This window comes from Bacillus chungangensis (assembly GCF_030812995.1).
Taxonomy (GTDB): Bacteria; Bacillota; Bacilli; order Bacillales; family Bacillaceae_C; genus Bacillus_CF; species Bacillus_CF chungangensis.
The window spans coordinates 1-57,671 of sequence record NZ_JAUSTT010000020.1 but is presented as its reverse complement, the minus strand read 5'-3'; the positions used below and the strand labels follow the sequence as shown (position 1 = coordinate 57,671).

General features: G+C 37.5%; 54 protein-coding genes and 1 pseudogene. 35 read left to right on the top strand and 20 right to left on the bottom strand.

What is annotated here, in order from left to right:
• Positions 1–100: 100 nt before the first annotated feature.
• The 8 genes from J2S08_RS15565 to abc-f all read left to right on the top strand — a co-directional run bounded on the left by J2S08_RS15565 (position 101) and on the right by abc-f (position 6,035).
• Positions 101–1,069, top strand: a complete 969-nt coding sequence (locus J2S08_RS15565) for an ABC transporter ATP-binding protein (protein WP_307231097.1) — start codon at positions 101–103, stop codon at positions 1,067–1,069.
• A 1-nt stretch (position 1,070) separates the two neighbouring features.
• Entirely contained in the window at positions 1,071–1,850 is a 780-nt protein-coding gene (locus J2S08_RS15560) for an ABC transporter permease (protein ID WP_307231095.1), read from the top strand.
• Positions 1,850–2,437: an ABC-2 family transporter protein gene (locus tag J2S08_RS15555; RefSeq protein WP_307231093.1), complete on the top strand. Its 588-nt coding sequence runs from the start codon at positions 1,850–1,852 to the stop codon at positions 2,435–2,437. Before J2S08_RS15560 ends, J2S08_RS15555 begins: the two co-directional genes overlap by 1 nt.
• Complete coding sequence (locus J2S08_RS22580; protein ID WP_370875693.1) at positions 2,434–2,619, top strand: ABC-2 family transporter protein; 186 nt, start codon at positions 2,434–2,436, stop codon at positions 2,617–2,619. The genes J2S08_RS15555 and J2S08_RS22580 overlap by 4 nt, the downstream gene beginning before the upstream one ends.
• Before the next feature lie 280 nt (positions 2,620–2,899).
• Positions 2,900–3,130, top strand: a complete 231-nt coding sequence (locus J2S08_RS15550; protein WP_307231091.1) for a hypothetical protein — start codon at positions 2,900–2,902, stop codon at positions 3,128–3,130.
• A 36-nt stretch (positions 3,131–3,166) separates the two neighbouring features.
• On the top strand, positions 3,167–3,754 hold the full coding sequence (locus tag J2S08_RS15545) for a DNA-3-methyladenine glycosylase (RefSeq protein ID WP_307231089.1): 588 nt from the start codon (positions 3,167–3,169) through the stop codon (positions 3,752–3,754).
• A gap of 87 nt (positions 3,755–3,841) precedes the next feature.
• Positions 3,842–3,967, top strand: coding sequence for an RAxF-45 family protein (locus tag J2S08_RS15540; protein WP_307231087.1), 126 nt, complete (start codon positions 3,842–3,844; stop codon positions 3,965–3,967).
• Positions 3,968–4,154: 187 nt separating this feature from the next.
• Positions 4,155–6,035, top strand: coding sequence for a ribosomal protection-like ABC-F family protein (gene abc-f / locus J2S08_RS15535; protein ID WP_307231086.1), 1,881 nt, complete (start codon positions 4,155–4,157; stop codon positions 6,033–6,035).
• 52 nt (positions 6,036–6,087) lie between these two features.
• Here the strand turns inward: abc-f and J2S08_RS15530 are convergent, their stop codons facing one another.
• The 3 genes from J2S08_RS15530 to J2S08_RS15520 are packed head-to-tail and all read right to left on the bottom strand — an operon-like array spanning position 6,088 to position 9,385.
• Positions 6,088–7,368 carry an MFS transporter gene (locus J2S08_RS15530; RefSeq protein WP_307231084.1) on the bottom strand — a complete coding sequence of 427 codons (1,281 nt, stop codon included), beginning with the start codon at positions 7,366–7,368 and terminating at the stop codon, positions 6,088–6,090.
• Between the two features lie 36 nt (positions 7,369–7,404).
• On the bottom strand, positions 7,405–8,307 hold the full coding sequence (locus J2S08_RS15525) for an LpxL/LpxP family acyltransferase (RefSeq protein ID WP_307231082.1): 903 nt from the start codon (positions 8,305–8,307) through the stop codon (positions 7,405–7,407).
• Entirely contained in the window at positions 8,288–9,385 is a 1,098-nt protein-coding gene (locus tag J2S08_RS15520) for a HesA/MoeB/ThiF family protein (protein ID WP_307231080.1), read from the bottom strand. The genes J2S08_RS15525 and J2S08_RS15520 overlap by 20 nt, the downstream gene beginning before the upstream one ends.
• A gap of 581 nt (positions 9,386–9,966) precedes the next feature.
• Between J2S08_RS15520 and J2S08_RS15515 the strand changes: the two genes are divergently transcribed.
• Entirely contained in the window at positions 9,967–10,911 is a 945-nt protein-coding gene (locus J2S08_RS15515; protein WP_307231078.1) for a phosphotransferase enzyme family protein, read from the top strand.
• Positions 10,912–11,209: 298 nt separating this feature from the next.
• Here J2S08_RS15515 and J2S08_RS15510 read toward each other — a convergent pair whose 3' ends face one another.
• The 4 genes from J2S08_RS15510 to J2S08_RS15495 all read right to left on the bottom strand — a co-directional run bounded on the left by J2S08_RS15510 (position 11,210) and on the right by J2S08_RS15495 (position 15,262).
• Positions 11,210–12,133: a glycine betaine ABC transporter substrate-binding protein gene (locus tag J2S08_RS15510; protein WP_307231077.1), complete on the bottom strand. Its 924-nt coding sequence runs from the start codon at positions 12,131–12,133 to the stop codon at positions 11,210–11,212.
• 70 nt (positions 12,134–12,203) lie between these two features.
• Positions 12,204–13,139, bottom strand: coding sequence for a glycine betaine ABC transporter substrate-binding protein (locus J2S08_RS15505; RefSeq protein WP_307231074.1), 936 nt, complete (start codon positions 13,137–13,139; stop codon positions 12,204–12,206).
• A gap of 88 nt (positions 13,140–13,227) precedes the next feature.
• A complete protein-coding gene (locus J2S08_RS15500; RefSeq protein ID WP_307231072.1) occupies positions 13,228–14,070 on the bottom strand; it encodes an ABC transporter permease in 843 nt (280 codons plus the stop codon).
• A complete protein-coding gene (locus tag J2S08_RS15495; RefSeq protein WP_307231071.1) occupies positions 14,063–15,262 on the bottom strand; it encodes a quaternary amine ABC transporter ATP-binding protein in 1,200 nt (399 codons plus the stop codon). The genes J2S08_RS15500 and J2S08_RS15495 overlap by 8 nt, the downstream gene beginning before the upstream one ends.
• A gap of 490 nt (positions 15,263–15,752) precedes the next feature.
• Here J2S08_RS15495 and J2S08_RS15490 point away from each other — a divergent pair, with 490 nt between their 5' ends.
• A complete protein-coding gene (locus J2S08_RS15490; protein WP_307231069.1) occupies positions 15,753–16,247 on the top strand; it encodes a GNAT family N-acetyltransferase in 495 nt (164 codons plus the stop codon).
• Between the two features lie 192 nt (positions 16,248–16,439).
• On the opposite strand, the gene shc is transcribed toward J2S08_RS15490, so the two are convergent.
• The gene (shc, locus tag J2S08_RS15485; protein WP_307231067.1) at positions 16,440–18,311 is read right to left on the bottom strand and encodes a squalene--hopene cyclase; all 1,872 of its coding nucleotides are present in this window, start codon (positions 18,309–18,311) and stop codon (positions 16,440–16,442) included.
• A 308-nt stretch (positions 18,312–18,619) separates the two neighbouring features.
• On the opposite strand from shc, the gene J2S08_RS15480 reads away from it, so the two are divergent.
• The gene (locus J2S08_RS15480) at positions 18,620–19,387 is read left to right on the top strand and encodes a nucleotidyltransferase domain-containing protein (protein ID WP_307231066.1); all 768 of its coding nucleotides are present in this window, start codon (positions 18,620–18,622) and stop codon (positions 19,385–19,387) included.
• 250 nt (positions 19,388–19,637) lie between these two features.
• Positions 19,638–19,892, top strand: coding sequence for an AbrB/MazE/SpoVT family DNA-binding domain-containing protein (locus J2S08_RS15475; RefSeq protein ID WP_307231064.1), 255 nt, complete (start codon positions 19,638–19,640; stop codon positions 19,890–19,892).
• Between the two features lie 390 nt (positions 19,893–20,282).
• Here J2S08_RS15475 and J2S08_RS15470 read toward each other — a convergent pair whose 3' ends face one another.
• The 4 genes from J2S08_RS15470 to J2S08_RS15455 form a co-directional block, all read right to left on the bottom strand.
• A complete protein-coding gene (locus tag J2S08_RS15470; RefSeq protein WP_307231062.1) occupies positions 20,283–21,146 on the bottom strand; it encodes a DUF3600 domain-containing protein in 864 nt (287 codons plus the stop codon).
• 665 nt (positions 21,147–21,811) lie between these two features.
• Positions 21,812–22,336 (bottom strand): tropomyosin, encoded by a 525-nt coding sequence (locus tag J2S08_RS15465; RefSeq protein ID WP_307231060.1) that lies wholly within the window; start codon positions 22,334–22,336, stop codon positions 21,812–21,814.
• 205 nt (positions 22,337–22,541) lie between these two features.
• Complete coding sequence (locus tag J2S08_RS15460) at positions 22,542–24,302, bottom strand: ABC transporter ATP-binding protein (RefSeq protein ID WP_307231058.1); 1,761 nt, start codon at positions 24,300–24,302, stop codon at positions 22,542–22,544.
• Positions 24,277–25,050 carry a MerR family transcriptional regulator gene (locus J2S08_RS15455; RefSeq protein ID WP_307231056.1) on the bottom strand — a complete coding sequence of 258 codons (774 nt, stop codon included), beginning with the start codon at positions 25,048–25,050 and terminating at the stop codon, positions 24,277–24,279. Before J2S08_RS15455 ends, J2S08_RS15460 begins: the two co-directional genes overlap by 26 nt.
• A 296-nt stretch (positions 25,051–25,346) precedes the next feature.
• Here J2S08_RS15455 and J2S08_RS15450 point away from each other — a divergent pair, with 296 nt between their 5' ends.
• Positions 25,347–26,507, top strand: a complete 1,161-nt coding sequence (locus tag J2S08_RS15450) for an amidohydrolase (protein WP_307231054.1) — start codon at positions 25,347–25,349, stop codon at positions 26,505–26,507.
• 118 nt (positions 26,508–26,625) lie between these two features.
• Here J2S08_RS15450 and J2S08_RS15445 read toward each other — a convergent pair whose 3' ends face one another.
• The 3 genes from J2S08_RS15445 to J2S08_RS15435 form a co-directional block, all read right to left on the bottom strand.
• Complete coding sequence (locus tag J2S08_RS15445) at positions 26,626–28,044, bottom strand: NAD-dependent succinate-semialdehyde dehydrogenase (RefSeq protein ID WP_307231052.1); 1,419 nt, start codon at positions 28,042–28,044, stop codon at positions 26,626–26,628.
• Positions 28,045–28,329: 285 nt separating this feature from the next.
• Positions 28,330–29,766 (bottom strand): sensor histidine kinase, encoded by a 1,437-nt coding sequence (locus J2S08_RS15440; RefSeq protein ID WP_307231050.1) that lies wholly within the window; start codon positions 29,764–29,766, stop codon positions 28,330–28,332.
• 4 nt (positions 29,767–29,770) lie between these two features.
• Complete coding sequence (locus J2S08_RS15435; RefSeq protein ID WP_307231048.1) at positions 29,771–30,481, bottom strand: response regulator transcription factor; 711 nt, start codon at positions 30,479–30,481, stop codon at positions 29,771–29,773.
• Between the two features lie 179 nt (positions 30,482–30,660).
• Here J2S08_RS15435 and J2S08_RS15430 point away from each other — a divergent pair, with 179 nt between their 5' ends.
• The 6 genes from J2S08_RS15430 (at position 30,661) to J2S08_RS15405 (ending at position 35,759) form a co-directional block, all read left to right on the top strand.
• Positions 30,661–31,575 carry an ABC transporter ATP-binding protein gene (locus J2S08_RS15430; RefSeq protein WP_307231046.1) on the top strand — a complete coding sequence of 305 codons (915 nt, stop codon included), beginning with the start codon at positions 30,661–30,663 and terminating at the stop codon, positions 31,573–31,575.
• The gene (locus tag J2S08_RS15425) at positions 31,572–32,330 is read left to right on the top strand and encodes an ABC transporter permease (protein ID WP_307231044.1); all 759 of its coding nucleotides are present in this window, start codon (positions 31,572–31,574) and stop codon (positions 32,328–32,330) included. Before J2S08_RS15430 ends, J2S08_RS15425 begins: the two co-directional genes overlap by 4 nt.
• 17 nt (positions 32,331–32,347) lie before the next feature.
• Entirely contained in the window at positions 32,348–33,079 is a 732-nt protein-coding gene (locus J2S08_RS15420) for an ABC transporter permease (RefSeq protein WP_307231042.1), read from the top strand.
• A 2-nt stretch (positions 33,080–33,081) separates the two neighbouring features.
• Positions 33,082–33,450: a YxeA family protein gene (locus J2S08_RS15415; protein ID WP_307231040.1), complete on the top strand. Its 369-nt coding sequence runs from the start codon at positions 33,082–33,084 to the stop codon at positions 33,448–33,450.
• 266 nt (positions 33,451–33,716) lie between these two features.
• A complete protein-coding gene (locus tag J2S08_RS15410) occupies positions 33,717–34,142 on the top strand; it encodes a MarR family winged helix-turn-helix transcriptional regulator (RefSeq protein ID WP_307231038.1) in 426 nt (141 codons plus the stop codon).
• 12 nt (positions 34,143–34,154) lie between these two features.
• The gene (locus J2S08_RS15405; RefSeq protein WP_307231036.1) at positions 34,155–35,759 is read left to right on the top strand and encodes an MDR family MFS transporter; all 1,605 of its coding nucleotides are present in this window, start codon (positions 34,155–34,157) and stop codon (positions 35,757–35,759) included.
• Between the two features lie 44 nt (positions 35,760–35,803).
• Here J2S08_RS15405 and J2S08_RS15400 read toward each other — a convergent pair whose 3' ends face one another.
• Positions 35,804–36,547: a class I SAM-dependent methyltransferase gene (locus J2S08_RS15400; RefSeq protein ID WP_307231034.1), complete on the bottom strand. Its 744-nt coding sequence runs from the start codon at positions 36,545–36,547 to the stop codon at positions 35,804–35,806.
• A gap of 357 nt (positions 36,548–36,904) precedes the next feature.
• Here J2S08_RS15400 and J2S08_RS15395 point away from each other — a divergent pair, with 357 nt between their 5' ends.
• Together J2S08_RS15395 and J2S08_RS15390 are read left to right on the top strand one after the other, a co-directional pair.
• Positions 36,905–38,071 carry a DEAD/DEAH box helicase gene (locus J2S08_RS15395; RefSeq protein WP_307231032.1) on the top strand — a complete coding sequence of 389 codons (1,167 nt, stop codon included), beginning with the start codon at positions 36,905–36,907 and terminating at the stop codon, positions 38,069–38,071.
• Positions 38,050–38,427, top strand: coding sequence for a YybH family protein (locus J2S08_RS15390; protein ID WP_307231030.1), 378 nt, complete (start codon positions 38,050–38,052; stop codon positions 38,425–38,427). Before J2S08_RS15395 ends, J2S08_RS15390 begins: the two co-directional genes overlap by 22 nt.
• 44 nt (positions 38,428–38,471) lie before the next feature.
• Here J2S08_RS15390 and modB read toward each other — a convergent pair whose 3' ends face one another.
• Together modB and modA are read right to left on the bottom strand one after the other, a co-directional pair.
• Positions 38,472–39,128, bottom strand: a complete 657-nt coding sequence (gene modB, locus J2S08_RS15385) for a molybdate ABC transporter permease subunit (RefSeq protein WP_307231028.1) — start codon at positions 39,126–39,128, stop codon at positions 38,472–38,474.
• 101 nt (positions 39,129–39,229) lie between these two features.
• Positions 39,230–40,045 carry a molybdate ABC transporter substrate-binding protein gene (gene modA / locus J2S08_RS15380; RefSeq protein ID WP_307231026.1) on the bottom strand — a complete coding sequence of 272 codons (816 nt, stop codon included), beginning with the start codon at positions 40,043–40,045 and terminating at the stop codon, positions 39,230–39,232.
• A 270-nt stretch (positions 40,046–40,315) separates the two neighbouring features.
• Here modA and J2S08_RS15375 point away from each other — a divergent pair, with 270 nt between their 5' ends.
• Positions 40,316–41,242: a helix-turn-helix transcriptional regulator gene (locus tag J2S08_RS15375; RefSeq protein WP_307231024.1), complete on the top strand. Its 927-nt coding sequence runs from the start codon at positions 40,316–40,318 to the stop codon at positions 41,240–41,242.
• Between the two features lie 159 nt (positions 41,243–41,401).
• On the top strand, positions 41,402–41,944 hold the full coding sequence (locus tag J2S08_RS15370) for an AAA family ATPase (RefSeq protein WP_307231022.1): 543 nt from the start codon (positions 41,402–41,404) through the stop codon (positions 41,942–41,944).
• Between the two features lie 372 nt (positions 41,945–42,316).
• On the opposite strand, the gene J2S08_RS15365 is transcribed toward J2S08_RS15370, so the two are convergent.
• On the bottom strand, positions 42,317–43,279 hold the full coding sequence (locus J2S08_RS15365) for an alpha/beta hydrolase (protein WP_307231020.1): 963 nt from the start codon (positions 43,277–43,279) through the stop codon (positions 42,317–42,319).
• A 342-nt stretch (positions 43,280–43,621) separates the two neighbouring features.
• On the opposite strand from J2S08_RS15365, the gene J2S08_RS15360 reads away from it, so the two are divergent.
• A complete protein-coding gene (locus tag J2S08_RS15360) occupies positions 43,622–44,188 on the top strand; it encodes a C40 family peptidase (protein ID WP_307231018.1) in 567 nt (188 codons plus the stop codon).
• Between the two features lie 389 nt (positions 44,189–44,577).
• Here the strand turns inward: J2S08_RS15360 and hflX are convergent, their stop codons facing one another.
• Positions 44,578–45,843: a GTPase HflX gene (hflX, locus tag J2S08_RS15355; protein WP_307231016.1), complete on the bottom strand. Its 1,266-nt coding sequence runs from the start codon at positions 45,841–45,843 to the stop codon at positions 44,578–44,580.
• 573 nt (positions 45,844–46,416) lie between these two features.
• Here hflX and J2S08_RS15350 point away from each other — a divergent pair.
• From J2S08_RS15350 to J2S08_RS22575, 11 genes and pseudogenes are all read left to right on the top strand, one after another.
• Positions 46,417–47,841, top strand: coding sequence for an anthranilate synthase component I family protein (locus tag J2S08_RS15350; RefSeq protein ID WP_307231014.1), 1,425 nt, complete (start codon positions 46,417–46,419; stop codon positions 47,839–47,841).
• Positions 47,825–48,412 carry an anthranilate synthase component II gene (locus J2S08_RS15345; RefSeq protein ID WP_307231012.1) on the top strand — a complete coding sequence of 196 codons (588 nt, stop codon included), beginning with the start codon at positions 47,825–47,827 and terminating at the stop codon, positions 48,410–48,412. The genes J2S08_RS15350 and J2S08_RS15345 overlap by 17 nt, the downstream gene beginning before the upstream one ends.
• 52 nt (positions 48,413–48,464) lie before the next feature.
• Positions 48,465–49,322 (top strand): aminodeoxychorismate lyase, encoded by an 858-nt coding sequence (pabC, locus tag J2S08_RS15340; protein ID WP_307231010.1) that lies wholly within the window; start codon positions 48,465–48,467, stop codon positions 49,320–49,322.
• A 502-nt stretch (positions 49,323–49,824) separates the two neighbouring features.
• On the top strand, positions 49,825–51,240 hold the full coding sequence (locus tag J2S08_RS15335; RefSeq protein ID WP_307231008.1) for an alkaline phosphatase: 1,416 nt from the start codon (positions 49,825–49,827) through the stop codon (positions 51,238–51,240).
• A 145-nt stretch (positions 51,241–51,385) separates the two neighbouring features.
• Positions 51,386–52,243 (top strand): YitT family protein, encoded by an 858-nt coding sequence (locus J2S08_RS15330; RefSeq protein ID WP_307231006.1) that lies wholly within the window; start codon positions 51,386–51,388, stop codon positions 52,241–52,243.
• Positions 52,244–52,515: 272 nt separating this feature from the next.
• The gene (locus J2S08_RS15325; RefSeq protein WP_307231004.1) at positions 52,516–52,974 is read left to right on the top strand and encodes a MarR family transcriptional regulator; all 459 of its coding nucleotides are present in this window, start codon (positions 52,516–52,518) and stop codon (positions 52,972–52,974) included.
• Positions 52,975–52,989: 15 nt separating this feature from the next.
• Positions 52,990–54,150 carry an MFS transporter gene (locus J2S08_RS15320; RefSeq protein WP_307231002.1) on the top strand — a complete coding sequence of 387 codons (1,161 nt, stop codon included), beginning with the start codon at positions 52,990–52,992 and terminating at the stop codon, positions 54,148–54,150.
• Between the two features lie 235 nt (positions 54,151–54,385).
• The gene (locus tag J2S08_RS15315; protein WP_307231000.1) at positions 54,386–55,708 is read left to right on the top strand and encodes a polysaccharide biosynthesis protein; all 1,323 of its coding nucleotides are present in this window, start codon (positions 54,386–54,388) and stop codon (positions 55,706–55,708) included.
• A 496-nt stretch (positions 55,709–56,204) separates the two neighbouring features.
• The gene (locus J2S08_RS15310; protein ID WP_307230998.1) at positions 56,205–57,170 is read left to right on the top strand and encodes a Gfo/Idh/MocA family protein; all 966 of its coding nucleotides are present in this window, start codon (positions 56,205–56,207) and stop codon (positions 57,168–57,170) included.
• A 219-nt stretch (positions 57,171–57,389) separates the two neighbouring features.
• Positions 57,390–57,599 (top strand): annotated as a pseudogene (gene tnpA / locus J2S08_RS15305) (IS200/IS605 family transposase); the annotation flags it as partial.
• Positions 57,600–57,608: 9 nt separating this feature from the next.
• On the top strand, positions 57,609–57,671 hold a 63-nt coding region (locus J2S08_RS22575; protein WP_370875695.1), incomplete at its 3' end, for a helix-turn-helix domain-containing protein.

Here is a 57,671-nt window from a genome sequence, read left to right as displayed (position 1 = left end):
GCCTTTTTTCATAACACCATTAAAAAGGTTTTTTTACATTTATATCGAATGTCACATAAAGGGTTGTATTACCAACAAATGATAAAGAAGTGACGGAAGCATGATAAAAATAGATGATTTGGTTCATACGTATAAAACTTACAGAAAATTTGGTGGATTAAAAGGGACAATGAAAGATTTCTTTCGAAGAAAATATGAAACAAATATCGCTTTGAATCATATTCAATTGCAAATAGAAAAAGGTGAAATAGTAGGGTTATTGGGACCAAACGGTGCTGGCAAAACAACTTTAATGAAAATTATTTCTGGGATTGTAGAACCAAGTGAGGGCAAAGTTGTTGTTAATGGTTTTAACCCTTATCGTAAAGAAAAGCAATTTTTGCGCCAGATTGGCATGGTGCTAGGACAAAAGAGCCAGTTATTATGGGATCTTCCGCCATCAGATACATTTATTCTGCTTAAAAATATTTATCGGATTGAAGATGAAGTATATAAAAAGAGAGTTTCAACATTATGCAGCTTATTGAATATTTCCGATTTGTATCATGTACCAGTGCGAAAGCTATCTTTAGGAGAAAGAATGAAATTTGAGCTTGTCGCTTCATTATTGCATGAGCCTAGTCTGCTATTGCTTGATGAACCTACTATTGGGCTTGATATTCATAGTCAAAGAGCGATCCATGTATTTTTACAAGAGGTGAATGAACGTTCAAATACAACGATCATTTTGACTAGTCATTATGCGAAAGATATTGAAGCATTATGCCAAAGACTTGTCATTCTGCAGCAAGGCATCATTACATATGATGGCGATTTACATTTTCTTTTCACTGAAACGGAAAAAATATTGTTAACAATTCAAACCGCTAATGATAAAAGTAAAGAGGTCTTACGTGATAAAGGTTTTCAATGTAAGTTTGAGCATACATTCGTAAAGGAAATAAAAGAAAACGAACTGCAAGAAGTAATAAAAGAGTTGATAGAGGAGTCTGTTCATTTCGACCATATTTCTACTGGGGCGGTCCCTTTAGAAGACAAACTTTTTGATCTCTTTCAAAAAGGAGAATAACATGAAGGCATATGTACAAGTATTAAAAAATCAGATTGCTGCTGGTCTGCAATTTAAATGGAATACATTAGCTGGTATGGTTATGCAGTTATTGCAATTAGTAACAAGTGTATTTGTTTGGCGTTCGATTTTTAGTCATCATCAAAACGCAATCAATGCCTACACATTTGAGACAATGTTGTCTTATTTAATCTTAGTTTCCTTAATCGGCATCATGTTTTCATCTGATCACGTATTCAGATTAACAAATATGGTGAGAAAAGGGACACTTAGCCATTATTTAATAAGACCATACAGTTTTTTAGGAGATAGTTTTTTTGCTTATATAGGATCAAAGGTCGTATTGTTCTTTTTTTTGTTATTTTTTCTTTTCGTGCTTTATCTTTTAAATATGATTCATATTAGTCTTACAATGACAGGAATGCTTCTTTTTATATGCAATTTCCTGCTTTTATTTATTTTTGGACTAGTTGTTAGTACATTCAGCTTTTGGTTAATAGAAATGTGGCCGCTAAGACCTCTTTATGCTTCTTTAATGGGGTTGTTAGGTGGAACATTGTATCCACTTGATCTGTTGCCAACTACTGTTCAAGATCTCCTCCTTTTCTTGCCATTTAGCCTTTTTGGCTATGTCAACACGAAAGTTTTACAAGGAGCGCTATCAACTGATGATGAAGTATTCTTTATGATTGTTTCACTAGTTTGGACATTGTTTTTTTTACTTATCTATCACATTCTTTGGAAAAAAGGGTTAAAGAGATATGAGGCGGTGAATGCCTGATGCGTTATTTCTTGACTATTTTTAATCAAAGTGTTGCCCAAATGCTGGCATATCGAACAACTTCAATCTTTATCGTTGTTTTTGGAACCATTTTTGCTATTACCGAAATCATTGCAACACTTATTTTCTATCAATATACAGATCATATTGCTGGATGGAACATGTATGAGTTTTTACTGTTAATCGCTACTTTTTCTTTTATTCAATATATTTATCAATTTTTCTTTGTCCTTCCACATGAACAGTTAATTGATGATATGATTGACGGCAACTTAGATTATTTGTTGATAAGACAAATGGACCCACAACTCATTGCAAATGTAAAATTGTTTGATATTCCAAGTCTTTTTAACTTACTTATCCCCACTGCTTTATCTATATATTGTATGATCAAATTAAAATGGGAGATAACTATTTTCCAAATTGGTGGTTATCTCATTCTACTCGTTTTTGGTGTGTTGTCCTATTTTATTTTAAATCATTTTATTGTTAATTTAGGATTTTGGATTGAAAGATCACATCAATTAATGGGTGTACCGGAATATTTATTTGAAATCGGATTAAGGCCGCGCTCAGGCCGAAGGTGATCTTCTTAATTTTTGTGTATGTTATTCCGATATTATTGGCTACGAACAGCCCTGTTGATTTATTAAGAGGCGAGTTAAACTATCAAAATTTGTTCTATTTCATTTTGTATAACTTACTTGGATTTATCGTGATTAGGATTCAATGGAAGAGAGGACTAAAACGTTATACTAGTGCGAACTAATCCGCAGCTTAAAAGGAAGATCGAAGTTCAAATTCCGAGCATGTGCACGATTTAAACAAATGCTTATTACCCCCATCTTATGTAAATTATTTAAATCACCATATCATTATAGTACAATGATGATAATAAAGGTGAAGCTACTATCGGCAATGGGTTTCACACTAAACAAGAAGCAGACCAAAGGCTAGGATTGCAATGTAGTTTGCAATCGCCTTTTATGCTCCTAAGGATCATACTGCCAGTTAGATGTTGGGTAAAATAAAGAATAAGGGGGTTCCTTATGACTGGATTAGTCGCAGTTGTTCTCATTTTTTCAATTCCTATTATTGCGATATTAACAGATCATTCTCAAAAGAAAGCAAAAATGAAACTGCAAGCAGTGGAAAAAGAATTAGAGCTCGAAAAACTTAAACGTGAAAATTATCTCATCGAAACGGAAAAGATGAAATACGAACTTGAAAAAATGAAAGCCGAAAATGCAACAGATGATGAACAATGGTTAATAAAATGATGCGATAGAGAGAACAAATTGGAAGGAGAAAAAGCATTGCAGCAACCAGAACCATTAGCATCGACATTTTATCAGCAGCCGACGTTGGAATTAGCGCAATCGCTTCTGGGCTGCTTATTAATAAAGGAGACGGCGCAAGGCATTGCTTCTGGATTTATTGTCGAAACCGAAGCTTATATTGGGCCTGATGATCAGGCAGCACATAGTTTTGGAAATAGAAGAACGAAGCGGACAGAAGTAATGTTTGGGGAAGCTGGGCATGTATATACTTATGTGATGCATACACATTGTTTAGTTAATATTGTTAGTGGTGAAGTAGAAAAGCCTGAAGCAGTTTTAATTCGTGCAGTGGAACCACATGGTGGAATTGATCTTATGTATGAAAGAAGGAATGTAAAAGACATCAGGCAGCTTACTAGTGGACCGGGAAAACTGACGAAAGCACTAGGCATTAGCATGGATGACTATGGACATCTGATTTTCAAGCCTCCTCTTTATATCACAAAAGGGTTTTCTCCAGATAAGATCGAGCAAGGGGAACGCATTGGCATTAACAATTCAGGGGAAGCGAAATATTATCCTTGGCGGTTTTGGATAAGCGGCAATCGGTATGTATCGAGATAAACGAGGCAGTATGTTGACATGAACACTTGCAAAAGAGAAAAGCGCATTTTACAATAAAAGGTGACCAAATATAAGGAGGTGAAAGAGATGAGTCAAGCCGTTATTGCACGAGTACAATGGATCGAGTTCCTTTATATTCGCCGTGCAATTTTTTCTGTTGTTATTGCTAACGGGACAAGTGTGCCCTTTTTCAATAACATAATATGGAAATAAAACGGTGAGACATCTCTTTTTCCCTATAGAATCGTAAAATAACTGGGAGAGCATGCTTGCTCTCTTTTTTGTCGTGATTTTACATGTTCAGGCTTTTTTTACCCATGGGAGGATTTCTTTCCCATGGGTTTTTTCGTTTCTTTAAAAGGCATTTACACGAATGATACAAAAATGGAGGAGAAATGGCATGATTATATGCAGCGGACAAAAATTAACGAAGTCATATGGAGGAACAAATATTTTTGCGGAAATTACTTTTGATATCCACGAGGGAGACAGAATTGGATTAGTTGGTCGAAATGGAAGCGGAAAGTCGACGCTTCTTCGCTTACTGTCAAAAATGGAAATGATGGATGAAGGACAATTGCATTGGAAAAAGGGCGTCAAGATTGGCTATTTGGAACAGCTTCCTAGCTTTGAAAATGACATAACTGTAGCAGCACTTTTAAAATCAGTTTTTCATGAATTAATGGAGATCGAAAAAGCAATGAAAGAGTTAGAAAAAAGAATGGCTTCTGAACGTGATAATGGAAAGTTGCAAGCTCATTTAGCAGCTTATGGAAGGCTCCAAGATCAATTTACGCATGAAGGTGGATACGAAATAGAAGCAGCGATTGACAGGATTGTAAATGGGCTGCAAATGGAAGCTTTGAAAGATCGATTATTTTCTAGTTTAAGTGGGGGTGAGCAGACAAAAGTTGGCCTCGGCATGATGCTGTTGAAAAAACCTGCCTTGCTGCTATTGGATGAACCGACAAATCATTTAGATATTCGTGCAGTAGAATGGCTGGAATCATTTTTAGCAACGTATCAAGGCACTGTAGTCGTCATCTCTCATGATCGCTATTTTTTAGATAAAGTAGTGAATAAAATCTATGAATTAGAAGACGGTGAACTTCATTTCTATGAAACAAATTTCACCGGTTATGTAGAAGAAAAGGAGAAGCGGCTGTTACAAGCATTTCATCAATATCAAGAACAGCAGAAAAAAATCAAAAAAATGAAAGAAGCGATTAAAAAATTAAAGGAATGGGCGAATCGAGCAAACCCTCCAAATGAAGGTTTGCATAAACGAGCGAGAAGCATGGAAAAAGCATTAGAAAAAATGATAAAGCTAGATAAGCCCAACATAAATCGCAAGAAGCTAACACTTAACTTTGATGCTAATCATCGCAGCGGGAATGATGTGATCATGTTGAAGAGTGTGTCAAAGACTTTTCACAACAAAAGCCTTTTTCAAGATGTTAATATGCATGTTCGCTATCAAGAGAGGGTTGCGATTGTTGGAGATAATGGTTCGGGAAAATCAACATTGGTCAAAATCATGCTGCAAAAGCTGAATCCAGATCACGGCGACGTTAAAATTGGCAGCAATGTAAAAGTTGGCTATTTGTCGCAGTTTGTAATGGATAAAGAACAGAATGGAACTGTTTTAGCAGCCTTTCGAAGTCAAGTACAGGTGACAGAAGCGGAGGCAAGGCACATATTAGCCAAATTTTTATTTTATGGACATTCAGTGTTTCGTCAAGCTTCACAATTAAGTGGTGGAGAAAGAGTACGGCTTCGTTTGGCTCAGCTTATGTATCAAGATGTTAATGTATTAATATTGGATGAACCGACAAATCACTTAGATATTGAATCATGTGAAGTGTTAGAGGAGGCGCTGGAAAAATTTAACGGCACCATTATTGCTATTTCGCATGATCGTTATTTTCTTAATCGGTTGTTTGAAAAAATTTATTGGATTCAAGATCAATCTATACAAGGTTTCGCAGGGAATTACGACTGGGCTAAGCAAAAGCGAAGTGAGCTGGAGCAGCAAGCAGAGGTTGAAACAAAACGAGTAAAAAACAAAGCAACTTTTGCAGCGAAGAACAATCAAGAAGACTTAATCAATACGCTAGAAGCGCAGATAGAACAGTTGGAAGCAAGCATCGATTTGCTAGCGGAGAAATTGGCGCATGAAGAGCAATTGGAAGTGCTCCAGCAGATATATGAGGAAAAACAGCAATTAATGCATCAATGTGAACAGCTTTATGAGGAACTAAGCAACATTTATGATGAATAAGTAACATAAAAAAAGAAAAGATGATGAGTCGTCTTTTCTTTTTTTATGCTTATTAAGAGAGTGGAATTGTATTTTCAGTTGATCTTACAACGAGTCCATAGTCATCGGGATCAATGGCATCGATTCGTGGAATCGTTCTCAATTCAGGAACAATGAGCCAGATGATTGCGATAAACAACATACCAAGACCGCCGATAGCAAAGACGATTTGTCCGCCTAGAACAGAGCCTAATGCTCCACCAACAAGCGAGCCAACAGGCATAGCAGCTGCTGAAATGCTCGAAATAACGGAAAAAACTCTCGCTAACAATTGATTTGGGATGATTCGCTGTCCGGTTGCTGCCAAAAGCACTTGGGATGCACCAAGTGGTATAAGCGCAATTCCATATAAAATGATAGAAGGAATGTTCCATGGAAGAAAAGCTGATCCACTCCAAGCTGCTGCACTACATACATATGTCACAATCATCATCATACCAAGAGGAAAACGTCCGGCAACGGAGCTTAACAACGATCCGATTAAAAAGCCGCACGAAAATGCTACCATCAAAAAGCCATAAGTAGCAGCACCGCCGCGAAAATCTGCATAGACAGGCATGACAGCAAAGGCTATACCTAAAATAAAGTTCGCACCAATAGTAGCAATGAAAAACTTGCGAATAATAGAATGGAACACATAATGAAATCCTTCTTTTAACTCTTTCCCATACTCTCTGATTGTCTTGCCAAGCTTCTTTTTTTTCACTTTCGCATATGTTTCTGTTTTGAAAGCAGGCAATGACCAGAACAAGAACAATGCGATTGCAAAGACAATAGAGTCGTATAAGTAAATCGTCACAGCACCAACGAAGCTAATCAGTATGCCAGCTATTCCGTTGAATGTCATATCAATCCCTTGATTCGCGAAGGAAAACAGCGAATTCCCTTTAAGCAGCTCTTCTTTTTTTAACACCCTTGGCAGTGCTACTGTCTGGGCGGGATAAGAAAATTGTTGAATGCAAGATATCAATGGCATAATGATAAGAACAACCATTACACTTAAATGGCCAGTATAATATGTAAGTGGGATAATGAGTACAAGAAGCAATTGACACAATTGTGTTGCCACTAATGTTTTTCTCAATGGCCATCTATCAATAAGCGGACCCGCTAAAAATTGAAATACTTGAGGAATCCTCGTTAAAAATCCGGCTAAACCAGTATAGAAAGCAGACTGGGTTAACTCATATACCAACCACATTGCTGCTATGGCATACATGCTATCGCCAATATTGGAGACAATTCTTCCTAAAAATAGTTTCGTAAAATGACCATTTCTTAATAATTTCCACATTTCATCATTAGGTCTCCTACACCTTATTTTTTACATTCACGATTCGATTAAATAATCCCAAAACCATTGTTCCGGATGTTCGGCAATCCATTTTTCCCCTTGTGAAAACAAGTGCTGTAAAAAGTCAAATTGAGGCATTGTTCCAGCATCAAGAGGATCGCCAATCATAAACTGAACAGTGTTTGTTTCTTGATTCCAAGCTGAGCCAATTGGGTATACGATTGCCGAGAGCCGCTTAGCAAGGATATAAACACCGATTGGCACTTTAAATGTTCCCCCTAAAAATTCAACTTCCTCTTCATCCTGGTTGATACCGTACGAAAATTCAGGGAAAATAATGCCCGTCTCTCCTCTCATAATAGCTTTTGCAAATTTTAAAGGGCCTGTATGGGAAGGGACTGGAACCATCATTGTTGAGTCATTGTATTTGGGCTCAAGGTATGTAGACAACCATTTGCGAATAATCTCTATTTCTTCGCTATTAACGAGTATTGTGCTTTTATGACAGTAACGAGTGATTAATGGCATCGTCATCGTATGCATTCCCATATGAAAAGGAGCTAAAATAATCCGCTTTTGAGAATGGAATGGTTCAAAAGCTTTTAAAATACGATTACTTTCTGGCTCTATGATTTGGTCATACTGTTTATTGTATAACGATAGCGATAAGTACAACCATGCCGCTTTTCTCTTTTCCATAAATATACTATAAGAGTGGCTGGTTTCTTCGGCCATAGAGCTGATCATTGAAAATTGCTTCATGACCTTAAAGGATTGTTTCTGTCTTTTTTCTATTTCAGATTTATTCGTTTTTATCTCTGAATCAATGATCTTTTTTAGAAAGCTGTTCGCTAGTTCCCTTTCTATTTTTGTTTCAAAGGGAATACTTTTCCAGATAGAATGAAATTGTAATAAATGATTAAAACTCAAGATTGACATTGACCATCTCCACCTCTTCTACATGTTGGCACATCTGACAATGAGGGTTTCGCGAACAAGTTCTCCACTTGAACTTTCCAGTGTCTAAATCAAAGTCACCCATTCTATTTACTAGAAAAGGCTTTCTTAATTGTGTGATAATCGCAACAACATCGGAAACGATAAAGCTCGCTAGAATTTGAATCAATGGATTAAATGATCCAGAAATACCGAACATATGCTGATGAACAATCGACATTTGTTCATGCTTGAGAAGGCGATCATAGCATTTCCAACATCCTGTTGCCCCTGGAATAATCGTGGTTCCTGTACTAGTAGAATGACCATGATAGCCGCCGCCAACAATATGAGCAATTTTAAGCTTTGTTAAATATGGTGTCATCCAATCAGCTAGTGTATCTACTGAAGGTTCATCTGCACATAATATGACTACCGAACATGATTCTAGCTTATCCAATATGTTTGGTGATAGTGTCTGTGTTATTGGGAAGGGTAAAGTTTCGATCGTCGTTCCAAATTGAGCATGTAACATATCCTTTAACACTTCCACTTTCAGTTCGCCAATCGAACTTTTAGGATATAAAGTTTGGTGTGTTAGATTATGGCTGCTTACATGATCAGGGTCAACTAGAATAAGAGCAGGTACTCCCATCGCAGCTAATTCATGTGCGACACGACTTCCAACCCCGCCTACACCGATAATTCCAACTTTGCTCATCTTCCAATGCTGCTCACTGTCATATAATTTATCGAGAGAAGTCGTTTGCGCGGCAAGGTAGCTCCATAAACGATTTTCACCCTTTAAGTTCCACGGTTTATTACCAGATAATAAGATTTTATCCTCTAATAAGGTGTTTAATGTTTCTTTCATTGTTTGATTTGATAGCTGATGCTGCTCTCCCCATTTCAATAATTCTTGAAACGTACGAGGTTGTTGCAAGTAATTTAAAAAATCAATAAACATGCTCATACTCTCATAAACGATGTTTTCTGTGCGGTTTAACAATTTACAAATGATTTGTCCATTTTCAGATTCCTCCACTTGAACATCTGGTTGTTTTAGCCAATATGTATGCAAATGTTTCCCTCTCTTTCATACAGAAGTAGAAGTCCCTTCTATTTTCTAGTTTTATACTATTCTTTCGATTGTTAAAAAGAAGCCAACTCTTGTTTAGAATCGGCTTCTTTTTTTATTAGCACTTCTTATTATCAGCGAAGTATACTTTAACATGTTTTACCATTTCTAGCACCACCTTCCTTCCTTTTATAATTAATTATATTGTTAATGGTATAAATAGTCAACTATGTATTTTTATTTTAAAATAAACTATTTATAGGTTTGAATAGTATTTATTTACTAATTTAAAAAGTTCAAATGTACTTTATATTAGACTTGTTACATAAATAAATCAGACCAATAGACGATAAGAAAGACCTTGTGTTGTATCTTTTTTTCAAAGCTTATTTTAATGATAAGGGGAAAGGAGATGAGAATAGATTCAATATTGAAACTTATGAATCATCATAACGTATAAAATATACAGGTTATTGAAATAGAAATACCGATCTAATAGACAGCTAGACTCTATTTCAGATGTTGCACGAAAAGCTGCTAGGCAGCCTTTTTAATAAGACTTACGATAAAGGAGTGATTTTATGGTGAATAAATCGATTTTATTCAAAGCATGCGCATTATTAAAAGTGCCATTTTCAGAAGTGGAGTTAATAGGCGGCTATTTTGATCACGTCTTTGAGGTGAAAAACAAACCTTTTATCTTAAAAATTTTTAAGGAAGATGGAAATAGCCTATCATTAATCGAAGCCGAACTAAATTGGATCGATTATTTAAGCGATCATCATGTTCAGGTATGCAAGGCATTGCCAATCATAGATAACCGTTATATAGTGCCGCTAGCTGACAATTACTATTTAGTGGTGTATGAAAAAGCGAAGGGGCAGCATGTAAATGTGAATGATTCAAAAACTTGGAACAACTATTTATTCGAAAATTGGGGAAGAACAATGGGGAAGATGCATGCTTTGGCTAAAAATTATACACCAAGGACAACAAAGCGTCCTAATTGGTATGATCATCCTCTCTATTATTTAGAGTTGGATTTTGTAGATGTGGAGATTCAAGAGAGATTGAAAGCATATGTGAAGCAATTAAGAGAGCTGCCAACAACTTCAAATGCTTATGGCATCATACATCATGATTTACATCAACATAATTTTTTCATCGATGATAAAAAAAATCTCATTTTAATGGATTTTGGCGACTGTGAGTACCATTGGTTTGTTTATGATATTGCAATCGTTATTTACCATGCTGTCCAAACCTGTAATGATGCCGAACCACAAAGTAAAGAAGCTTTTGCGAAAGCTTTTTTTCAATCATTTATGAAGGGATATGAGCGGGAGCATCAGTTGCCTTCTGAATGGATGCAACAGATTCCATTCTTTTTAGATTTTCGCCAAATTTATTCTTATATGTATCATATGATGTATGCCAATAATTTAAATGAAGTGCAATTAAAATTTTTAGAACGTATGAAGTTAAAAATTAAAAGCGACAGCCCTTATTTACCGTTTTCATTGTTTTAAGAATAGAGGAGAAAGAGGCATTGTGAATAAAACATTCTCTCAAACGTCTAAAGTTTGAGGGAATTGAATCCTGTAATTTATCCTACATCTAACTAGCAGTAGTACCCCCACTTCGTAGAGTAAGAGGAATCAGAAGCGGTTAGGTGAAGGCTCGATTCATGCCGACAGGATAAGGAAAGCTTCTTGAATCAGGATCGCACGAAGAAAAAGCGTCGAGGACGCCTGCGTGTTCTTCTTCTTATGAGTGGGGGATAAGGGAATACCCCCCCCGTTATAGTGACAGCTATGTGGAAACTATTTATGAAGGGAAGGGCAAATCTTCAATTGACTCAATATCCATATAAATTGGAACGACTAAGCCAATTTTAGCTCCTTCTAGGTTCGCACCAAGGTCATCAAGTTCATCTTTATATTTTTCATATACATCTTTGTGTGTAGCAGGGAGCCAAGCACCAACTGCCGCATCCCCTTCACCAGCAGCAACGGATTGAAACATGATAGCTACATCTACTGGAGTCATTTTGACATCAAATCCTTTTTGGCGAAGCACCTCTGCGACAACATTAGTAGAAGCCATTTCAGAATCCCATTGGGTATGAACCAGTTCGATCGCTGTTCCATTCACCTCATTGACTCCATCAGTCCATTCTGCAATCTTATCCATATTTGCTTCTATCCATTCTTTAGCTGCTTCTTCCATGCTTTTACCGTCTTGACTAGCTAACATAACACTTTCCATATCTTCTGGTGTCCAGTAGAATCGTTCTAAAATCTGGTAAGCATTCGGCATATCTTCCTTTAATCCTTTACGTGCAATCGTTTTAATTACTTCAACGTCTCCATAGATGCCTTTAGGGTCCTCTAAAAACTTCAAATCATATTTTGCAAATTTCCAATGCGGCGTCCAACCAGTTATAATAATAGGTTTTTTCTTATCAATCGCTTTCGATAATTCGGCTGTCATGGCACCAGTTGAAGCAATATCGACTTTCCAGCCTGCTGCTAGATTTTCATATTCTTTTAGCGCTTTTTCCGTTGCCTGCATTATGCCAGCGCCAGGTTCTATTCCAGTAATCGTATAGTTTACCTTATCAGCATCGTTTTTTGAGCTATTGTCACTGGCCTTCTCTTTGGTATTCTTATCAGTACCACAGCCTGCAATGATGATAAGAAGAGAAAATCCCAATAATAATCCAATACGTTTCCAATCTCTATTAAACATAAACTTCACATCTCCCCTTTTAAAAAAAGCTGTCCTACAAAAAGTGAAGGACAGCTTTTAATCTGTATTCTTATTTTGCTGGTTCTAAATCTTCAATGGAATTAATATCCATGTAGGCTGGAACAACCATTCCAATTTTAGCGCCTTCTAAGTTGTTGCCGAGGTCTACTAATTTATCTTTATATTCTTCGTAAAGATCTCCATGTGTAGCAGGGAGCCAAGCAGCAACCATAGCATCTGCTTCTCCGTTTGCAACTGATTGCCACATAATTGCATTATCTAGTGGCGTTAGCTTTACTTTAACACCTTGTTGGCGCAATACTTCTCCAATGACATTTGTCGAAGCAATTTCAGAATCCCATTCTACATAGACCAATTCAATTTCTTCTCCATCAGCTTGGCTAATTCCATCTATCCATTCATTTACTTTTTCTTCATTTTCCTTTACCCATGTTTTCGCTGCATCTTCAATTGAAGTGCCTTCTTCACGAGCAAGCATGACAGATTCCATATCTTCTGGAGTCCAATGGAAGTTGTCAAGAATTTTATAAGCATTCGGTGCACTTTTCTCTAAATCTTTACGCACCATTGTTTTAATTGATTCTTCGCCGCCATATACTTCTTTAGGATCTTCTAAATATTTAAGGTCGTACTTTGCAAATTTCCAATGCGGCGTCCAGCCTGTTACAATAATAGGTTCTTCTTTTTTTATCGCTTGCCCTAATGCGGTAGCCATTGCGCCGCTAGATGAAGTATCTACTTTCCATCCTTTTAAGTTGTCATATTCTTCGAGCGCATTTTCAGTTGCTTTCACAACGCCGGCACCAGCTTCAATTCCAATAATCTTATATCCAACTTCTTTTCCGATATTCACTTCTTGATTAGCTTTGTCATCATTGTCTTTGTTCGTTTCACCTGCGTCATTATTAGAGCCGCATCCTGCTGCAAACAATGTGAGTGATAATCCGACAGTAAGGCCGAGATGTTTCCAATTCAATTTAAACATAAATAACAAAACCTCTCCTTTTTTTTGAAAAAAGATATATTTTAACTTTTCATTTTGAAAAGCTAATAACATTCATTATATATTAATGTTATTTTTTACCATTTAAACTTTGAGTAAAACGATCCATGATAATGGCTAAGATAACAATTCCTAAACCAGCTACAAAACCAGTCCCGACTTGAGCGCGCTGTAAAGAAGACAACACTTCTCGACCTAAGCCAGGAGCACCGATCATCGAAGCAATAACAACCATAGACAACGCAAGCATCACTGTTTGATTGACGCCAGCCATGATGGTTGCTTTAGCCATCGGAAGCTCTACCTTAAACAATTTTTGCGGGCCAGTACTTCCAAAGGCTTCAGATGCTTCCACCAATTCTTTAGAAACTTGGCGGATGCCTAGGTTTGTAAAGCGCACAGTTGGAGGTGTTGCAAAGATTAACGATGCAAATACACCTGGCACCATTCCAATACTAAAAAAGGCAACTGCTGGAATAAGATAGACGAAAGCAGGCATTGTCTGCATAAAGTCTAATATCGGAGTAATGATAGACTGTGCTGTTTTGCTTTTTGACATCCAGATGCCGACAGGAATGCCGATGATGACTGATAAGATACTTGCGGTCATGACTAAGGTAAAAGTTTCCATCAATTCTGCCCATAATCCTTGATTATAAACGAACAAGAGTCCTACGATAGAAAAAGTCATTAAACCGAATTTTTTGCCGCTTAAGAAAAATGCCAATATTGCAACAATGATAATAACAATGATTGCTGGAAAATCAGCAGCTTTTTCAGAAAGAAACTCGAGAAGATTGCCAAAATGTGTTTTAATTGGTTCAAAGAAAAAGGAGAAAGTATCTGTTGCCCAATCAGTAAATTTTTCTGTATATTCAGCAATAGGCAATGCTTCTTGAAGAAAATTAGACATTATTTAAGCTCACCTCGGAATCATTAGATAGGGCAGCAATGACAGCTCCACGAATAATAATGCCCATAAGTTTGCCGTTTTTAACGACAGCAACAGGGATAGGTGAATCATGAATAATATCAAAGATTTCATTCATTGGCGTATCTTCAGTGACAGTAAGTACGTCTGTTCTAAGGATCGACTGAAGATCTCTTACTTTATTTTTTCGTGCTTTTGAGGCGTCATCTGCTGTTATATACCCTTTTAAGTTGCGTTGCATATCTGTCACAAAGATGCTGGATATGCCTTCTTCTCTCATACGATCGAGTGCAACAGTAGGACCATGTTTTTCGATATGAATCGTTTCAGGGCGTTTCATAATATGATGAGCAGTTAAGACTTTTGAACGATCAACATCTTCAACAAAACGTTCGACATATTCATTAGCAGGATTGACTAAAATATCTTCAGGCGTTCCAATTTGGACGATAGAACCATCTTTCATCAAGGCAATTCGATCACCAATTTTAAGCGCCTCATCCAAATCATGGGTAATAAAAAGGATGGTTTTTTTCATGCTTCCTTGTAAATCAACAAGTTCGTCTTGCATTTCTTTACGGATAAGTGGATCTAATGCGGAGAAAGCTTCATCCATTAAGAGAACTTCGGGGTCATTGGCTAATGCACGTGCTAAACCTACCCGCTGTTGCATTCCGCCTGACAGTTGGCTTGGATATTGGTCCAAGTATCCTCCTAGTCCAACTAATTCAAGTGATGTTTTCGCTTTTTTCATTCTTTCTTCTTTAGAAACGCCTTGAATTTCAAGACCAAATTCAGCGTTTTCTAAGATTGTTCGATGAGGGAATAAGGCAAACCGTTGGAAAACCATGCTTAATTTTTCTCTACGTACTCGCCGTAATTCTTTTTTATTCATAGTAGCAAGGTTTTCGCCATTTATATAAATACTTCCTTCTGTAGGCTCAATCAATCGATTTATTAATCTGATTAATGTAGATTTCCCACTACCGGATAAACCCATTATGACAAAAATTTCACCTGCTTCAACTTCAAAAGAAGCGCGATTAACACCAACTGTATGGCCAGTTTCTTTTAAAATTTCTTCTTTTGTTTTGCCATCTTTAAGAAGCTTTAGTGTATGTTTAGGGTTTTTTCCAAAAACTTTAGATAAATTCTCTACCTTGATCAGTGACAAACTTTTCACCTCTCTAATTACTTGCTCATCTTTCGCTGCAACGACAATGAGAGTCGATAGACGACTTTACCTATACCACTATACAGATTTAGCTTAGCAACATCAAACGGTGTATTTCATTGATATAATATGTATGAAGCGCTCAGTTGGAACAAGGCAAGCGAGGTATGTCATAAACGGCTACTTCCTCTTAAAAACTCCACTATGCTACCTAATGACTTTTTTTACTAATATCGGTTTTCTTACAAAATACAAAAATATTAGACGATGTGAAAATTACTTTTTCCCTATTTAACGAAGTTTAGTATTGATAAATAAAGAGGTATGTATAGCATATGAACAGCATTTTTTACAGTAATAAGATTCAGCGTATTTTTTTGTCTTCTGATAGAATAAAATTATTAATTGTCTTTTGCCAGAAATTTTTATATCACTTAACAATATGATAGCCTTGAATGGATTATTTACAGAAAGGAACGGGTACTTTCCTATGAAAATAGAAATGATTAGCGCTTCAAAAGAAGATAAAGAAATAATGGAAATGTTGATGCAATTTTACTTTTATGATTTCTCGGAATTTACTAACGATGATATTAACAGTGATGGGCGATATGAAGAATATCCTTATCTGGCACTCTATTGGGAAGAAAAGAAAAGTAGATTTCCTTATTTAGTAAAAGCCAATGGAAAGCATGCTGGGTTTGTATTAGTCAGGTGTCACGATGTACACAATGAAAACGCGACTTTTTCCATTGCTGAATTTTTTATTATGAAGAAATACAGACGAATGGGGATAGGAAAGCAAGTTGCTTGGCAAATATTTGATTGGCATAAAGGTAAATGGGAAGTAACGCAAATGAAAGAAAACAAACTTGCGCAAGCATTTTGGTTAAATGTTATCAATGAATTTACAAAAGGGGTATTTACAGACGAAATGGGAGAAAGCAGTAGGAAGCAAGTGTTTACGAATGGAGCGATCGTGTAGAAATAAAACGAACCTTCTATTAGTGAGGGGGCAATGATCAAAGAGATTTCCCTTTCGAGAACATTAGCTTACGATCTTCTATGTATAAGGAACGGAGAGCCCTGTAGCCGCCACTTGCTTTTTCCATTTAGATAGAGTTAAATAAAAAGTGATTCCCACTTCTACATGCGCAGCAATCACTTTTTATTTGGCTCAAGCATCGAGAAACTTTTTCTTGTAATGTCCAAGTGCAAGCAGTGGCCAAATATATCGATAGCTATGATAATGGAAATAAAAATCACCAGGCAGTGCTGCCCCAGTAGGATAGTTTGTCGTCCAATCCTTTTTGCTCCCTGCTTGAATGATGAAATCAATTCCTTTGTTTATCGCATCTGTTGGTTCGCTGCTGCCTGCTATTAGCGCATCAACAGCCCATGCCGTTTGGGATAGCGTACTTTCTTCTAACGGTATATATTTTTTTTCTTTATCACTCCTACATGATTCTCCCCAGCCCCCATCGGGATTTTGAATGTTTAGCAGCCATTGAATTGCTTTCTTTAAAGACGGGTCAGTGCTTGAAACACCAACAGCAATCATACCTGTAACAGCGGCCCATGTTCCATAAATATAGGAAATTCCCCAGCGCCCCTGCCATGCTCCAGTTTTTTCTTGCTGTTTTTTAAGCCATTTTATCGCTTGCTGAATGGACACATGATTTTTTGTAAACCCGGCATCGCTGCCTAGAAATTCGATTGTTCTCCCTGTTAAATCGGAAGAAGAGGGGTCGATCGTTGCATATTCTGCACCTTTAATAGGAATCAAAGTTAATATTTTTTTGTCAGTGTTCTTTTCAAACGCAGGCCAGCCGCCATCATCATTCTGCATCGACAGCACCCATTCTATCCCCCGATTCCAAGCGTCCCGATAAACAGCATCTACTTGACTAGCTGCTTTCAAGGCTCTTAACGCCGCTGTCGAGTCGTCAATATCAGGATTCATTGTGTTTGCGTCTGAAAATCCCCATCCACCTGGTTTTGTATTTGGATTGTGAAGCGCCCAGTCGCCGTATTTATAATGCTGATGAGAAAGTAAAAATTGATTCGCTCTTTGAATCATAGGGTTAGAATTGTTCACGCCTGCTGTTTGCAATGCATCACTTATTAATGCTGTATTCCAAACTGTAGCTGTTGTTTCTTGAATGAAATAATACTTTTCATTATGAATAATGAGGGCTTTTAAGCTTTGAATAGCCTTTGCGATTACCGGATGGTCTTTTTGATAACCAAGAGCGATTAAGGCAAAAATCATCAGAAAAGTAGAAGTAAAATAACAGTACAAACTGCCATCAGGCTCAATTCTATGCAACATGAATTGTTCACAGCGCCGAAGGGCAATTTGGTGGATTTCTGCTGGGATGTTTGGGAGTTGTTTCAATTCTTTCAAAAATGTTTTGAAAAAGGTGCGGTCTTCATTGTTGTTTTGATGCTGTGGCTTATTCCAATGTTGTTGAAAGAGTTCATACCTTTTAGGCATTTCCTTAGTAAAGGAAAGATTCGATAGCACTAATATTGGCGCAATATGAACACGGGCGAAAGTTGAAAGATCAAAAAAATGGAGTGGAAAGAAGGATGGAGCTAAGATAAATTCAACTGGAACGATCAATTGATTTGACCAAGGATATTGACCAATTATTGCTAATACGACCTTTGTCAGCAAGCTTGCTTCTTCAATTCCTCCATGTAAAAGAATAAATTTTTTGGCAGCAATCATTTGTTCGGCATTTTCTTGAAAATAATCTGCGTACAATAAAGCATAATAAGCTTCAATTGTTGCGGATAGATTGCCATTCTCCTCATCATGAAATACTTTCCATGCTCCATTTTTTTCTTGTTTACTCGCAATTTGCTTTGCGAGTGTTGTGATCATATGGTCATCTTTTATTTCTAATGATTTTAGAAGAATGATCATATAGGCATCTGTCGATAGCCCGCTTTCTAAAGGGAAACGCCAAGCACCATCTTGGGACTGCTTGTTTTCAAGCGTTCGCATGAAACGGTTTATTTCTGTTTCTACTTTTTGTTTCATTGCTTTACATACCTTTCTTTCCCCATTAGATTTATATAAGGGGAATATTATCTTATCCATCGTTCAATGAGCCGCTGCTTTAACAGATGTTGTGATCCATTATGGGAAGAAGTTCAAAACGTGAACGATGGAACATTTTTGCGTTTGTTCGAGACAAGAAGAATGAAAATGTTAGAACGTACTGAAAAGAGTGTTTCGGCTTTTCACTTAGGCACTTTTAACTTATTCGATAGTAGGAAAAAACGTTCCGATAAAAAAGCTTTTCTGGCAGTTTGGTATAGAATAGGAGAAATAGTAGGGAGGATAAAGTGAAAGCAAAAATTATAGCAGAGATAAAAGCGATTGAGAAACAAGAAAATGTTCGGATTTTATATGCTTGCGAGTCGGGAAGCAGGGCATGGGGATTTCCTTCTCAAGATAGTGATTATGATGTTCGCTTTATTTACATTCATCAACCAGAATGGTATTTATCTATCTTTGACAAAAGAGATGTGATTGAGAGGCCGATTCATGATTTACTAGATATCAATGGCTGGGATTTGCAGAAGGCGCTGCGCCTTTTTCAGAAATCGAACCCATCTTTATTGGAATGGCTACAATCCCCAATTCAATATGTAACGCCAGTTCCCATTATTCAAGAACTGCAAGCATATGTTGAACGTTATTTTTCACCAAAACCACTTATGCATCATTATTTGAATATGGCGAAAGGGAACTATCGCAAAGATTTGCAAGGGGAGAAAGTAAAGAGTAAGAAATATTTTTATATTTTGCGCCCCATTCTTGCGGCAATGTGGATTGAACGCTTTAAAAGTATGCCTCCTATGGAATTCGAAAGATTGCTTACAGCAGTCATTCCACAAGGAAAGCTGATGAATGAAATAGATTCATTATTGGCAAGAAAGAAAGCCGGAGACGAGCTTGATGTTGAATCCCGCATTCCTTTCATTGATGATTTTATTGTTGTACAGCTTGATCATTTAGAGGAAAAAAGCAGGACGTTAAAAGAGCAGCGGGTGGAAAAAAACACATTGGACCAATTATTTTTTAAAGCTTTAAAAATAACGTGGGAATGAAAGATGAAGGAGGATAGTGGAAATAATGTAATATGTTTTGTTCATGCGATTTATCACCCTCCTCTAAGGTGGTATGATGAATCGCCTTTGATTATCCCTTATAATATAATCAGTCTAGATGAGAATGAGTTAATGTGTAGATGAAATAAGGGGGAAATCGGAAAATAACATTCATTACTGATTATGCTTTTTTTTTAGTATTATTTGTGTAATAAGTATAACTTTTAACTGACTGAAAGGAGACGTAAATATGAAAGATAGTCATAACAAAGCCTCTAATAAAAAGGATGAGGGTAAATACATGAGTTCAGTAAAGGTAGGGGCCAAAGGACAGATTGTGATTCCAAAGGAAGCCCGGGACTTATTTGATATCAAACCAGGCGACACACTACTTTTGCTTGCAGACATTGACCGAGGAATCGCTCTTCAAAAGTTTGAAGTATTCCAGAAATTTGCTGATGAAGTCTTTCGTGCAAATGAGAATCCGGTAGACCCCGATGAATGATTGACAGAAATAAGGCCAATAAAACATTGGCAATCTTTTTAGCAACCCCACTTTCGTTCCAATCTCTCTTGGTCGTTTTTGTTAGTGGTTCATTTTGTTCTGATCGTTTCGGTGAGGATTCTGTTGAATTGAACTAGCATTGGTTACATAATAAGCAGTTTACGTGGTACTTACTAGGTCTTCGAATTCAACGAATCTTCCCTCTGTTCGTTAAAAAAAGCGGTTTCTGTAAAAGGATAGAAACCGCTTTAAAGAAATCATTCATTTACAAGTATTTAGTCAGTAAAATCGTCTTTACAACAAACATACAGGATGCTTGCTTGACCAGCATATTGCTTAGTAGTTGCTTGTCTGTCTCTGATATTTCAAAATAATATCATATTTAACTGTTCAAAAAAATAATTGCTCGCTATTATTTAACTGTTCAAAGTACGGTTCAATTTCTGCGATTAATTGTTCATAATCTTGCCGTTCTTTTTTATTTAAACGTTCAATATGTTGGCTGCCATCTTTATCCATTATTTTCATATTATATGAATGGAGCTTTTCTAATAATTGTTGAAAAACGACAAAATCTTGTGGTTCAAGCACTTCTTTTGCTGCTGTTAGTTTTGCTTCTAACTTAGTGTAATTATGGTTATTTAGCTGTTCAAAGTATGGTTCAATTTCTTTCATTAATTGTTCGTAATCTTGGCGTTCTGTTTCATTTAAACGATCTAGCTGGAACTCTCCATGTTGATCAACTATTTTATTATTGTACGAAATGAGTTTTTCAAATAGTTGATAAAAGACGGCAAAATCATTCGGCTCTAATAATGCTTCTGCTTCTTTTATTTTTGCAGCGTAAGCATCATTCATTCCTTCTAATGTTTGAAATAATTGCTCGCTATTATTTAACTGTTCAAAGTACGGTTCAATTTCTGCGATTAATTGTTCATAATCTTGCCGTTCTTTTTTATTTAAACGTTCAACATGTTGGCTGCCATTCTTATCCATTATTTTCATATTGTACGAATGGAGCTTTTCTAATAATTGTTGAAATACGACAAAATCTTGTGGTTCAAGCATTTCTTTTGCTGCTGTTAGTTTTCCTTCTAACTTAGTGTAATCTTCTGAAGTTCCCCCAGTTACTAACTGAAATTGTTCACTTGATCCAAATAACTTATCTGCTAACTCAGTTGATCCGACTCCCAGCACTGTAGTTGGTACGAGAAAACAAGCAGTTGCAATGCCGGCAATGAAACGTTTTTTCATTATTCTTCCACCTTTCTTTTGATAACTTGATAATGCTTGGAAGGATTAGTAATGCTTAAAAACATGTATATGCTTGTGCTCACCTCCTTCTAAAACAAATCATAGCAAGCAGACATCAAATGCTTATCAGCTAAGTATCAAAAAAGTATCAATTTATCCTGCATCTAACTAGCGAGGCAAGACCCTCATCTCGGGAGTAAAAGGAATCAGAAACGTAGGTGGGGGATAACTGAAAGTTAAATGTCGATTGGTTCGAGCCTAACAGGATAAGGAAAGCTTCAGAAGTGATATAAAAAGCGTTTTTTTTAAGGCCTCTCGTAATCTTAGCCTTTGTTCTACTTCTTACCAGTGGGGATGGGAGAAGCCCCCACTGATGGAAGTTTAAATTATCCAGTACGATTCGAAACGAAAAGGATTATTCTTACAGAAAAGAAGTTAAAGATGAGAAGTGAATGTTTTACTTAGTAAAAGGCAATTTCAATTTGCATTTCTAATATATTGAAAAAATATCATTGATGATAGGAGTTTTAGTTTAATAGAGTCGTGTAAAAAAAGTCAAAAGTGAAATGGGGGATGTAGTTTGGAAAAATAGAAACGGTCAAATTTCTATAGGCAATAGTTGTAAAGGTGAGAAAATCAGCGAAGCTAGTTCTTTTTGTCATTATTTATATACTGGACTTTGCTTTATTTAATTTATAAATTTCTAATTCGTGCTTATTTGTCCTTTCATATGTGAAATCAATTACCGACTTAAGCTGTCCAATTTTTGCTTTGACTTCTTCATGATTATGATCCACTTTATGTTCCAGACGCTTCAGTTCTCCGTGGAAATAGTGAATGTCAACGGTTAGCGCTTCTAGTTTGGCATCTGTTTCCTCTTGCCGATCTTGAATCGCTCTCGAAATTTGATATAGTTCCTGCTGTCCAGCTTCAAGAGAGGTTAAACGTTCATCCATGTGGTCAAGCCTTGATTCAATTTTTTCGAATCTCGTTTCAAATTGGTCAAGCCTTGATTCAATTTTTTCGAATCTCGTTTCAAATTGGTCAAGCCTTGATTCAATTTTTTCAAATCTTGTTTCAAATTGGTCAAGTCTTGATTCAATTTTTTCAACTCTCATGTCAAGCTTGTCAAATTTCGTATCTATTTGCTCGAGCTTTTGAAGAATTTGCTGCAGTATTTGTTCACTCATTTTGTTTCACCCTCTCTATATGTAATGATGTCAAGCATGTGTTTATCATAGCATATAGAGAGAGACATTGAAATGCCATAACGTTATCATCAATAGCAATAATGGTTAATGGAGCAACCACCATTTAAGTGTAATATCAGTCATTAAATTAGAAAAACTGATTCAAAAGTGTCATCATCAAACGACCTTTTGAATCAGCCTATATTTACTCACTTGCAAAGACTTTTCCTTGCAGCTGCTGGTTGACTAATTTTTGATACAGTCCATGTGTTTCCATCAATGATTGATGTGTCCCTTTTCCTGTGATGCTGCCATCTTGTACAACAATAATATTGTCGGCTTCAATCACGGTTGATAAACGATGAGCGATAATAAGAGTTGTTCGTCCGGCCATTAAATTTTTAAGGGCGTGTTGAACGAGCACTTCTGATTCGCTATCTAAATTCGAGGTTGCTTCATCAAGCAAGAGGAGCTTTGGATTGCGGAGCAATGCTCTTGCAATGGCTATCCGCTGGCGTTGGCCGCCTGATAGCTTAATCCCTCGTTCTCCAACTTCTGTTTCATAGCCATTTGATAATTGTTCAATAAATCCGTCTGCATTTGCCAAAGCTGCGGCTTCTCGTACTTCCTCATCACTTACATCTCTTTGCAACCCATAGCAGATGTTGTCTTTAATCGTTCCTGACATAATGGGACTTTCTTGAGAAACATAGCCAATTGCTTTTCGCCAATCCATTAGAGAAATCTCGGCAATGTTTGTTTCTCCAATTTGAATGCTTCCTTCTGTTAGTGAATAAAAACGTTCGAGCAAAGAGAATATCGTTGTTTTTCCTGCTCCACTTGGTCCTACAAAAGCAACCGTCTCTCCGGGATGGATCTGAAAATCCAGCTTTTTTAAGATCGGTTTTTTTCCTTGTTCGTAAGCAAATGTTACTTTGTTGAAGGAAATCGTTTTGCTAAAATCGGCGATCTCTTTTTTGTTTTGTTCCTCAGAATCTAAACGAAGCAAAGATTGGATTCGCTCTGTTGCACCCATTGCTTTTTGAAAAGCAGTGAAAAAAGAAGCAAGCTGTGTAAATGGCACGATAATTTGAAATAAATAGATAAGGATAGCGACTAATGTTCCTGCGGAGAGGTCGCCTGCTGCAACTCGCGCGCCGCCATAACCAACAATCACAACAAGGACAAGCATCATAATCGTCGTCATAAACGGAGAAATAACAGCCTGAATTTTTGCTTCTCTTAAACCAAAACGAAATAATTGTTGAATGCCTTTTTTTCCTTTTTGCTGCTCGAGAGGCTGTCCGTTGTAGGATTTTACCAATCTGATGTCACTTAGCACTCGTCCAAGATTAGCGCTGAAGTTTGCCATTTCATCTTGCGTCAGCTTTGAAATTTGATACATTTTCCTTCCTAATGGCCCTAATATCATTGTGGAAACAGGTACAGCGATGAGGAGGATCAGGGTCATTTTCCAATCCAATAATAAGAGGATCATGATCGAGCCTACGACAGTAGCAATTCCGGAGATTAGTGTAACAAAATGATTTGTGATTAACGTTTTAATGGTGTTTGTATCTTGCGTGATACGACTCATGGTCTCTCCGGATTGATGGCGATCAAAGTAAGGAATTGGCAATCCTAATATTTGATTCCACAGTTTTTCACGAATTTTTGCCACGAATGTTTCGCCAATATAGGTCATCAAGTAATAAGAAACACCGCCAGAAATGATTTGGACAATAAAAGCGCCAATAAGAAGAAGGATCATTGTGATTTCAATCCCTGATGTTGAAATCACATCGATTAAATTCCGTGTAAAAAGCGGCACAACTAATCCAGCAGCCGTTTCAAATAAGCTTAAAATGATAGCAGCTAGGAAAACCCACTTTGACGGCTTTCCCAACTTCAGCAAGTCAAGAAATTGTTTAAATTGTCCTTTATTTATTTCGTTTTTCGTCTCCATTTTTTTTCACCTCTTTCTTTTTATAATAAATTTCAAAAGCTTTTCCCAAGAGGATTTCCTCTTGTTTTGTGAAAGGTGAGATAAAAGCAGGAAGGAGATCATCATCTTCATCAATTTCTAGCTGCTGAATAGCAGATAGTTGTTCTCCTAGCATTTCCTCTAGCAATAGGATCATCTGTTGGAGGTAATGCTGCACCTCTTCATCATGTGGATCTTGTTTTTTGAGCGCAAGCTTTATACGCTCAAATAATTCAATTGATTTAGCATTCCATTCCAGTTCTTTTTCTGGAAATTGGCTTATGATGTGCTCGTATATTTCTTTCGGAAAATGTGTTTTCATCCAGTTAAGGTTTTCTTTTTCGGTCAAAATGCTCGAGATGAGAAACGCCATGATTAGTGGGTCCAACTCTTTGTTTTCTGATAGAATGTTGATCGTATGATCCATTGCTTTAATCACTTGCGTCAAATGTTCTTGTTTTTGTACCATCAGTTGTCGTTGAAAAGCAAGCGATTCAGATAAATTGTCTGTCTGTTTGATGAGCTTTTTAATTTCTTGAAGCGAGAAGCCTAAATATTTTAACGCAATAATTTGTTGGAGGGGAATCAGATCAGACTCTCGATAAAAGCGCCTGCCAGCTTCACTTACAAAGCTAGGCTGTAATAGATTCAACTTATCATAGTAACGCAATGTTCGTTGTGTGACACCAGTCATTTCTGAAAATTTTCCAATTGAATAATAGTGATGCATAGATGATCACTCCTTTAGAATCAATCTGCACTCCGTTATGCAAAAAATAGGATCTGAATTTTTATACAAAAATAGTTTAGTACAATTTGTTAAAGCAGTGGAGTATCATGCATTCTTCCAGAGGTTTTACCGTGTGTATAGAAAGATGATCTCTTTTGCTTATTGTTATTGTAATACTTGACGTAAGGTCAAATGCAAGTAAAAAGTAGATATTTCATTTAAAAAGTAATTTAATAGAGAGTAAAGATGCAAATTTGAGTTTCAAACGTTCATTTATAAAGGAGGAGGGTTATTGTATGTTGAAAGGAATCTATCAGATAACAATCGATCGAGTTGGCGGCAGCATGATTCCTAACGGAGTCATCATTTTTAGTGAGAAAGGAATCCATTTTGTTGGTAAAGAGGGCGAAGCGATTCCTTTTTCTCACTCAGAAATTGAATGGATAGATGGAAAAAACGGTGTACTTACACCAGGCCTTATTGATGTCCATACTCATTTAGGAATTCATCAAACTGGTATTGGCTGGGAAGGCCATGATTTTAATGAAACGTCAGAACCAATGACGCCTCATCTAAGAGCAATTGATGGGATTTACTCTTTTGACCAAGGTTATTGGGATGCTGTCAAAGCTGGGGTGACAACTGTACAAGTGCTTCCTGGCAGTGCGAATGTTGTTGGCGGCTTAACCGCTGTTATTAAAGTAAAGCCGGATCGATCTGTGGAGGAACAAATGATTCAGTTTCCAGCAGGCTTAAAGATCGCATTTGGAGAAAATCCAAAAAGGGTTCATGGCCAAAAAGGGCGCAGTGGTGTAACGCGAATGGGAATAGCTGGAATGCTGCGAGAAGCTTTTTATCATGCGCTTGAGCGGGCGAATAAGAATAAACTTGACTTGCGAACTGAAAGCTATTTATTGGCGCTCAATCGCGACATACCTGTGCGTGCTCATGCCCATCGTGCTGACGACATTTTAACAGCGCTGCGCATTGCCAAGGAATTTCAACTCGATTTGACGATAGAGCATGTCACTGATGGCATCCGAGTTGCAAAGGAGATTAAGCAGTCCGGTTATCCTGTAGTAATTGGCCCTACGTTATCTTCAAAAAGCAAAGTCGAGCTCGCCTTAAAGACGTGGGATATTTACCATGTTTTTGAGGAATTGGATATTCCTTTTTCCATCACGACAGACCATCCTGTTGTTCCAATTGATCAATTATTAACAACGACAAGGCTGGCAATTGGAAATGGCCTTTCTCCTAAAAGGGCTTTGCAGGCAGTCACAATTAATGCTGCCAAGCACCTGCATCTGGAAAAACGTTTAGGTTCATTGGATGTAGGGAAAGATGCCGATTTTGTCTTATGGTCTTCACATCCACTGCACGATTTTCATGGTCATGTTCGCCAAACATGGATTGATGGAGAGTGTATATGGTCAAAAGAAGAAAACGAGATTTGATTCATTGGCTGACCAAATAGCAATTGGAAAATCCCTTTTGTATCAATTACCTTTGATACAAAAGGGATCGTTTATGCTATCTTTTTATGAAATAATGCTGGAAGATTACGAGAACTATCTATAAGCCGAGTGAAATATATTTTACTTCTAAATATTCTTCTAAGCCTTGATGTCCGCCTTCGCGGCCAATTCCGCTTTGCTTAAACCCGCCGAATGGTGCTTGTGGTGTTGAAGGAAGGCCGTCATTTAAACCGATAATGCCATATTCTAGTGCTTCCGTAATCCGTATTCCCCGAGAAATATTTTCAGTAAATACGTAAGCTGCTAGACCGAAAATAGAATCATTTGCACGCTCAATGACTTCTTCTTCCGTTTTGAATGGGGCAATTGGCGCAAGCGGTCCAAATGTCTCCTCTCGCATGCACAGCATATTATCACTTATATTGGAAAGGACAGTAGGCTCAAGAAATAGACCATCTTTCGTGTTTCCGCCAGTTTCGAGTTTAGCGCCAAGTTCGATTGCATTATCAATATGTGCTTGAACTTTCTTAACAGCTGCTTCGTCAATGAGCGGGCCGATATCAACACCATCATCTAATCCATTTCCTATTTTCAGTGCTTTTACTTTTGGGATAAATGCATCAATAAATGCTTGATAAATAGATTCGTGGACAAATACACGGTTGGAGCAGACACACGTTTGACCAGCATTTCTAAATTTAGCAGCAATAACGGCATTAGCTGCTTTCTCAAGATCAGCGTCATCCATCACAATAACAGGTGCGTGGCCGCCCAGTTCCAGCGATACTTTTTTTACCGTGTCTGCAGCTCCGCGCATTAGCATTTTTCCTACACCTGTTGAACCTGTAAATGTTAATTTGCGTACGCGATCATCCTTTAACCAAGTTTCACCAATTGCCTTCGGGTCGCCAGTTACAACATTCAAAACACCTTTTGGCAAGCCAGCTTTTTCAGCTAATTCCGCTAATTTTAGTGCAGTAAGCGGCGTTTGCTCGGCAGGCTTTACAACCGCTGTACACCCAGCTGCTAAGGCCGGAGCAATTTTGCGAGTAATCATAGCAGCAGGGAAATTCCATGGTGTGATCGCTGCGATGACACCGACTGCCTGCTTTTGCACAAATAGCCGTTTGTTCCGTTGCGATGCGGGAATGGTTTCACCATAAATTCGCTTTCCTTCTTCTGCATACCATGTGATAAAACCGTTTGCATAAGTCATTTCACCGATGGCTTCTTTTAATGGTTTTCCTTGTTCCATCGTCATGATTTTTGCTAGTTCCATTTTTTCTGCTTCGATTAAATCGTGCCATTTATGTAAAATATCAGCTCGTTCATAGGCAGAATAGGCTGACCATTCCTTGAAGGCACAGGAAGCTGCATCTACTGCTACTTTTGCCTCTTCGCTTCCACCTTTTGGAACAGTTGCAATCTTTTCACCAGATGCCGGATTCGTTACTTCTATCACATCCTGACTATTTGTAATCCAATTACCAGCGATATACATCGGATAATGTTTCATGAAAAAACCCTCCTTTTGATCTATTTCCACTTTATCGACTTCTGAATCTTTTGTAAAGATTTCATGCTTGTATATTGAAAAGATTGTTAATAAATGAAATTTACAGATTTCAAAATGAGAGAATTGTATAGAAAATAGCTGGAGAAAAATGGGGTGTTTTTCTCCAACTGTATTTGGTTCTGCAGCTGATTTTAGTAGATTGTGAGTGCACAACCGGTTTTCATCATTATTGCCACTGATGATAAACAGCTGGATTTTGCTTATCACTCACCTGCTTACTTCCGTTTATTCCTCGATCAAGTTAGTTGAATCCAATGAAACTGGACGGGTCTTGATTGTGTTGCTTGAGCGGCTAAGAGGCAGTTCAATGATTGCTGTTAATCCGTTGCCATCAATACTATCTAATAAAAGCTGACCGTTATGAGCTTCCGCAATTCTTGCCACCATAGGCAGTCCAAGTCCATGGCCATTCGTTATCACTTGTTTTCTTTTTGAAGAGTATGGAAGATGAAGCAAATCGGAAAGTTTATCTTGTGGAATCCCTTTTCCATTATCTGATACAGTGAAGTGGCAAGTCTCGCTTTTAGGAAAAAAGCTTGTTTTCAATAGAATATCGCATCCATCTGGATTATGGGTGATGCTATTTTGGATTAAATTGGCGACCGCCCGAAGAAGTAGTTTTTCATCCGCTTCTACCTTAATATTTTCATTTGCAATGTCTAAAGATATCGTGAATCGTTCATGCAACCCATTGTTCAGAAAATCAGAAGCAACATGGCGGGCAAGTGCAGAGAGTCGAACAGTTGTTAAATGAAGTGGCTGCATGTCATATTCCAGCATAGATACAAGATTTAAGTCATTAACAAGTGAGCGAAGTCTTTCTGCTTGCTGCCGAATAATGGCCGCTTGCTGCTGTTGCTTTTTAGGGACAAGGGAATGCTCCTCCAATTGGCTCGCATATCCAAGCACCATCGAAAGCGGCGTACGAATATCATGAGAAATGCCGGCAATCCAATTTGAACGTGCCTCATCCCGTACCTTTAATGCCTTGTTTTTCTCTTGCAGCATCTCCGAAGTATGGTTAATGCTTATAGCAAGATCGTTGAACACGCCTTTTGATTCAACAGATACAGGTTCTTCATTAGCAAGAGCATGGATGCCGCCTACAAGTGGTTTGATTGATTTGATAAGTCTTGTGCCCATAAGGATAGATAGCAGCAACGTTAATCCAATATTGCCAATAAGTAAGCTAACGAATCGAATCGGCAAATATTTTATCCAATCTACAGTAAAATATAACGAATATTTACCAATGCTGTTCTTTGGATATCCGACGACAACAAGGCCATCTGCATGTTCCCATACAAATACAGGGTAGTCCATTAAGTAATACCGCGATAGTTTCGCCACATCGGTGATTGTATAGTGAAGAGGAATCTCTTCCGGCAAAGAGTAGTTCCAAACTACTTGTCCATTATTGTCAACAAGCATGGCCCAAGCATTTTCTTGTTTTAACAGTTGTTGACTAGATTGCTTCAAATGATAGTTTTGATCTTGTAAACGAAGATTTTCGACGACATTTTGGACAATTCTTTCTGAAGCTGGCTTTTCATCCTTTAATACAAATACAGCGAGCAAAATATAATTGAGCATTAATACAAGCGTAGAGATGATGATTGTCACACTAATAAAACGCTTTAATATGTGCACAACACCTTTCATTATCTCATTTTTCCTCCTTTAATATCAGTTTGTAGCCGAGGCCTCTAATCGTAAGGAGGCTTTTTGGTTTAGAAGGATCGATTTCAATTTTTTTCCTAATGCGTCTTATATGCACCATCAACGTATTTTCATAACTATATAAATCATCGCCCCAAACTGCTTGACAAAGAGCGTCGCCGGTAACAATGCAGCCATGATTTTCATACAACTTCAGAAGAAGGCCATGTTCCTTGGCAGTAAGCAATTGCTCCTCTTGATTACGATGTACGACGCCGCCCTCTAAATCAACTGTACATCCTTCTAGCGTAAAAACAGGCAAACGCTCAGGGATTGCAGTTGTGTATACACGTTTAAGAATTGCTGTTAACCGAAGAATAAGCTCTCTTGGCAAGAATGGTTTTACAATATAATCATCCGCACCTAGTCCGAGTCCTAAGAGCCGATCTTCATCTTCTCCCTTTGCTGACAGGTAAAGCACTGGTATTGGAGAGAATTGGCGAATGGAGGAAAGCAGCGTGAAACCGTCGCCATCAGGCAGCATAACGTCTAAAATAGCGATATCTGGTTTATCGCGGCGGCAAATCATTAGTGCTTCTTTACAAGTCGCAGCTGAATAAATACGGTAAAATCCTTCTTTATGTAAAAAATCAGTTATCATCTGTGTTATTTCGGGTTCATCATCTACAATGAGAATTTTTCGATCTTTTATGTTCATATTTGTTTCACCCCTTTTTATTATACATAACGTTTCACTTTCATTCGTATCCTCTCCGGAAATTTAAGGTAGCTGTAGGGTTCATTTTAAACCGATGAAAGGTGTCATTGTTACAGTATTGATAGAGCATTTTCCGTCAATAAACACTTCGAAGAGAGAAGATTGGAGATGAAAAAAAGGTGAATACAATCGTTGCAACACACAATTTGTCGAAGAAATATAACGGTGTTTATCGAGTGAATAACGTAAATTTACAAGTGAATGAAGGGGAAATATACGGTTTTCTTGGACCGAACGGGGCTGGAAAATCAACCACGTTAAAAATGCTTTTAGGTTTAACGAAACCAACGAACGGTGATGTCGTGATTTTAGAAAAGGATTTTCGCAAATATCGCCAGTCTATTTTAAGAAAAACCGGCTCCCTCATTGAATCGCCTTCTTATTATGGGCATTTAACAGGACTGGAAAACATGAGAATGATGCAGCGTCTTCGTAATGTTCCAGACAAAAACGTAGAAAAAGCTTTGCAAATTGTCCGTTTAGAAAATCAAAAAAATAAAAAGGTAGACCACTATTCATTAGGGATGAAACAGCGGCTTGGAATCGCAATGGCTATCATTGCTTTCCCAAAGCTACTAATACTCGATGAACCAACGAATGGCCTTGATCCTGCTGGCATTGAGGAGATTAGAAATTTGATAAAGTCTTTTCCTAAACGTTATGGCATGACAGTTTTACTGTCTAGCCATCTTCTCTCAGAAATTGAACAAATGGCTACCTCGGTTGGGATTATTAGTAATGGAAAGCTGCTGTTTCAAGGCAGTATGGAGTCATTGCAAGCAAAGAGCATGTCTTGTATTTCGATTAAAACGCAAAATAACGATGCGGCAGAAGCATTGTTATTAAACAAAGAATTGCAGCCTATTCGAAAAAGAGATGCTCTCATGTTTGAAAATTTAAATAATAAGCATATTGCTCACATAAACCGGATGCTTGTCAGTTCTGGCATCGATGTATTCCGTATAGAGGAACGTAAAAAAAGTTTAGAGGATATCTTTCTTGAAATAACAGGAAAGGAGCGAAGCCTTTCATGAAATTGTGGAAAACTGTTTCACTGGAATTTTTCAAATTAAGGCGAAAATGGATCTTTGTCATGGTTACCTTATTTTTAAGTGTAGAAATATTATGGACGTTTATGTCTCTTCATATTTCAATGTCTCGCAATCCCGATCAAGCTGGCTGGGAGGCTATACTCTCAACAATTGCCTCCATGAATGGGCTATTTCTGCCGATCATTGCTGCGATTGTTGTTTCACGTATCTGTGATATGGAGCATAAAGGGGATACTTGGAAGCTTTTAATAACTTCATCCGTGAAAATAAAGGATCTATACGCATCAAAATATATAAGTGCCTGTATTGTAATGTTTTACGTAATAATTTTACAACTAATTTCAATTGTAGGCTTTGGTATTTTTAATAAATTTACAGGCGCAGTACCCCATTTATTGTTGTTGCAATTCAGTGTGGGCACGATGCTTGCCAATATGGCTGTTCTTGCCCTGCAGCAATGGCTATCACTTGCGATAAAAAACCAAGCATTTGCGCTTTGTTTAGGAATGGTTGGAGGCTTTATTGGGATGACAGCCCCTTTTTTTCCAACAGTGGCAAGCAGTCTTTTCACATGGTCGTACTATTCTATTCTTAGTCCTGTGACGTCTCATTTTACGGATTATTCAATGGAATTTGTCACTCAACAACTTAGTCTAGGGAAGGCGGCCGCTATTTTCCTTATGGGAATGATTTTTTATATTGCCGGAAGCCTGCATGTTTCTCGGCAGGAAATATAAAGGAGGTATGAATAAATATGTTGCAAAGAATGATTCTTGCTGAATGGATGAAACTGCGTCATTCTCGTATGCTGTTGGTCCTCCTAGTGCTTCCAACGATTAGTATCTTAATTGGCTGTACTAATTTCTATTTCAATCAAGGTATACTTCAACAAGAGTGGTACAGCCTTTGGACACAAGTAAGTTTGTTCTACGGAGAATTTTTTCTCCCTGTACTCATTGCTATTTGTTGCGCCTATGTGTGCAGGTTGGAACATATGAACAGAAATTGGAATGTTCTGATGACAGCTCCTATATCTGTTTCAAGTATATTTATTGCCAAATTGACAATCGTTAGTATGCTTATTATCTTTGTACAAACATTCTTCTTCATTCTCTATTATTGTGCAGGAAACCTGTTTGGATTTTCATTGCTTTTTCCTGTAGAAACCTTTGGTTGGATTTTTAGAGGGTGGGTCGCTTCTATAACGATTAGCGCAATACAACTTTTCCTATCTTTACGCATCCGCAGTTTTGCAGCTCCAATTGGACTGAGTCTTTGTGGTGTTTTTATTGGATTAGGAATGTATGTAGCGAAAATTGGCATGTTCTTTCCTTACTCGCTATTGACGATTGGGATGGGTGTGCTTAGTCAGGAAAGTTTAACAGCTACTGAAAATATCCTGTTCATCTTTATGAATGCTTTTTTTATCATCTTATTTTCAACCGTCTCTATTGGGAAGCTTAAAAAGGCCGATGTGAGAACTTGAGCATGAAAGGATTTGCTATGAAGAAGATATTATTAATAAGTGGTTTGGTTCTCATTACGATTGTTGCCTATTCAATGTTCTTCTTTTCTCCAGATAGATTGACACCAGAGAACCCCGCTGGAAAAAAGATTTATTATACGGTTATTGATCATGAACCGATGATGTTAAACGATGAAAAACGATATGAATATCATGTTGTCGGTTATGATAAGAATGGAAATGAAAAGAATTTACATTTTACTGCTAGTAAAATATTAAAAGACGGCGCTTATTTGGAACTTTATACGACTACATTGCGCGGAGTAACCTACTGGCAAGAAATTCAGTATGAACAATTGCCAAAAAATCTTAACAAAATTTTCAGTAAATAATAATGCAATAACAAACCTCCATTTTTCATATGATAGAAAATGGAGGTTTTTTTATCATATTGACAGGTTTTTTGTCAAAGAGATGATTATTCTATTCTGTCGGCCCGAACTAATCGGAAATGTTGCTTTCAGTTATCCCTACCTAGCTCTTATTCCTTTTACGCTTGAGTTAGATGTGGGATAAAAATATTGACTTTTTCATTTTAAAAAAACATAATATGAAATACGTTAGTACTAAAATATTTATTACTAAGGAGAAATAGGGAATGAATGATCTTTTCAACGAGCTGCAAAGGACATTTCAGACTTTAATTAGGAAAACGGGGGAAGAATGGAAGAAAAGCATGCCAAAGGGGATCGCTCATTCACATGCACACATTCTTTGGCTGCTGAAAAAAAATGGCTCCATGAAAGTGTCTGAGCTTGCGGAGCATTTGTCGATTACACCGGGAGGCATAACAGGGTTATCTGATAAATTGATTGCACTTGGTTATGTAGAGAGGCAACGCTCAAAAGAGGATAGACGGGTTGTTTTACTGTCGATTACAGATGCAGGATTGGAAATACTTTCCTCATTAAGGGAACATAACAATCAACTAACAAAAAAGTTTTTTGAAGGTTTATCTGAGGAAGATGCGTTGCGATTAATGGGATTGCTAAAACAAGTCATTATGAATATTGAAGAAAATTAATGGGGGGTTTTTATGCATCATTTAGATGAAAAAAAGAAATTGACGATCATGATTGCCATTATCATTGCGCTATTTTTTGCGATGATCAATCAAACGATTGTCGGAACTGCCATGCCGCGAATTATTGCGCAGCTTGGCGGGATGGAATATTATAGTTGGATTATTACTATTTATATGCTTACTGCTAGTATTGCAACGATACTGGTTGGAAAGCTATCAGATATCTACGGGCGAAAACCGTTCATCATGACTGGGCTCGCTATTTTTATGGTCGGCTCGCTTTTATCTGGGACTTCAACGACGATTATGCAATTAATTATTTTTCGTGGTCTTCAAGGTGCAGGGAGTGGGATTATTATGTCTACTGCCTTTATCGCTGTTGGTGATCTATATAGTCCACGCGAAAGAGGCAAATGGCAAGGTATTATGAGCGGTATATTCGGGTTGGCAAGCATTCTAGGCCCTGTATTGGGAGGATTTATTGTTGACCATTTTTCGTGGCGCTGGGTATTTTGGATTTTCCTGCCTTTTGGCCTCGTTGCTTTTCTTGTTATATGGAAATTATTCCCTTCTGTGAAGAAGCAAGAGAAAGTTGCCATTGATTATGCTGGCTCTACCTTTATTACACTAACCATTGTTCCGCTGCTGCTGGCATTTTCTTGGGCAGGTCAAAAATATGCATGGGCATCCTTTGAGATTATTGGTCTTTTTTCTTTTGCGGCTGTTTCGTTAGGTATTTTTTTATTTATAGAATCAATCGCAAAGAATCCAACCATTCCATTATCCCTATTCAAAAATGATATTTTTGCTATTTCCAATATAGCGAATTTCATCGTTAATGCTGGGATGATGGGGGCGGTTATTTATATCCCTTATTTTATTCAAGGTGTATTGGGGGAAACTGCTTCTCATTCAAGTTTGTTGATGATACCAATGACATTAAGCCTCGTTATCGGCAGTGCCATTACTGGCCAATGGATGACAAGGACAGGAAAATATAAGAAAATTGCTATTGCTGGTTTATTGATTGCGGTAGCAGGAATGTTCCTATTATCAAAAATGGATGTGCATACATCTTTTCGTACGATTGTGTTCAACAATATTCTACTTGGTGCAGGCCTCGGATTGACAATGCCCGTTTTTTCATTAACAGTGCAAAATGCGGTAGAACATAAATTCCTTGGCGCGGCGACGGCTGCCTCTGCTCTCTTCCGTTCACTCGGTGGAACGATTGGCATTGCTGTGATGAGTACAATCATGACGCATCGAATGAATGCGAAAATGGAAGAAAAGTTGGCAGCGATGCCGTCTTCACTAGATGGTGCTGCGATGCCGCAGCTATCGGAAGCACTGGAAAGTCCAGAGTTTATTATGGATCCAGATAAACTTTCCAGCATCATGAATTCTTTGCCACAAGAAATGCATGGGATGTTTATGCAGCTTGTTGATCTGCTAAGAGAAACGATGGGATATGCCATTTCAGGCGTCTTCTTTTTAGGATCAGCCGTTCTGTTGTTCTCTGTTGCAACTACTTTCTTTTTAAGAGAAGTAGCGCTCAGAACCAATGTGAAAACAGAATCTGAATTAGAAAAGCATCCAGCTGTTGAAAAACCATAGCTGAAAGAGACGATAGCAGGAAGTACAGCTATATCCTGCTATCGTTATTTTTTTCTCATCACCATACTAATAGCACTTACATGTAGATCTTTATTCTGAAAAGGGTGTCGTATTTTTAGCATTTGCTTACGGTCGGATACGTTCGATACGAAGTTTTTTACTTTTTTAAATAAACGATTATGTTGGATTGTGCTGTTAGAATTGAACGCAGGAATAGGAACTATTTCAACTGTCTCAATATAAAATCGATTATTTTCAAATAAGCGAATCCATTCAATAGCGGTTAACGGTTTTTCGTTTATACAATGGTGCTGTTTTTCTAGTTGATTTGGAACGAGACAAAATTCATGGATGCCATAGCGTCCACCTGTTTTTAATATTCGCCATGCTTCTTTGATTATTGCTTCTTTTTGCTTTAATGGCTGCATCGTTAGCATTGCCTCACTGTAGAACACATTGATCGTTTCATTATCAAGAGGCGCTTGATCAGCTGAACCAATGAGGCAGACTGAGTTGTTGCGAGGCAAAAACTTTTGTGCCTCTTTTGCTGCTGTTTCATTTTGCTCAATAGCAATATATTTTTTGGGGCGATACTGAAAAACGATTTTGGTTGTTGTTCCAAGTTCAGGAGAGAAAGAAGCCACTTCGTCTTCTTCATTTATATGTAAATGCTTCAGCATTTTCTTTGTTAACTCTATTCCACCAGGTCGGATTCCTTTTTGTTCATTACTTGCGGGCAGCCAGTGGCCAGGCATACGTGCCAAATGATTTTGCAATCTGGCATCCATACAAAAGCCTCCTCACATAATAATGAAAATCATTATCATTTATTTGCATTATAACATATTTCACAAAAAAAGGAAGCCTCTTTTTCTAGAGAAAGAAACGGAGAATGCCCCATTTATTGCCTCGAAATTCGATAAATATTTTGACATGAATAGTAAAGATAGGGCATTAAGAGTATAATTTCAATAATAGCTATTCAAAAAGTTCTTGAAAAAATCGACAATGCATCATTCTGGCTGTAGAATATTTACTTATGTATTTCTGTCTGATTCCTTCATGATTTTTTAAGTTGGATGAAAGAAAAGAGCTATTTACAGTCCCTGTTAAAAAGGTGAAGAATGAATTAAAGGATGAGATGAATGACAAAATGGAAACCATTTTTACAAACAAATTGGGATCAGGCAGGCTTTCAGAAACAGACTGCTATTCAGGAAAAAGCAATTCCGTTTATTTTGGAGGGGAATGATATCATTGCCCAGTCGCCTACTGGAACAGGAAAAACCCTTGCATATTTGCTTCCAATTATTCAATCAATTGATGTAGAGAAAAAGGGTGCACAGCGAGTAATATTAGCACCTTCACATGAATTGGTGATGCAAATTTTTACTGAGATTCAGAAATGGACAAAGGGAAGTGAGATTGGAAGCGCCGCTTTTATTGGAGGAGCAAATATAAAGCGGCAGTTGGAAAAATTAAAAAAGCGTCCACAAATTATTGTAGGAACACCTGGACGAATTCTAGAGCTTATCAAACTGAAGAAATTAAAAATGCATGAAGTGAAGACGATTGTTCTTGATGAGTGTGACCAGCTCCTCGTCCCAGAACACTACATGTCATTAAAGGAAATTATTAAATCAACGCTTAACGATCGTCAACTATTATTTTTCTCAGCAACAGGGTTAGAGAATGAGGAGCAAACTGCAAGAGACTTTGAAATAAAGCCGGTCTCTATCCATATTTCTGATCAGGAGCAGCCTGCAAATGTTACGCATATCTACATTGTTTGCGAGCAGAGAGAAAAGATCAAATTGCTGGAGCGATACGTGAAAGCTCAGCCTCTAAAAGGATTGGCATTTTTCAAAGATATCGGCAGTATGACGGTTGCAGCTGCCAAGCTTCAGTATGAAGGAATATCTTTAAATATGCTGCACAGTCATTTGAAAAAACAGGAACGGGCAAATTCATTAAAGAAGTTTCGCAGTGGGGAGCGAGAGCTGTTATTGGCAACGGATATTGCTGCTAGAGGTTTAGATATTGCTGAATTATCTCATGTTTTCCATGTTGATTTTCCTAAAGACATAAAGCAATATGTCCACCGATCAGGCCGGACAGGACGTATGGGGGCTGAGGGATTTGTCGTGGCGTTTGTTACGCCAAGGGAAGAACGAACGCTTAAACAATTTGCGAAAGAATTAGGCATTTCTATGAAAAAGCAAGTGTTCTATAAAGGAACATTAATGGATGAAGAAAGCAGTAAAAAGACGATTAGGAAAGGACGAAAGAAATGGGGTACCAAAAGGCATTAGAAAAGTATATTGCTGCAACAAATACACATGACTTTACGAATGTCAAAGCTTTAATAGCGCCTAATGCTGTGTATTGGTTTACAAATAAAACATGTACAAATACAACTGACATTCAAGCATTTTTTGAAGAGACTTGGGAGATGATTCAGGATGAAGTATACAAAGCATCTGATGTAAATTGGCTTGCAGTAGATGACAATGCTGCGGCTTGCACCTATACATATCATTGGGAAGGTTTTTATAAAGGAGAATTTAAAAAAGGAAGTGGCCGTGCGACAAATGTATTTAAAAGAATCGAGGGTGAATGGAAGCTTGTTCATGAACATTTGAGTGCAATGCCCGCAAATGTTAAATAGGTATTTCCGCACAAAAGAATGCTTTAGCATTCTTTTGTGCTCGCTTATTCTTTTAACAAAGATACAACATAAAGCATTGCAAAAGAGATCAAGATAATAGAAAATACCCACAGCCAAGCAAGCTTCATATTGCCGGTTTCCATTGCCATATAAATAGCAGTTGGAAGTGTTTGTGTTTTGTTTGGAATATTTCCAGCAAACATGAGGGTGGCGCCAAATTCTCCCAAAGCTCGTGCAAAGCTTAAAATACATCCAGACAACAAAGGTTTAACTGCCAAAGGAATTGTAACATAAAAAAGAACTTGTCTTTCGTTGGCGCCATCTTGGCGTGCTGCATCTTGAATATCTGCATCAACTCCAAGGAAGCCGGTTTTTACCGATTGATACATAAGTGGAAAGGATACAACTGTGGAGGCGATAAGCGCCGCCCACCATGTAAACATCAACGACTGGCCGAAGAACCACTCCATCCACTGGCCAACAAAACTATTTCTGCCAAAAATAATGATTAACAAAAACCCAACGACAGTAGGCGGCAAAACAAGCGGTAATATAAAAATTGTTTCTATTATTGGTTTGCCAGGAAAAGAGGAGCGAATCATCCACCCTGCTAATAATAAAGAACAGATAAACACAATGATTACCGATATGGATGCTACCTGAAGGGACAATTTAATTGGCGTCCAAAATTCATTACCCATTAAGCATCATTCCAGTACCTATAATGTATCTCCAACAATAGAATCCCTTTCAATTTTAATTGTTTCTATATGGAGAACGGGAAAACGTTTGATAAGTATACTTAGAAAGAAACAAATCCATACTGCTCAAAAATTTTCTTTGCTTCGTCACTTTTTAAGTAATGAAAAAATGCTCGCGCAGCTTCCAACTGTTTAGAATCTTTCAAGACGCCAGCAGGATAAATAATGGGTGTATGTGTCTGTTCGTCAGCTTCAGCAACGATTTTAACATTTTCCGAAATAGCTGCATCTGTTTTATAGACAATTCCTGCATCGACATTATTTGTTTCAACATATGTGAGCACTTGACGAACATCTTTCGTAAAAATCAGTTTCGGTTCCAGTTCTCCCCAAAGACCTAAAGCTTCCAACGACTCTTTTGCATATTGTCCGGCAGGAACAGATTCTGGTGTACCGACAGCGATTTTTTCTATTCGCTCGTTTGCTAGATCTTTAAATTCCATTGACTCGATTTTATTGTCATTTGGTACAATTAAAACGAGCTGATTTTTGAGGAAATTGCCTTTATTGTTTTCGTCTATCCGGCCTTCCTCCACTAAAAGATTAAATTTGTCTTCGGCAGCTGAAAAAAAGAGATCAGCTGGAGCACCATGCGATATTTGCTGTTGTAATGCACCTGAGCCTTGAAAGTTAAAAAGCAGAGCAACGTTTTCATTTTTGTTTTCATATATCGCTTTTATTTCTGTAAGGGCTTCGTTTAAGCTGGCGGCAGCTGAGATTGTTAATTCAATCTTTTCTAATGTTGGCGATGTTTGTTTGTCAACTTGTTGATCGTCATTGGATGTTGTTTTTTCATTAGCGCAAGCACTTAGAATAGAAAGCATAAAGATAAGCAGGACAACAATCGTTTTTCGCATTTTTACTCTCCTTATCATTTATTATAATTACTTATATTTGGTTATAATTAATTATAAGTAATTATAATCAATCAAATAGAAGATGTATATAGAAGAATCTCAATTTATCGAACATATTTTTGTTTATTTTACCAAATGTGAAGATTCTCGCATGATTCCCTGCAAGATATATCTAGCAAGAATATCAAGAACTTACACAAGTACATGCTAGACAATGAGCGAGGTCTACTTTTGTTAATGACGCCGCATCATAGAAAGAGGTGATTGGAAATGGCGCAAGAGCAGTCTTATACGATTGAAGAAATAGCGGCAATGCTAAGAGTTTCTAAGCTGACAGTCTATGATTTAATTAAAAAGGGAGAATTAAATAGTTATCGCGTAGGCAGACAAATGAGAATTGATGAAAGCGACCTCAAGGACTATAAGGAGAAACAAAAGACCGGCGGGAAGAAAAAGTCGGTTATCTCAGATGAGGCAGCAAGTGCTCCTGCTGGAAAAAGCTTGGTGATTAGCGGCCAAGATATCGCGCTTGATTTATTGTCCAATCGTTTACAGCAGCATCTGGGAATCCGTACATTAAGGTCATATACAGGGAGCTTAAATAGTTTAATCGATATGTATAACGGCGAATGTGATTTGGTCAGTATGCATTTATTTGATGGGGAATCAGGATCATACAATCTTCCTTATGTGAAAAGAATTTTATCAGGACATTCTTTTCTCGTCGTGCACTTATTAGCAAGGTGGGCAGGTTTTTATGTCAAAAAAGGAAATCCTAAAAAGATTCAATCATGGGAGGATTTAATGCGTGATGATGTCGTAATGGTCAATCGGGAAAAAGGATCAGGTGCAAGGGTGTTAGTAGATGAACAGCTGCTCCTTCATCATCTAGCCAAAAAGGATATTCATGGTTATGACAATGAAGAACAAACACATATTAGCGTAGCTTCTGCAGTAGCTAGGGGTACAGCTGATGTTGGAATTGGAATAGAAAAACCGTCGAGAATGGTAGATGTCTCGTTTATTCCATTAATAAAAGAAAGCTATGATCTTGTGATCCTGAAAAAAACTGGAAACGAAAAGTACCGGCAAGGTTTACTTGACATTTTACAATCTAACTCTTTTCAGAAAGAACTAGGAGGGATGGGAGATTATGATTTAACAGACATCGGAAAAATTATTTATGAAGCACATTGATGCAAATAAACGGTCTGGAAAACCTTTAAAATACATGCGGCAGCTTATGTAATAGAGTGAGATGAAGTATATAAATTAGAAGAAATATAAGAATCTATGTTATTGAACGGAGCAGGTTTGTAAAAGAAGACCATTTGAAAATAGGGGGGGGCGAATGTTATGAATAAAGGAAAGCTACCACTTGTTATTGCCATTGCTGGAGTATCTGGTGGAGGAAAAACAACAATTGCAAAACATTTAAACGAAAGATTACATAATTCTAAAACACTATTTTTTGATGACTATGATTTTGATGTTCCGAATGACATGATTGATTGGGTTGATAAGGGAGCTAATTATGACGAATGGAACTTGGCTCCGTTAATTAGAGATTTAAAAGGATTACTCTCTGAACCTTTAGATTACATTGTGCTTGATTTTCCATTTGCTTATAAACACTCTAAAACAAGTAAATTGATTGATTTAACTGTGTTTATTGATACTCCATTGGATATTGCAATGGCACGTCGAGTAATAAGAGATTTTAGAAATAGTTCTAATGAAAGTATTTTGATTGAAATGGAAAACTACATTTCACAAGGAAGACGGGGCTATCTTGAAATGCTAAAAACAATTAAACCGAATTCGGACATCATTGTGGATGGCACACTATCGGTATCTAAAATTGGCGATAAAATATACGAGGTAATTTCAAGTCGATAAGACCGATTACATAGGGTGCAACGTTATTGTTCTAACGGGGGCTTTTTTTGAGATAGCAATAATAGTTGATTCATTTCCCTAAGTCCATTGTGTTCATTTAAAACTAGATATAGTAAGAGGTTGGATAGCCTTAACTCACGCTATCCGTAAAACGATATGTGTCGTCAAGAACAAGACGTTAAAACATTTAGAACACGCAATAAGCTAACTGTTTGGTAACAGAACGAGTGCCGTATCTGCTATATGCACTGGATGCGGAGTGGTGATGGCACACCGTAATCTTGCACGTCCACCGCAGCAGAAATACACTCGTTCTCTGGCAGCAAGAATCCCACAGAAGTTAGTCTACTTGCGGCTTTAGCCGTGGGAGTGTCAAATCATGCTGCTTAGCCACGCTTCAATATCTTTGAATACTTCTTCTCGATTTTTTTCCTGAAGCAATTCATGGCGGGCCTGTTCATATAAAATGACAGAAACTTGCTGCATGCCGGCTTGTTTATATTGTTCTACTACTTTAAGAACAGCCTTTCCATTTTTCCCTACTGGATCTCGATCGCCAGCAATAAAGAGAAGCGGCAAATCTTTTGGTATTTTTGCTATTTCCTGCGGCAAATGGATGAGATGCAAACCATCGAAAAGGTCTGCAAAGAAACCTGCTGTGAAAATATTTCCACAATATTCATCCTTTATATATAAATCTACTTGTTTTTCATCTCTGCTTAGCCAATCAAACGGAGTTCGATTTGGTTTAAATTGTTTGTTAAAGCTTCCGAAAGATAACTTATCCAATAAAGGGCTTTTTGTCCGGCGTCCTCGTTTCATGCATTCTCTTCTTGCAATCGATTTTCCAAGTCTCCCTAATATCCCAGGATCGCCGCCTGTTCCACTAATAATAGCGCCATGAATATCAGTGCCATACAATTGAATATAGCGCCTAGTGATAAACGACCCCATACTATGTCCAAACAAAACAATCGGAATGTTAGGATGTGCTAGTGCAATTTTGTCAGTAAATGTTTTCATATCGCGAACAACTTGTTCAAACCCGTCTTGATCAGCGAAATAACCGATGTCATCTTCTTTAGCAGCTGTTCTTCCGTGGCCGCGATGATCATGTCCATAGACAATAAATCCTTTTTTGACTAAGAAGTAGGCAAATGCCTCGTATCTCAAAATGTGTTCTGCCATACCGTGTGAGATTTGAATAATGCCACGAATATGCTGCGATGAAGGGTCAAACCATTTGTAAGCAGCAATGAACATTCCATCCTCTGCTTGAAATGGACAATCTTTTCGTACCATTTTATCTTGTTTATGCGGCGTATTTGTCTCCACAATATCACCCCTTCTAACTGACATTATATCACGTTTGTTCTAAAAATTTTTGAGCGAATGTTTCATTTATGATCGCTTGAAAAGTCAACAGTAATTGAATGACACGAGTAAGTCTGTGGTCTGAGTGGAAAATACAGCTTCGGTTCGTTTTGCAAGGTTTGCTAATCCCGTAATCTATAAATAGTGATATAGAGATATACGAAGTGATCCTTCTATCTTTTATCAAGAGGCAAATCTGCTCATGCCATTTAAAAAAGGAAAAACTTCGTTTCTCTCAAGATACATTTTCAAATCATTCTTGAATTTTTGAGATGCCATCTAAAAGATTGCGAGGTAAAGATAATGGCAAAAGAAATATATATATTGCTTACTGATACAGGAACAATTTTTACAAGACTCATAAAATTGTATACGAGAGCGCCTTATAATCATGCTTCTATTGCCTTAGATCGGCAACTAAAAGAGGTTTACAGCTTTGGCAGGAAAAGGCCCCACAACCCTTTTATCGGCGGATTTGTACATGAAAATATGGAAGGAAAGCTTTTTGAAAAAGCGAAATGTGCGATTTACCGCTGTAAGGTAAGTGATAACGATTATGAAAAAATACATAAACATATATTAGAGATGAAAGCAAATCAAGCGCAGTATAAATATAATCTACTTGGACTCATTGCGATTATTTTAAACAAAAAAATGAAAAGAAAAAATGCTTATTTTTGTTCGCAATTTGTAGCAGCTGTTTTTGAAACAATGGGAACTCCTCTTGTCAATCGATCATCAGCAAATGTTACTCCACAGCAATTATCAGCTTCTCACGCACTTGAATTGATTTATATAGGAGAACTGAACGGATATTTAGAAAAGAAGGGACTACGTTCAATACCTATTCAACTTCAAGAGGTTGGATAAGCAAAAACGAAGGATGATCCAATTGTATAGGCTGGATCATCCTTCGTTTTTTATCCCACTTCTAACTGACGAGTCAAGACCCCCACCTCGGGAAGTAGGAGGAATCAGAAGCGCTAGGTGGGGATAACTGTAAGTCAAATATCCGATTGCTTCGGGCCGACAGGATAAGGAAAGCTTCTTGAATCAACATCGCACGAAGAAAAAGTGCTTTTCTTTTTCGAGGATGTCGGTTATAAAGGCGTTGCAACAGGACAAGGAAAGCTTCGGCAGTGATACATCGCACGAAGAAAAAGCGGTTTCCTTTTTCGAGGACGCCTGAGATCTTAGCCTTTGTTCTACTTCTCATGAGTGGGGGTTGAGAGAAAACCCCCACTCATGGAAGTTTCACTTTATTGTTCATGCAAAATAAAATGCTTATATTTTTCAGCGTCTATTGCCTTGCATTCTAACGCAAGGATTGTACCATTATGTTCATAGCTAGTAGAAAGGACATGGGCGTTTTCGTTAAAATATGAGACTACATTGCCTTGATCGTAGGGGATCAGCATTTGACAGTATTTATAGTCTGTAAAAATGTGTTTGCGAATCATTTGTATCAATTCATCGATGCCAATTTTCTGTTTCGCAGAAAGATAGACACCATTATTTTCGACGTACGGAATTTGTTTATCCGTTAAATCAGCTTTATTAAAAACGTAGATGACTGGCATATCTGTGATTCCGATGTTTTGTAATGTTTCTATTGTAATCTGCATCAATTGCTTATATTGAGGATTTGAAAAATCAACAACGTGAATGAGCAAATCTGCGTTTATCGCTTCTTCGAGCGTTGACCGGAATGCTTTTACGAGGTGATGCGGCAATTTATTCACGAAACCAACAGTATCTGTTAATAAAAATGATTTGTTATCTGGCAATGTGATGTTTCTGACCGATGTTTCTAATGTTGCAAATAACATATCTTTCTCGAAAACTTGCTTATGGGTATCGTGGTGAAATATTTCTATCAGTGTATTCATGATGGTTGATTTGCCTGCGTTTGTATAGCCAACTAAGGAGACGACAGGGAGTCCCTTTTTTTGCCGCTGCTTACGTTGTGTTTCTCGTTGAGCTGCAAGTGCTTCTAATTCCTTATTTAAAGCCGTTATTCTTTCCTCGATTTTCCGCCGATCAAGCTCTAATTTTTTTTCACCAACACCCTTGTTTTTCGTACCAACGCCGCCGCTTTGCCGGCCTAAAGATTTACGCATTCCAACTAAGCGGGGGAGCATGTAATGTAAATAAGCTGTTTCGATTTGCAGCTTCGCTTCACGCGTCTTAGCACGATCAGCAAAAATATCTAAAATTAATAAAGTGCGATCAACGATTTTGCATGATAAGTCTGCTTCAAGATTGCGAATTTGCGAAGGTGAAAGCTCATCGTTAAAAATGACCATATTTGCACCAGTTTCTAAAATGAATGCTAATAGTTCTTGTACTTTTCCTTTTCCAATATAGTGAGATGAATGGATGCGGTTTAAATGCTGCGTCAATTCACCAACCACTTCAACATCACAAGCACTTGCTAAATGACATAGCTCTTCCATTTGGTACGCAAAGTCCTCTTGGTGATGAAGGTTGATACCTACTACAATTGCTTTTTGCTTTTGTTCCATGTTTTCGACTGCCTCCGTTTCATTTTAAAATAAAAATACAGGCTAGTTGCCTGCATTTAGAGTAATGGAAGCGGATGATAAGCAGAAGGTGCAAAAATTATATGAAAGCTTGCTGAATCAATGCGAAAGCACAGCAAAAAAATGCACATTCATTCATTCCTTGTCTGCGGGTCGCAAGGAACGAGAAGATTTGCTCTCATCATCGTATGTTCTATTTTTAAAGACAGCAAAAAAGAGGCAGACTCGTCGTCGCTCCCTCTTTTTTATAGGAATATAAAGTTAGGTTCCTTAAAAATAGGCAGACCAATCCCGATTACTCTACCCACAGGCAGAGCCTTTGAGCACTATTTAATTAGCGGCACAAGCGTGAAATCGGAATTTTACTGAATACATTCGGAACCCTCCGTTCTGTAAAAGTTATGTATACATTAGCATAAGTAATGAGCTTTTACAATGAAAAACAAAAAAATAGTCAGTGTTACTTTGTCATAATTCATGTATATTGTAGATAGCTAGCGATAATGCTGCAATGATTATTGCTTCATATTTTACAGGTGAAGAGGAGTGAGTGTCATGAGTGAAAAAAAGATATATAAGAAGGAACTTCCCTTCACAAGAGAACAATTTTTTACTCAATATCAAAGATTGACGGCAAACGAGCCCTATCATGTGTTATTAGAGAGTGGCCGGAGCGGGCGCTACAGTATCGCTGGCTTGAAACCATTCGCAAGGGTCGCCGCTCGTGAAGATGGCATTGAAGTTGCGACGAAAGACAACAGCGAATATATAGATGGCAAACCGCTTCGCGCCCTAGAAAAATGGATGCAAAGATATTCAATGCCATATGATCAAAATATGTCGGGCTTTCAAGGTGGAGCAATTGGATACATTAGCTATGACTATGCTCAATATCTTGAATCGCTTCCTAATAAAGCACAGGATGATATTGAATTGCCTGTTCTCTACTTTCTCGTGTTCCATGAATGGGCAATATTCGATCATGAAAAGCAAACCTTGGAGTTATCGATTATTGATGATACTACAAAAGGACAGCAAGCTTTAGAAAAATTAGAAGCAGCAGCAAAAGATTGGAGTATCCCAGCAAAACCTGAAGATAAACAGCTGTTATCAAAGACAGATAGCAGCGAGCTGGAAGTTTCTTTATCCGAAGCTGAATATATGGAAGCAGTGGAGAAAATTCAAGCTTATATTGCTGACGGCGACACTTATCAAGTGAACTTGTCTGTAAGACAATCACAGTCTTTACACGTTCCAGCGTTGCAAATATATCAAGAGCTAAGAAAGCTTAATCCATCTCCTTATATGGGTTATATACATACACCAGCTTTTCAAGTTGTTTGCGGATCACCAGAATTATTAGTGAAAAAAGAAGGCAAAAAAGTAAGCACAAGGCCAATTGCGGGAACACGTCCACGGGGACAAAATGAGGTAGAGGATGCCGCACTTGCTAAAGATTTAATTGAAAATGAGAAAGAACGAGCAGAGCATGTGATGGTTGTAGATTTAGAACGAAATGATTTAGGGCGTGTTTGTACATATGGCAGTGTAGAAGTGAACGAATTAATGGCGATAGAAAAATATTCCCATGTTATGCATATTGTATCTAATGTTCGCGGAGAGTTAGCAGCTGACAAAAATAGCTACGATCTCATTGAAGCAATGTTTCCTGGAGGGACAATTACTGGGGCGCCGAAAATTCGCACGATGGAGATTATTGAGGAGTTAGAGCCAGTAAAAAGGGGTCTTTACACTGGTTCAATCGGATGGATTGGCTTTAATGAAGATGTACAATTGAATATCGTTATTCGAACACTTATTGCTAAAGATGGCAAAGGATATGTACAAGCCGGAGCGGGTGTTGTGATTGATTCCCATCCACGAAACGAGTACAGAGAATCGTTAAAAAAGGCCGAAGCGCTTTGGCGGGCAAAAGAAAAAGCGGAAGGGAAGGAAAATATCTATGATTCTGCTCATTGATAACTATGATTCTTTTACATACAATGTCGTCCATTATTTCGGCGAGTTAGGAGTGGAGATCGTTGTAAGGCGAAACGATGAACTGACATTAGAGGAGATTGGTCAGCTTGCTCCTTCCCATTTGGTTATTTCTCCAGGTCCATCGACGCCAAAGAAAGCAGGCATTTCTTTAAATGTGATCCGTCATTTTTCTGGAGAGATCCCTATTTTGGGTATTTGTCTTGGCCATCAGGCAATTGCCGAAGCTTTTGGCGGCGAGGTTATTCGTGCACCTAAGCTGATGCATGGAAAAACATCTGTTATATATCATCATGCAAACGGCATATTTCAAGATGTAGAGCGCTCATTTACAGCTGCACGTTATCATTCTCTCATTGTAAAGCGAGAGACGCTGCCTGACTGTCTTGAAATAACTGCTTGGACAGAGGAGGGTGAGATCATGGGGATTCGCCACCGGGAGCTGGCGGTTGAAGGGGTTCAGTTTCACCCAGAATCAATTTTGACTACACATGGAAAACAGCTGCTTAAAAACTTTCTTGCTTATAGCAGTGATGCAAAACAGACAACCTAACTTCAAAAACAGTCCTATTAACATCATTTCTTGAAAGGAAGTGAAGCAAGCTGTGTATATTTATTTGAATGGAGAGATAGTGAAGCAAGAGGAAGCAACTATCTCTGCTTATGACCATGGCTATTTATACGGGCTTGGGCTCTTTGAAACGATGCGTACGTATCATCGTCATCCATTTTTGTTAGATGATCATTTAGATCGCATTCAATCAAGCTTACATCATGTCAATATCATGTATACATTTAGACGGGATGAAGTATTGGCAATCATTGATAACCTGTGCAAAGTGAATCAGTTGGAAGACAGTTATATACGTTTTAATATATCAGCAGGTGTCGGCGATATTGGTCTACAAACAGAACCTTATCAAGAGCCGACGATCATTGTTTTTCAAAAAGCGCTGCCAACACATCGCTTTGTAGCAAAAGAAGCAGTGTTCTTAAAGCAGCGCCGCAATTCACCTGAAACAACGATGCGGTTAAAGTCCCATCACTATTTAAATAATATTGCTGCGAAACGGGAAATAGGTTCTGATCCTAAGAAGGAAGGCATTTTTCTTACAGAGGAAGGGTATTTAGCAGAGGGAATTGTGTCTAATTTGTTTTGGATTAAAAATGGCATACTATATACACCAGCAGTCGAAACTGGGATTTTAAATGGGATCACGAGACAATTTATTTTGCGATTGGCAAGCATATATCAGCTTTCGATTGAAGAAGGATTTTATGAGCCTGATGTGCTAAAAGATGCAAAGGAAGTATTTTTCACAAATTCCATTCAAGAAATCATTCCTGTTTCACGAATCTCTGGGCAGGAGTATCCGGGCTGTGAAGGGGTGTGGACAAGGAAGTTATACAGCGCTTATTGTCAATATGCAGAATCATTGTTTAATAGAGAACAATTGTCGTGAAAGAGATAAGTGAATAAAGCTGTTTCTCTAAAGGGCTGTCCTAAAAGTTATTTATATCACTTTTTAGGACAGCCCCTTCCCGCTCAATTGAGTTCAGATGACTTGATTGAGTGATGAACAGAAATAAGCAGGCTAGTTATCAACCATCTTTATATTTACAAGCCGAAACGAGCAAAAAATAAGCCCAATCTACCAGTGAGCTATCAGTTGATTTCCTTTTTATCCCACATCTAATTGGCAGTAAGCCCCCCACCTCGGGGAGTAAGAGGAATCAGAAGCGCTAGGTGGGGAATAACTGAAAGTCAAATGTTCGATTGGTTTGGGCATCAGCACGAAGAAAAAGCGGTTTCCTTTTTGAGGACGTTTACGATCTTAGCCTTTGACCACTGATAGAAGCTTCACTTTATCTTCTTTACAATCTCTTAACAAGATATTTATGAGAAATTTAAGTCGTTTTTTTAAACTGAATGTGGAGAAAATAAAATGTGGAGGGATAAATGTGATGAAGAAAAAGGTAGCAAAGAAAATACTGGCCTTAGCAATGATGACATCTGTATTGACAGCAATCGTATTTGGAGGAGCTTACACATCACCAGTAAAAGCGGAGTTGGAAGAAAAGAAAGAGATTAAAAATATCATTTTTCTCATTGGGGATGGCATGGGTGTCTCCTATATGACTGCACTTCGTTATATGAAGAATGATCCTGAGACAAAAGAAATGGAACTTACCGAGTTCGATCATTACTTAGTAGGCCAACAGACTACATATCCAGATGATGGGCGTGAAAATATTACGGATTCTGCCTCGGCGGCAACAGCGATGTCTAGTGGTGTGAAAACATATAACAATGCAATTGCAGTAGATCATGATAAAAATAAAGTTCAAACTGTTTTAGAACAAGCGAAAGAAAATGGCAAAGCAACAGGTCTGGTAGCGACATCGGAAATTACCCATGCGACTCCAGCAGCGTATGGCGCTCATAATGAGAGCCGTAAAAACATGGATGAAATCGCTGACGATTACTATGATGAACTTGTTAATGGGAAGCATAAAATTGACGTTATGCTTGGCGGCGGCAAAAAGAATTTTGTGCGCAGCGATCGTAATTTGGCGGAAGCGTTTCAGCAAGATGGTTTTAGCTATGTCACAAATCGAGATGAACTTTTAAACGATAAAAATAATCAAATTCTCGGTCTCTTTGCCGAAGGTGGCTTGCCTAAAATGCTGGATCGTACAAATGAAACGCCTTCTTTAACGGAAATGACGACAGCGGCGCTTGAGCGTTTAAGCAAGAATGAAAATGGTTTCTTTTTGATGGTGGAGGGAAGCCAAATCGACTGGGCCGGCCATGATAATGATATCGTTGGCGCAATGAGTGAAATGGAAGATTTTGAGCAAGCATTCAAAGCAGCGATTGACTATGCGAAGAATGATCCACATACGCTAGTCATTGCAACAGCAGACCACTCAACTGGAGGGTTGTCATTAGGTGCTAATGATGAAGATGGAAATGGCATTTATAACTGGAATCCATCTGTCATTAAAGCCGCAAAACGAACCCCAGCATTTATGACAGAAGAAATTGCCAGTGGTGAAGATGTAGAAGAAACGCTAACTATGTATATTGATCTAGAACTGACTGTGGAAGAAATAGAATCAGTACAAAAAGCAGCAGATGAGTATCACATAGCATCGAATAAAGAAGATCGTCACTACTATTTGGCGAAAATAAACAATACAATAAAGCGGATCTTTGATGCTCGTTCTCATACTGGTTGGACAACAAACGGCCATACTGCAGAAGAAGTAAATGTCTATGCATATGGTCCGGGAAAAGAATTGTTTGCGGGTCTGATCGATAACACGAAAAGTGCAGAAATTATTTTTGCCATCTTAGAAGAGACGAAAAAGAGCTAAACTCTTCCTTTTTCACTGATTGTCGGGTGAGTTTGCTCTCGGTTAGAAATGGGAAAAAAATGCTGCGGTTTGTATCCGCGGCTATTTTTTTGTTGTATAATCAAAACATCTGATGACAGTATGAAAAAGAGACAAGGATGAGAATATGAAAAAGACTGTGAGAGATATTTTCCTCATTATAATCGGTTCCTTTATATTTGCAATTGGCATTCATTATTTTGCGATTCCAAACCGTTTATCAGAGGGTGGCATTATAGGATTAACTGTTATAGCTTATTACTTGTTTGGTTGGTCTCCTGGGATTGTAAACTTTGTTTTAAATGGCGTTTTGTTAATCATTGGTTTTAAATTTTTTAATAAGCGAACCATCGTATATACAATCGTTTCGATCATCGCTTCTTCCTTTTTTTTATTAATGACAGAAAATATTGGCATGGATCTTAGCAGCGATACGTTATTAGCAGCGCTGTTCGCGGGACTATTTGTTGGTATCGGGATCGGCCTCATTTTTCGTGCAGGCGGCACGTCAGGAGGATCGGCAATATTAGCGCGATTAGCTCATCAATATTTAGGCTGGAGCATCGGAAAAGGCATGCTTATCATTGATATTGTCGTTGTAGTCGGTTCTGTTTTTATCATTGGGCAAGAAAAAGCGATGTACACGTTAATTGCTGTTTATGTTGGAGCAAAAACGATTGATTTTATGGTAGAAGGTATTGATGAAAAAGTAGCGGTATTAATTATGTCAAATGCACCGGATGAAGTACTTAAAATGATTACCACCCATATGTCGCGTGGATTGACGGTGCTGGAAGGACGAGGAGGCTATACTGGAAGTAATAAAGAAGTCTTGTATCTCGTCATCAATAAACAAGAAATCGTCCAGCTAAAGCATATTATTCATGAAATTGATGAAAAAGCCTATGTGACGATTCATAGTGTTCATGAGTTAATTGGCAAAGGCTATAAGGCTAGTAAAACGAAGATCATGAAAGAAGGATGACTAAAAGGACATATAACAGCGTCTTTTGGCCGCTGTTCTTTCCGATTTGCTTCAAAATGACATTCCATCTTTTCTAAGCTTGTCATTCTGAAATTTTTTGTTTTAAAGAAGAAAAAGATTATTTTTCAAACATGGATAAATAGTCTTTTTTCTTCTTCTGTTTAAATAAATTTGTTGCTTATCAAACCATTTTATTGACAAATAAAATGGTTTTTTGTATTATTTAAATCAAATAAATTGTTAACCGGTTAACAAAAAGAGGAGGAGTTTGCATGGCGAGTTATGAACAAGTGATACATTCACTGCAACATCTAATTACTAAAAGGGAAGCAGCGCATAAAAAGAGAGTGACAGATAAACGTTTTGATGAGGAAGGCAATGTTATTGCCCAAGAATGGACTCTAACACAACTTCATATTGTCGCTGTTATGAAGGCTGAAAAAATGGCTAATAATAGAATGTTGGCAGAGAAACTAGATTTAACAAGAGCAGCTATTACGAAAGCAACAAAAAAATTATTGAAGCAAGAAATCATGATTGAAAAAGAATTAAAAGATAATAAAAAAGAAATTTATTACACATTAACTGAATCAGGGGAAAGACTTGCTTTGCTGCACGAGCAGCTTCATGAAAAAGCAAAACAAAAGTATATTGACATTTTACAAGAGTTTAGCGATGAGGAACTTGCAGTTATTAATCGTTTTTTAAAAAGCATAGCGAATAACCTATAGAAAGGATAATGCACAATGACAGCAGATGTTAATAACAAACAATTGCTTTTCTATCTATTATGCATCAGTACTTTCTTTGCATCTTTAAATCAAAATATATATACACCAATTATACCTTTAATTAGGAATTCGTTTGGCGTTTCCTTAAATGTAGTACATTTTTCTGTAGGGATTTTTATCTTTATTACGGCGATCTTACAAGTCGTATTAGGGTTTATAATCGATTTCAAAAATCAAAAAAACATTGTCATTTTTGGCTTGTTTTTAACTAGTGTATCAACGATTACGGCAGCATTCACATCAAGTTTTTCTTTGTTTTTAGTTTGTCGTATTTGTCAGGCGATCGGCACTGCAGCACTGCCATTAATAGCCGTCCACAGCATTGCGGCATTATTCGAAGGTACAGAAAGAGGAAATGCGATGGGCACATATCAAATTATTTTGTCCATTGCACCTGCATTAGCGCCTTTATTAGGTGGATTTTTGGGAGATTGGTATGGTTATAGAGGTATCTTTATTTTCCTATTTGTTATGTCAATCATATTGTTGCTTTTATCTTTTACATTATTGCCTCCAGACAAACGTAATGTAAAAAATAAATTTGAGTTCCATGATATTGTAGTAAAATATCGCGATATATTTTCAAATCAGACTGGATTGATGGTTCTCGTTCTCGGTTTCGCGATATTTTTTACGTACTTTGGCATCTTGGTTTATTTGCCTACTCTCTTAACGGACGTTTATCATGTGTCGCTGCGAGCAGTTGGCATGCTCTATTTGCCTTTAACGATCAGTATGATAGTAGGCAGCTTTTTGTTTAAATATTTACAAACTAAATTTCACTTAAATAGATTATTTATCACGATTAATTTGCTGATGACATTAACAGTGTTTTTCTTTGCATTAGTAAATGATAAAACAATTGTCGGTTTAATAGCGGTGTTATTTGTATATGGATTAACGGTTGGATTTGTACCTCCTTTATATGCAACAGTGCTAAGTAACAATTTTATAGAAAATAGAGGAGCTGCATTAGGTCTTTTCAATTTCGTTCGTTACGTTGGAATGGCAATGGGATCTATGATTTCTGGACTGAGCAGCATGAATGTAATATTTGCGATTATTGGTTTAGTGCTTTTTATTATTTCATGTTTCAGCATAAAGAAATCTTTTTGATTAAATCATTATCTTGAATGATGCTATTTACAAGATCATGATTCGTACATCCAGAACAAGAAAGATAGATAAGCATGCAAGAATAAAAATTTCCCCCAGTTTTTTAAAATATTTTATAAGCTTGTCTCATATTAATAGGAAAAGGCTACGATTGAAAATGTTCCTTGCAGCGTCATTCATACGAATAATGGATGCGCTATATCGATTTTGGAACATGCGCTTAAAGGGGGACTAGATGAATACATTTTTCAAAGGAACATTATTCTTAGTGATTGCTGCTTTCCTTGGTGAATGTCTCGAATTCTTTATAAATATGATATTAGCTAGAGAGCTTGGAGAAGGTGGAATGGGGCTTTATATGGCGATTTTGCCGCTTGTTTTTTTAATAGTAGTGCTGGCAAGTCTTGAGCTCCCCATCTCCATATCAAAATTTATTGCCGAAAATGATCGCAGCTACCATCGCAGCTTGCTTTATCATGCGATGAAACTAGCTATTTTTTCAATGGGGCTGCTGATGGTTGTTACCGTATTAACGATTCCATTTGTTCCGATCTTTCATCGCTATCACCCATTTATTCGCTGGCTTGTCGTGATTTTAATTCCAATCATTTCACTTTCTTCGATTGCGAGAGGCTATTTTATGGGTCTTCAACAAATGGGGAAAATAGCGATATCTAATTTTCTTCGCAGAGTCATCCAACTTCTCCTGCTTGTTTTTCTTTTTCAATTGTTTTCATTTCGAACGGAGTCAGCATTGTTGATTGCATTAGTGACATTAGTAGGCAGTGAGGTCGTTGTTTTTGTTTATTTATTTCGGGCTTTTATCACGCCATTTTATTCTTTGCGCCGCCAGCCGCAACAGATAATGAGTGGAAGGAATGTTCGGAAGCACCTTTTAGCTGTTTCCCTTCCTGCTACTGGGCTGCGAATCTTCCATGCAGTCACGAATGCGATCCAACCATTTCTTATTATCGGAGTTTTAGTAATCAGTGGTTTATCTGAAACGATTGCGACAGAACAATTTGGTGTTCTTGCCGGTGTTGCATTATCAATTGGCTTTTTTCCGGTTTTTATTGCCCATTCGTTTTTAACTGTTCTTATTCCTACTGTTTCGAAAGCATATGCAGATAAAGACTTCCCGCAGTTGAAAAAGTTGTTGCAGCAGGTGACAATAATGACGTTTCTGTACGGTATACCTGCTGTCGTATTGTTTTCATTTTTTGCCGAGCCGCTTACCCAATTGTTTTTCACATCTACTTCCGCTGCAGTCTACTTGAAATTGCTTTGGCCTTTTTTCTTGTTTCACTTCTTTGTTATACCATTGCAGGCTTTTTTAATTGGATTTGGATTAATCAAAGATGCACTTTATCACGCATTGTGGGCAACAACAGCTGGTTATTTGCTCATATATTTATTTGGTTCTCATCCACACTTTCAAATGCACGGGGTCATTATCGGCATGAACATGGAAGCTGTACTCCTAACATTGATGCATTACGTAACTGTTTGTCGAAAAACAGGTGTTTCACTTACATTGAGAAAGACAAGTTATACATGATAGTAACCTTATAACTTCTGGAGGGGTTTCTTCAGGAATTAACATGGCATTATATCTTGTTGAGCAAATGATGGGGAAATCAGTAGCGGAACGAACAGCTAAAACGATAGAATTTGTTCAATAAATTATTCTATTAACTATCTGCTTTTCTTTCATATTAATCTACTACAATCGGACGTAAATACTGAAAAAACACATATTTTTAAAATTACTTGATTGTTGTTTGTTTTGAGAAAATGGATACTAAAAAGAAGAAAATGAAATAACATTATTGTATGTAAACAATCAGTTAAATTAACATTGTTGTAGATTCTATAGATAAAAGAGTCATTCAGATTTAACTGGATTTCCGAAAAGAATTCTCCCACTTCAATCAGACCGCAAGGCCGATAAGTGGTGAGCACAGTAGCGCCAATCTTTTTGATGTGTTCATGCTTATGATAAAATAAATAACGTAATAAAGTAGGTTTTATTAACAGAAGAAGTAGGTGTTTGGATGAAAGAGAAACAACAATTACAGGTTGGCATTATTGGACTCGGTGCAGTAGGAGAAAGGCTGTTAAGGAAATTTCATGAACATCGCCAAACGAACGTGAAGGCGATCTGTGATACGAATAAAGAACTTTTATTGGAGTTTAGTAAACAACTAGATCAGGCAGCGACATACACAGATTATAAAGAGATGCTTGCTGATCCAGCAATTGATCTTGTATATATTGCTGTTCCCCCTACTTATCATCATGCCATGGCGGTCGATGTCTTAGCAGCAGGAAAGCATATCTTATGTGAAAAGCCGCTTGCCAATTCGTATAAGGAAGCGAAGGAAATGTGGGAGCTTGCTGATCAAGCAAATGTTGTACATGCTATTCATTTTCCTTTGCCATATAGCAATGAAGTAAATACGTTCATCGAAAAAATCAAATCAGGCCAGATTGGGAAAATAAAAAGAGTGGAATTATCGATGCACTTTAGCAAATGGCCGAGAGAATGGCAGCAAAACCCTTGGATTGGCACGAGAGAACAAGGGGGATTTATTCGTGAGATAACTCCCCATTACTTGCAGCTTATTTTAGAATTGTGCGGCGACATCGAAAGCGTTGCATCGTTTGTAGATTATCCTAGCAATTTGGAAGCTTGTGAGACAGGTGTTATTGCGAGATTACAAGCAAAAGATGGAACGGTTATTTTAATCGACGGATTAAGCGGCATTGGCCAGAAAGATGATATTGCTTTTACATTTTACGGTGAGAAAAGGGTTCTTACCCTTAGAAATTGGCGGCAATTAGAAGAACAGACATTGGACAAGCCAAGCCAGCTACTTGAAGTAGAAAGCAACGATCATCATCATTTGCTCGTGACGAGCATTGTCGAAGCAATAGAAGGAAAATCAGCGAAAATAATCTCTTTTAAAGAAGGATTTGCCGTACAAAAGGTGTTGGAAAAGCTGCTTAAAAACGGATAAAAATGAAAACAGGTGGAGAAAAAAATCGATTTTTTTTCTCTACCTGTTTTTTGTTCTGCCAGTAGATTTAACTGGATTTTTGAAAAGAATTCTCCCACTTCTAAATGTGAAGGGCATAGCCCAATGAAAGTGGAAGATGAATTTTCGGTTGGCGTAAGCCAAAAGATTGTTCTATGATTAGTCTATACAATATGGTTTGATAGAATTATAAAAAACCGCATGTTTAAGGCACATCCGAATAGTGAGTTATCAAAGTTTCTAAATGTGTATAAGCGTGCAAGTTCTCTTCTAATAAAACGTGACTTTCCCATTGTTCGCAAAAAAATTTGGAAAGAAATGTTTTGGTCAAGAAGTTTCTGCTTGTTTACTACAGGCGGTACTTCTGTAGAAAAAATCAAGCAGTACATTGAAAAACAAGGCAGAAAGTAGGTGTAGAAAATGTTGAAAGCATATAAATATCGGATATATCCAAACGAAGAACAAAAAATATTTTTCGCAAGA

Coding starts and splice junctions, on each gene's coding strand:
- J2S08_RS15450 (WP_307231054.1), top strand. CDS start 25,347: ATGTTGAAAGGAATCTATCAGATAACAATCGATCGAGTTGGCGGCAGC.
- J2S08_RS15415 (WP_307231040.1), top strand. CDS start 33,082: ATGAAAGGATTTGCTATGAAGAAGATATTATTAATAAGTGGTTTGGTT.
- J2S08_RS15325 (WP_307231004.1), top strand. CDS start 52,516: ATGGCGAGTTATGAACAAGTGATACATTCACTGCAACATCTAATTACT.
- J2S08_RS15460 (WP_307231058.1), bottom strand. CDS start 24,302: ATGGAGACGAAAAACGAAATAAATAAAGGACAATTTAAACAATTTCTT.
- J2S08_RS15345 (WP_307231012.1), top strand. CDS start 47,825: ATGATTCTGCTCATTGATAACTATGATTCTTTTACATACAATGTCGTC.
- J2S08_RS15510 (WP_307231077.1), bottom strand. CDS start 12,133: ATGTTTAATAGAGATTGGAAACGTATTGGATTATTATTGGGATTTTCT.
- J2S08_RS15465 (WP_307231060.1), bottom strand. CDS start 22,336: ATGAGTGAACAAATACTGCAGCAAATTCTTCAAAAGCTCGAGCAAATA.
- J2S08_RS15370 (WP_307231022.1), top strand. CDS start 41,402: ATGAATAAAGGAAAGCTACCACTTGTTATTGCCATTGCTGGAGTATCT.
- J2S08_RS15400 (WP_307231034.1), bottom strand. CDS start 36,547: ATGGATGCCAGATTGCAAAATCATTTGGCACGTATGCCTGGCCACTGG.
- J2S08_RS15540 (WP_307231087.1), top strand. CDS start 3,842: ATGAGTCAAGCCGTTATTGCACGAGTACAATGGATCGAGTTCCTTTAT.
- J2S08_RS15435 (WP_307231048.1), bottom strand. CDS start 30,481: ATGAACATAAAAGATCGAAAAATTCTCATTGTAGATGATGAACCCGAA.
- J2S08_RS15475 (WP_307231064.1), top strand. CDS start 19,638: ATGAAAGATAGTCATAACAAAGCCTCTAATAAAAAGGATGAGGGTAAA.
- J2S08_RS15550 (WP_307231091.1), top strand. CDS start 2,900: ATGACTGGATTAGTCGCAGTTGTTCTCATTTTTTCAATTCCTATTATT.
- J2S08_RS15560 (WP_307231095.1), top strand. CDS start 1,071: ATGAAGGCATATGTACAAGTATTAAAAAATCAGATTGCTGCTGGTCTG.
- shc (WP_307231067.1), bottom strand. CDS start 18,311: ATGAAACAAAAAGTAGAAACAGAAATAAACCGTTTCATGCGAACGCTT.
- modB (WP_307231028.1), bottom strand. CDS start 39,128: ATGGGTAATGAATTTTGGACGCCAATTAAATTGTCCCTTCAGGTAGCA.
- J2S08_RS15310 (WP_307230998.1), top strand. CDS start 56,205: ATGAAAGAGAAACAACAATTACAGGTTGGCATTATTGGACTCGGTGCA.
- J2S08_RS15470 (WP_307231062.1), bottom strand. CDS start 21,146: ATGAAAAAACGTTTCATTGCCGGCATTGCAACTGCTTGTTTTCTCGTA.
- abc-f (WP_307231086.1), top strand. CDS start 4,155: ATGATTATATGCAGCGGACAAAAATTAACGAAGTCATATGGAGGAACA.
- J2S08_RS15405 (WP_307231036.1), top strand. CDS start 34,155: ATGCATCATTTAGATGAAAAAAAGAAATTGACGATCATGATTGCCATT.
- J2S08_RS15395 (WP_307231032.1), top strand. CDS start 36,905: ATGACAAAATGGAAACCATTTTTACAAACAAATTGGGATCAGGCAGGC.
- J2S08_RS15410 (WP_307231038.1), top strand. CDS start 33,717: ATGAATGATCTTTTCAACGAGCTGCAAAGGACATTTCAGACTTTAATT.
- J2S08_RS15360 (WP_307231018.1), top strand. CDS start 43,622: ATGGCAAAAGAAATATATATATTGCTTACTGATACAGGAACAATTTTT.
- modA (WP_307231026.1), bottom strand. CDS start 40,045: ATGCGAAAAACGATTGTTGTCCTGCTTATCTTTATGCTTTCTATTCTA.
- J2S08_RS15500 (WP_307231072.1), bottom strand. CDS start 14,070: ATGTCTAATTTTCTTCAAGAAGCATTGCCTATTGCTGAATATACAGAA.
- J2S08_RS15490 (WP_307231069.1), top strand. CDS start 15,753: ATGAAAATAGAAATGATTAGCGCTTCAAAAGAAGATAAAGAAATAATG.
- J2S08_RS15390 (WP_307231030.1), top strand. CDS start 38,050: ATGGGGTACCAAAAGGCATTAGAAAAGTATATTGCTGCAACAAATACA.
- J2S08_RS15425 (WP_307231044.1), top strand. CDS start 31,572: ATGAAATTGTGGAAAACTGTTTCACTGGAATTTTTCAAATTAAGGCGA.
- J2S08_RS15440 (WP_307231050.1), bottom strand. CDS start 29,766: ATGAAAGGTGTTGTGCACATATTAAAGCGTTTTATTAGTGTGACAATC.
- J2S08_RS15565 (WP_307231097.1), top strand. CDS start 101: ATGATAAAAATAGATGATTTGGTTCATACGTATAAAACTTACAGAAAA.
- J2S08_RS15445 (WP_307231052.1), bottom strand. CDS start 28,044: ATGAAACATTATCCGATGTATATCGCTGGTAATTGGATTACAAATAGT.
- J2S08_RS15375 (WP_307231024.1), top strand. CDS start 40,316: ATGGCGCAAGAGCAGTCTTATACGATTGAAGAAATAGCGGCAATGCTA.
- J2S08_RS15330 (WP_307231006.1), top strand. CDS start 51,386: ATGAAAAAGACTGTGAGAGATATTTTCCTCATTATAATCGGTTCCTTT.
- J2S08_RS15530 (WP_307231084.1), bottom strand. CDS start 7,368: ATGTGGAAATTATTAAGAAATGGTCATTTTACGAAACTATTTTTAGGA.
- J2S08_RS15320 (WP_307231002.1), top strand. CDS start 52,990: ATGACAGCAGATGTTAATAACAAACAATTGCTTTTCTATCTATTATGC.
- J2S08_RS15505 (WP_307231074.1), bottom strand. CDS start 13,139: ATGTTTAAATTGAATTGGAAACATCTCGGCCTTACTGTCGGATTATCA.
- J2S08_RS15350 (WP_307231014.1), top strand. CDS start 46,417: ATGAGTGAAAAAAAGATATATAAGAAGGAACTTCCCTTCACAAGAGAA.
- hflX (WP_307231016.1), bottom strand. CDS start 45,843: ATGGAACAAAAGCAAAAAGCAATTGTAGTAGGTATCAACCTTCATCAC.
- J2S08_RS15555 (WP_307231093.1), top strand. CDS start 1,850: ATGCGTTATTTCTTGACTATTTTTAATCAAAGTGTTGCCCAAATGCTG.
- J2S08_RS15335 (WP_307231008.1), top strand. CDS start 49,825: ATGAAGAAAAAGGTAGCAAAGAAAATACTGGCCTTAGCAATGATGACA.
- J2S08_RS15420 (WP_307231042.1), top strand. CDS start 32,348: ATGTTGCAAAGAATGATTCTTGCTGAATGGATGAAACTGCGTCATTCT.
- J2S08_RS15525 (WP_307231082.1), bottom strand. CDS start 8,307: ATGTCAATCTTGAGTTTTAATCATTTATTACAATTTCATTCTATCTGG.
- J2S08_RS15315 (WP_307231000.1), top strand. CDS start 54,386: ATGAATACATTTTTCAAAGGAACATTATTCTTAGTGATTGCTGCTTTC.
- J2S08_RS15455 (WP_307231056.1), bottom strand. CDS start 25,050: ATGCATCACTATTATTCAATTGGAAAATTTTCAGAAATGACTGGTGTC.